50 protein-coding genes (1 of these 50 only partly in view) are annotated in these 57,522 nt (G+C 61.8%); 22 read left to right on the plus strand and 28 right to left on the minus strand.

Annotation, left to right across the window (positions count from 1 at the left end):
- A partial coding sequence (locus ACLEJQ_RS20770; RefSeq protein ID WP_440797957.1) for a hypothetical protein occupies nucleotides 1-190 on the plus strand: 190 nt, incomplete at its 5' end.
- Between the two features lie 9 nt (nucleotides 191-199).
- Here ACLEJQ_RS20770 and nhaA read toward each other — a convergent pair.
- Nucleotides 200-1,387 carry a Na+/H+ antiporter NhaA gene (gene nhaA, locus ACLEJQ_RS20775; protein WP_440797959.1) on the minus strand — a complete coding sequence of 396 codons (1,188 nt, stop codon included), beginning with the start codon at nucleotides 1,385-1,387 and terminating at the stop codon, nucleotides 200-202.
- A 261-nt stretch (nucleotides 1,388-1,648) separates the two neighbouring features.
- On the opposite strand from nhaA, the gene ACLEJQ_RS20780 reads away from it, so the two are divergent.
- Nucleotides 1,649-2,743: a PLP-dependent cysteine synthase family protein gene (locus ACLEJQ_RS20780; RefSeq protein ID WP_440797961.1), complete on the plus strand. Its 1,095-nt coding sequence runs from the start codon at nucleotides 1,649-1,651 to the stop codon at nucleotides 2,741-2,743.
- A gap of 52 nt (nucleotides 2,744-2,795) precedes the next feature.
- On the opposite strand, the gene ACLEJQ_RS20785 is transcribed toward ACLEJQ_RS20780, so the two are convergent.
- From ACLEJQ_RS20785 to ACLEJQ_RS20795, 3 genes are all read right to left on the minus strand, one after another.
- Nucleotides 2,796-4,409, minus strand: a complete 1,614-nt coding sequence (locus ACLEJQ_RS20785; RefSeq protein ID WP_440797963.1) for an NAD(P)/FAD-dependent oxidoreductase — start codon at nucleotides 4,407-4,409, stop codon at nucleotides 2,796-2,798.
- Nucleotides 4,410-4,688: 279 nt separating this feature from the next.
- Nucleotides 4,689-5,363, minus strand: coding sequence for a COG3650 family protein (locus tag ACLEJQ_RS20790; RefSeq protein WP_440797965.1), 675 nt, complete (start codon nucleotides 5,361-5,363; stop codon nucleotides 4,689-4,691).
- A gap of 62 nt (nucleotides 5,364-5,425) precedes the next feature.
- Nucleotides 5,426-6,025, minus strand: coding sequence for a short chain dehydrogenase (locus ACLEJQ_RS20795; RefSeq protein WP_440797967.1), 600 nt, complete (start codon nucleotides 6,023-6,025; stop codon nucleotides 5,426-5,428).
- A gap of 105 nt (nucleotides 6,026-6,130) precedes the next feature.
- Here ACLEJQ_RS20795 and ACLEJQ_RS20800 point away from each other — a divergent pair, with 105 nt between their 5' ends.
- Entirely contained in the window at nucleotides 6,131-7,039 is a 909-nt protein-coding gene (locus ACLEJQ_RS20800) for a LysR family transcriptional regulator (RefSeq protein ID WP_440797969.1), read from the plus strand.
- A 203-nt stretch (nucleotides 7,040-7,242) separates the two neighbouring features.
- Here the strand turns inward: ACLEJQ_RS20800 and ACLEJQ_RS20805 are convergent, their stop codons facing one another.
- The 5 genes from ACLEJQ_RS20805 to ACLEJQ_RS20825 all read right to left on the minus strand — a co-directional run bounded on the left by ACLEJQ_RS20805 (nucleotide 7,243) and on the right by ACLEJQ_RS20825 (nucleotide 12,272).
- The gene (locus ACLEJQ_RS20805; RefSeq protein ID WP_440797971.1) at nucleotides 7,243-7,944 is read right to left on the minus strand and encodes an ABC transporter ATP-binding protein; all 702 of its coding nucleotides are present in this window, start codon (nucleotides 7,942-7,944) and stop codon (nucleotides 7,243-7,245) included.
- On the minus strand, nucleotides 7,945-8,712 hold the full coding sequence (livG, locus tag ACLEJQ_RS20810) for a high-affinity branched-chain amino acid ABC transporter ATP-binding protein LivG (protein ID WP_440797973.1): 768 nt from the start codon (nucleotides 8,710-8,712) through the stop codon (nucleotides 7,945-7,947).
- Entirely contained in the window at nucleotides 8,709-9,962 is a 1,254-nt protein-coding gene (locus tag ACLEJQ_RS20815; RefSeq protein ID WP_440797975.1) for a high-affinity branched-chain amino acid ABC transporter permease LivM, read from the minus strand. Before ACLEJQ_RS20815 ends, livG begins: the two co-directional genes overlap by 4 nt.
- Nucleotides 9,959-10,882: a high-affinity branched-chain amino acid ABC transporter permease LivH gene (gene livH, locus ACLEJQ_RS20820; protein ID WP_440797977.1), complete on the minus strand. Its 924-nt coding sequence runs from the start codon at nucleotides 10,880-10,882 to the stop codon at nucleotides 9,959-9,961. The genes ACLEJQ_RS20815 and livH overlap by 4 nt, the downstream gene beginning before the upstream one ends.
- Before the next feature lie 262 nt (nucleotides 10,883-11,144).
- The gene (locus ACLEJQ_RS20825) at nucleotides 11,145-12,272 is read right to left on the minus strand and encodes a branched-chain amino acid ABC transporter substrate-binding protein (RefSeq protein ID WP_440797979.1); all 1,128 of its coding nucleotides are present in this window, start codon (nucleotides 12,270-12,272) and stop codon (nucleotides 11,145-11,147) included.
- 340 nt (nucleotides 12,273-12,612) lie between these two features.
- On the opposite strand from ACLEJQ_RS20825, the gene ACLEJQ_RS20830 reads away from it, so the two are divergent.
- A complete protein-coding gene (locus ACLEJQ_RS20830; protein ID WP_440797980.1) occupies nucleotides 12,613-12,918 on the plus strand; it encodes a DUF2288 domain-containing protein in 306 nt (101 codons plus the stop codon).
- A 287-nt stretch (nucleotides 12,919-13,205) separates the two neighbouring features.
- On the opposite strand, the gene ACLEJQ_RS20835 is transcribed toward ACLEJQ_RS20830, so the two are convergent.
- Nucleotides 13,206-15,383: a hypothetical protein gene (locus tag ACLEJQ_RS20835; protein WP_440797982.1), complete on the minus strand. Its 2,178-nt coding sequence runs from the start codon at nucleotides 15,381-15,383 to the stop codon at nucleotides 13,206-13,208.
- 358 nt (nucleotides 15,384-15,741) lie between these two features.
- Here ACLEJQ_RS20835 and ACLEJQ_RS20840 point away from each other — a divergent pair, with 358 nt between their 5' ends.
- A complete protein-coding gene (locus ACLEJQ_RS20840) occupies nucleotides 15,742-17,091 on the plus strand; it encodes a spinster family MFS transporter (protein WP_440797984.1) in 1,350 nt (449 codons plus the stop codon).
- A 190-nt stretch (nucleotides 17,092-17,281) separates the two neighbouring features.
- Here the strand turns inward: ACLEJQ_RS20840 and ACLEJQ_RS20845 are convergent, their stop codons facing one another.
- Together ACLEJQ_RS20845 and pobA are read right to left on the minus strand one after the other, a co-directional pair.
- On the minus strand, nucleotides 17,282-18,754 hold the full coding sequence (locus tag ACLEJQ_RS20845) for an MDR family MFS transporter (protein ID WP_440798108.1): 1,473 nt from the start codon (nucleotides 18,752-18,754) through the stop codon (nucleotides 17,282-17,284).
- A gap of 132 nt (nucleotides 18,755-18,886) precedes the next feature.
- Nucleotides 18,887-20,077, minus strand: coding sequence for a 4-hydroxybenzoate 3-monooxygenase (pobA, locus tag ACLEJQ_RS20850; RefSeq protein ID WP_440797986.1), 1,191 nt, complete (start codon nucleotides 20,075-20,077; stop codon nucleotides 18,887-18,889).
- A gap of 176 nt (nucleotides 20,078-20,253) precedes the next feature.
- Here pobA and ACLEJQ_RS20855 point away from each other — a divergent pair, with 176 nt between their 5' ends.
- Complete coding sequence (locus ACLEJQ_RS20855) at nucleotides 20,254-21,147, plus strand: helix-turn-helix domain-containing protein (protein WP_440797988.1); 894 nt, start codon at nucleotides 20,254-20,256, stop codon at nucleotides 21,145-21,147.
- 37 nt (nucleotides 21,148-21,184) lie between these two features.
- Here ACLEJQ_RS20855 and ACLEJQ_RS20860 read toward each other — a convergent pair whose 3' ends face one another.
- From ACLEJQ_RS20860 to gap, 13 genes are all read right to left on the minus strand, one after another.
- Complete coding sequence (locus tag ACLEJQ_RS20860; protein ID WP_440797990.1) at nucleotides 21,185-21,361, minus strand: hypothetical protein; 177 nt, start codon at nucleotides 21,359-21,361, stop codon at nucleotides 21,185-21,187.
- Nucleotides 21,362-21,598: 237 nt separating this feature from the next.
- Nucleotides 21,599-21,958: a DUF5064 family protein gene (locus ACLEJQ_RS20865; protein ID WP_440797992.1), complete on the minus strand. Its 360-nt coding sequence runs from the start codon at nucleotides 21,956-21,958 to the stop codon at nucleotides 21,599-21,601.
- 64 nt (nucleotides 21,959-22,022) lie between these two features.
- The gene (gene arcC, locus ACLEJQ_RS20870) at nucleotides 22,023-22,952 is read right to left on the minus strand and encodes a carbamate kinase (protein WP_440797994.1); all 930 of its coding nucleotides are present in this window, start codon (nucleotides 22,950-22,952) and stop codon (nucleotides 22,023-22,025) included.
- Nucleotides 22,953-23,013: 61 nt separating this feature from the next.
- Nucleotides 23,014-24,024, minus strand: coding sequence for an ornithine carbamoyltransferase (locus ACLEJQ_RS20875; protein WP_440797996.1), 1,011 nt, complete (start codon nucleotides 24,022-24,024; stop codon nucleotides 23,014-23,016).
- Nucleotides 24,025-24,092: 68 nt separating this feature from the next.
- Complete coding sequence (gene arcA, locus ACLEJQ_RS20880) at nucleotides 24,093-25,349, minus strand: arginine deiminase (RefSeq protein WP_440797998.1); 1,257 nt, start codon at nucleotides 25,347-25,349, stop codon at nucleotides 24,093-24,095.
- A 30-nt stretch (nucleotides 25,350-25,379) separates the two neighbouring features.
- Nucleotides 25,380-26,807: an arginine-ornithine antiporter gene (gene arcD / locus ACLEJQ_RS20885; protein WP_440797999.1), complete on the minus strand. Its 1,428-nt coding sequence runs from the start codon at nucleotides 26,805-26,807 to the stop codon at nucleotides 25,380-25,382.
- A gap of 87 nt (nucleotides 26,808-26,894) precedes the next feature.
- On the minus strand, nucleotides 26,895-28,241 hold the full coding sequence (locus ACLEJQ_RS20890) for a CoA transferase (protein ID WP_440798001.1): 1,347 nt from the start codon (nucleotides 28,239-28,241) through the stop codon (nucleotides 26,895-26,897).
- A gap of 35 nt (nucleotides 28,242-28,276) precedes the next feature.
- Entirely contained in the window at nucleotides 28,277-28,705 is a 429-nt protein-coding gene (locus ACLEJQ_RS20895; protein WP_440798003.1) for a YbaN family protein, read from the minus strand.
- 136 nt (nucleotides 28,706-28,841) lie between these two features.
- Nucleotides 28,842-29,432 (minus strand): biliverdin-producing heme oxygenase, encoded by a 591-nt coding sequence (locus ACLEJQ_RS20900; RefSeq protein ID WP_440798005.1) that lies wholly within the window; start codon nucleotides 29,430-29,432, stop codon nucleotides 28,842-28,844.
- Nucleotides 29,433-29,561: 129 nt separating this feature from the next.
- A complete protein-coding gene (locus ACLEJQ_RS20905; RefSeq protein WP_440798007.1) occupies nucleotides 29,562-32,156 on the minus strand; it encodes a TonB-dependent receptor in 2,595 nt (864 codons plus the stop codon).
- A 119-nt stretch (nucleotides 32,157-32,275) separates the two neighbouring features.
- Nucleotides 32,276-33,232 (minus strand): FecR family protein, encoded by a 957-nt coding sequence (locus tag ACLEJQ_RS20910; RefSeq protein WP_440798009.1) that lies wholly within the window; start codon nucleotides 33,230-33,232, stop codon nucleotides 32,276-32,278.
- A 108-nt stretch (nucleotides 33,233-33,340) separates the two neighbouring features.
- Nucleotides 33,341-33,859, minus strand: a complete 519-nt coding sequence (locus ACLEJQ_RS20915) for an RNA polymerase sigma factor (RefSeq protein ID WP_440798010.1) — start codon at nucleotides 33,857-33,859, stop codon at nucleotides 33,341-33,343.
- Nucleotides 33,860-34,062: 203 nt separating this feature from the next.
- Entirely contained in the window at nucleotides 34,063-35,064 is a 1,002-nt protein-coding gene (gap, locus tag ACLEJQ_RS20920; protein WP_440798012.1) for a type I glyceraldehyde-3-phosphate dehydrogenase, read from the minus strand.
- Nucleotides 35,065-35,282: 218 nt separating this feature from the next.
- Between gap and edd the strand changes: the two genes are divergently transcribed.
- From edd to ACLEJQ_RS20975, 11 genes are all read left to right on the plus strand, one after another.
- Complete coding sequence (gene edd / locus ACLEJQ_RS20925) at nucleotides 35,283-37,109, plus strand: phosphogluconate dehydratase (protein ID WP_440798014.1); 1,827 nt, start codon at nucleotides 35,283-35,285, stop codon at nucleotides 37,107-37,109.
- Complete coding sequence (locus ACLEJQ_RS20930) at nucleotides 37,106-38,065, plus strand: glucokinase (protein ID WP_440798016.1); 960 nt, start codon at nucleotides 37,106-37,108, stop codon at nucleotides 38,063-38,065. Before edd ends, ACLEJQ_RS20930 begins: the two co-directional genes overlap by 4 nt.
- Nucleotides 38,066-38,241: 176 nt before the next feature.
- Complete coding sequence (locus ACLEJQ_RS20935; protein ID WP_245138291.1) at nucleotides 38,242-38,973, plus strand: response regulator; 732 nt, start codon at nucleotides 38,242-38,244, stop codon at nucleotides 38,971-38,973.
- Nucleotides 38,963-40,432 carry an ATP-binding protein gene (locus ACLEJQ_RS20940; protein ID WP_440798019.1) on the plus strand — a complete coding sequence of 490 codons (1,470 nt, stop codon included), beginning with the start codon at nucleotides 38,963-38,965 and terminating at the stop codon, nucleotides 40,430-40,432. Before ACLEJQ_RS20935 ends, ACLEJQ_RS20940 begins: the two co-directional genes overlap by 11 nt.
- 245 nt (nucleotides 40,433-40,677) lie before the next feature.
- A complete protein-coding gene (locus ACLEJQ_RS20945) occupies nucleotides 40,678-41,937 on the plus strand; it encodes a D-mannose isomerase (RefSeq protein WP_440798021.1) in 1,260 nt (419 codons plus the stop codon).
- Nucleotides 41,938-42,053: 116 nt separating this feature from the next.
- Nucleotides 42,054-43,355, plus strand: a complete 1,302-nt coding sequence (locus tag ACLEJQ_RS20950; RefSeq protein WP_440798023.1) for an ABC transporter substrate-binding protein — start codon at nucleotides 42,054-42,056, stop codon at nucleotides 43,353-43,355.
- Between the two features lie 107 nt (nucleotides 43,356-43,462).
- On the plus strand, nucleotides 43,463-44,371 hold the full coding sequence (locus ACLEJQ_RS20955; RefSeq protein ID WP_440798025.1) for a carbohydrate ABC transporter permease: 909 nt from the start codon (nucleotides 43,463-43,465) through the stop codon (nucleotides 44,369-44,371).
- Nucleotides 44,364-45,209, plus strand: coding sequence for a carbohydrate ABC transporter permease (locus ACLEJQ_RS20960; protein WP_003198539.1), 846 nt, complete (start codon nucleotides 44,364-44,366; stop codon nucleotides 45,207-45,209). Before ACLEJQ_RS20955 ends, ACLEJQ_RS20960 begins: the two co-directional genes overlap by 8 nt.
- A gap of 2 nt (nucleotides 45,210-45,211) precedes the next feature.
- Nucleotides 45,212-46,372, plus strand: a complete 1,161-nt coding sequence (locus ACLEJQ_RS20965; RefSeq protein WP_440798027.1) for an ABC transporter ATP-binding protein — start codon at nucleotides 45,212-45,214, stop codon at nucleotides 46,370-46,372.
- 199 nt (nucleotides 46,373-46,571) lie between these two features.
- A complete protein-coding gene (locus ACLEJQ_RS20970) occupies nucleotides 46,572-47,918 on the plus strand; it encodes a carbohydrate porin (protein WP_440798028.1) in 1,347 nt (448 codons plus the stop codon).
- Between the two features lie 291 nt (nucleotides 47,919-48,209).
- Entirely contained in the window at nucleotides 48,210-49,064 is an 855-nt protein-coding gene (locus tag ACLEJQ_RS20975) for a D-hexose-6-phosphate mutarotase (RefSeq protein WP_440798030.1), read from the plus strand.
- A 139-nt stretch (nucleotides 49,065-49,203) separates the two neighbouring features.
- Here the strand turns inward: ACLEJQ_RS20975 and ACLEJQ_RS20980 are convergent, their stop codons facing one another.
- Nucleotides 49,204-50,064, minus strand: a complete 861-nt coding sequence (locus tag ACLEJQ_RS20980; RefSeq protein WP_172679636.1) for a MurR/RpiR family transcriptional regulator — start codon at nucleotides 50,062-50,064, stop codon at nucleotides 49,204-49,206.
- Nucleotides 50,065-50,260: 196 nt separating this feature from the next.
- Between ACLEJQ_RS20980 and zwf the strand changes: the two genes are divergently transcribed.
- From zwf to ACLEJQ_RS20995, 3 genes are read left to right on the plus strand one after another with little or no spacing between them, the layout of a single operon-like run.
- Nucleotides 50,261-51,730: a glucose-6-phosphate dehydrogenase gene (gene zwf, locus ACLEJQ_RS20985; protein WP_440798032.1), complete on the plus strand. Its 1,470-nt coding sequence runs from the start codon at nucleotides 50,261-50,263 to the stop codon at nucleotides 51,728-51,730.
- Nucleotides 51,717-52,430, plus strand: coding sequence for a 6-phosphogluconolactonase (gene pgl, locus ACLEJQ_RS20990; RefSeq protein WP_440798034.1), 714 nt, complete (start codon nucleotides 51,717-51,719; stop codon nucleotides 52,428-52,430). Before zwf ends, pgl begins: the two co-directional genes overlap by 14 nt.
- Before the next feature lie 17 nt (nucleotides 52,431-52,447).
- Entirely contained in the window at nucleotides 52,448-53,113 is a 666-nt protein-coding gene (locus ACLEJQ_RS20995; RefSeq protein ID WP_440798036.1) for a bifunctional 4-hydroxy-2-oxoglutarate aldolase/2-dehydro-3-deoxy-phosphogluconate aldolase, read from the plus strand.
- A 243-nt stretch (nucleotides 53,114-53,356) separates the two neighbouring features.
- On the opposite strand, the gene ACLEJQ_RS21000 is transcribed toward ACLEJQ_RS20995, so the two are convergent.
- Nucleotides 53,357-54,544 (minus strand): aminotransferase class V-fold PLP-dependent enzyme, encoded by a 1,188-nt coding sequence (locus ACLEJQ_RS21000; protein WP_440798038.1) that lies wholly within the window; start codon nucleotides 54,542-54,544, stop codon nucleotides 53,357-53,359.
- 12 nt (nucleotides 54,545-54,556) lie between these two features.
- The gene (locus tag ACLEJQ_RS21005; RefSeq protein ID WP_245140906.1) at nucleotides 54,557-54,793 is read right to left on the minus strand and encodes a DUF3820 family protein; all 237 of its coding nucleotides are present in this window, start codon (nucleotides 54,791-54,793) and stop codon (nucleotides 54,557-54,559) included.
- Between the two features lie 204 nt (nucleotides 54,794-54,997).
- Between ACLEJQ_RS21005 and ACLEJQ_RS21010 the strand changes: the two genes are divergently transcribed.
- Nucleotides 54,998-55,465, plus strand: coding sequence for a ferritin-like domain-containing protein (locus ACLEJQ_RS21010; protein ID WP_440798040.1), 468 nt, complete (start codon nucleotides 54,998-55,000; stop codon nucleotides 55,463-55,465).
- Between the two features lie 323 nt (nucleotides 55,466-55,788).
- A protein-coding gene (locus tag ACLEJQ_RS21015; RefSeq protein WP_440798041.1) for an FUSC family protein crosses the window boundary here: on the plus strand, nucleotides 55,789-57,522 show its 5' portion. 267 nt of this gene lie beyond the right edge of the window; the window shows 1,734 of its 2,001 coding nt (coding positions 1-1,734); its start codon is at nucleotides 55,789-55,791; its stop codon lies off the right edge, out of view.

Genomic DNA, 57,522 nt, shown 5'->3' on the forward strand with positions numbered 1-57,522 from the left:
GTCAGATCAAAAGCCAAAGCCAAAGCCAAAGCAAAGCAAAGGCGAGGCGGCTGAAGGCTGTCTTGTTCTTGCGGGTGTACCCGATCCCATTGTGGGAGCGAGCCTGCTCGCGATGATTTGCTCCCGCAATGGGGCTGCTGCGCAGCCCAGCGGGAGCAAGCTCCCTCGCCACGATGATTTTACTGAGTGAAGGCAACTATCAGGAGCGCAATACCGCGCTCTTGCGGCTGGCTGCGGCTGTCACTGCGTAGCCCAGCAGCGCCGCCAGGATTGACCCCGTGAGGATGCCCATCCGGTCCATGCCGGCATAGTCGCTGGAACCTGGTTCGAACGCGAGGGAGCCGACGAACAGGCTCATGGTGAAACCGATGCCGCACAGGATTGCCACCCCCAGGACCTGGCCCCAGTTGGCGCCAGCTGGAAGGCTGGCGATGCCGATTTTCACTGCCAGCCAGGTCAGGCCGAAGACCCCAACGGTCTTGCCCAGCAACAGGCCGATGGCGATGCCCATTGGCACGTGATCGGTAAAGCTTTCGACCGTGACGCCGCTCAGGGACAGGCCCGCGTTGGCGAAGGCGAACAGGGGCAGGATGCCGAAGGCTACCCACGGGTGCAGGGCGTGTTCCAGGGTCAGCAGCGGTGAGCTCTCGGCGTTTTTCGTGCGCAATGGGATGCAGAACGCCAGGGTCACTCCCGCCAGGGTCGCATGCACACCGCTCTTGAGGACGCAGACCCAGAGAATCAGGCCCACGACCATGTAGGGTCCGAGCTTGACCACGCCCATCCGGTTCATTGCCACCAGCAGCGCTATGCAACCGGCTGCCAGCATCAGCGACAGGCTGGACAGGGCGCCGGAGTAGAAGATAGCGATGATGATAATGGCGCCCAGGTCGTCGATGATCGCCAGGGTCATCAGGAACAGTTTGAGCGACACCGGCACGCGCTTGCCCAGCAAGGCAAGCACACCAAGGGCGAACGCGATGTCGGTGGCGGTCGGAATTGCCCAGCCCGCGAGGGCAGCCGGATTATCCCGGTTGAGGAACCAGTAGATCAGCGCCGGCACCACCATGCCGCCAATCGCTGCTGCGCCCGGCAGGACGATCTGCGAAGGCTTCGACAACTGTCCATCGAGCACCTCGCGTTTGACTTCAAGCCCGATGAGCAGGAAGAACAGCGCCATCAAGCCATCGTTGATCCACAGCAGCAAAGGCTTGGCAATCTTCAACGCCCCGACCTGGGCCACCACCGGGATGTCCAGCAGGCCGCCGTACAACCAGGACAGCGGTGAGTTATTGATGACCAGCGCCAGCACCGCAGCGGCTATCAACAGCAGGCCACTGGCGGCTTCCAGCTGGAAGAAACGTGTCAGAGAATTACGTAGAGGCAAGGCTGCTCTCCATTCGTCGATCAAAAGTGGGCACACCCTAACCCGTAGCGATGGAAGGTAAAACAAAAGTTATATTCTTTTTTGTTATATGACGTTACAACGCCTCTGCCAGATGGTCGGCAGTTACGGTGCATATTGGACCTTAGCTGTACCTGTGCGTTATGTCGGTTTTTTCCTAAGCTTGTGCCTGGTTTTTCCGATATCTGCCGTGCTGCATGACCGCGAGCAACCTCGCGTCGAACCGATCCAGCGAGAGAACACATGACCGATCACCGCCAATGGGCGCGAGAAGCGATCCGCATTATCGAGGCTGATTTCCAGCGCAGCGCCGACACTCACCTGATTCCATTGCCGTTGCCGGGTCTGCCGGGCATAGAGTTGTACTTCAAGGATGAGTCCAGCCACCCCACCGGCAGTCTCAAGCACCGACTGGCCCGTTCGCTTTTTCTCTACGCGTTATGTAATGGCTGGCTCAAGCCCGGCGCACCGGTCATCGAAGCATCCAGCGGCTCGACGGCGATTTCCGAAGCATATTTCGCACGATTGCTGGGCCTGCCGTTCATCGCGGTGATGCCGGCGACCACGTCCCGGGAAAAAATCGCACAGATCGCCTTCTACGGTGGGCAGAGCCATCTCGTGGACGACCCCACGCAGATCTACGCCGAATCCGAACGCCTGGCCCGTGAGCATGACGGGCATTTCATCGATCAATTCACCTACGCCGAGCGCGCCACGGACTGGCGGGCCAATAACAATATCGCCGAATCGATCTTCCAGCAGATGCGCTTCGAGCGGCACCCGGAGCCCAGTTGGCTGATTTCCAGCCCCGGCACTGGCGGCACCACCGCCACTTTGGGGCGCTACGTGCGTTATCGTCAGCACTGCACCCAAGTGCTGTGTGCCGATGCCGAACGTTCGGTGTTCTTCGACTATTACCGCAGCGGCGATGCCAGCCTGCGCCTGGATTGCGGCTCGCGTATCGAAGGCATTGGCCGGCCACGGGTCGAAGCGTCGTTCCTGCCGAAAGTCATCGATGCGATGGTCAAGGTCCCCGACGCGTTGTCATTGGCGGCCATGCACTACCTGGCCCAGCGCCTTGGCCGGCGGGTCGGTGGCTCCAGTGGCACCAATCTGATCGGTGCATTGATCGCTGCGCAGCGGATGGTGGACGCCGGCGAGTCGGGGTCGATCGTGGCGATTCTGTGCGATGGGGGCGAACGTTATGCCACGACGTACTACGACCCGGCCTGGCTCAACGCCCAGGGCTACGAGTTGAATGGGTTGATGGAAAAGGTCGCGGCGTGTGTGGAGCGCGGAGAGGCGCTGCCGGAGAGTGTGTTGCGGGCCAATATCTGACACTGTTGCCCTTTGTGGGAGCGAGCAGGCTCGCTCCCACAAAGGGCCGAGTTTAGGCTTGCAGCCCTAGGATATCCCGCGCCACGGCCTCGGCAATCCGAATCCCGTCCACGCCTGCCGACAGGATCCCGCCCGCATAGCCGGCGCCTTCGCCCGCCGGGAACAGGCCCTTCACGTTCAGGCTCTGCAACGATTCGTTGCGGGTGATGCGCAGCGGCGAGGAGGTGCGGGTTTCGATCCCGGTCAGTACCGCGTCATGCAGCGAGTAGCCGCGAATCTGTTTTTCGAAGGCCGGCAGGGCTTCGCGGATGGCTTCGATGGCGAAGTCCGGCAGCGCCAGGGCCAGGTCACCCAGCGCGACCCCGGGTTTGTAGGAGGGTTCGACGCTGCCTAGGGCCGTGGACGGCTTGCCAGCGATAAAATCGCCCACCAGTTGCGCCGGCGCTTCGTAGTTGCTGCCGCCGAGCACGAACGCGTGGGATTCCAGGCGCTCCTGCAACTCGATCCCCGCCAGCGGGCCGCCCGGATAATCCACTTGCGGGGTAATGCCGACGACGATGCCGGAGTTGGCGTTGCGCTCGTTACGCGAGTATTGGCTCATGCCGTTGGTCACGACACGGTTCGGCTCGGACGTCGCGGCCACCACGGTGCCGCCCGGGCACATGCAGAAACTGTAGACCGAGCGACCATTGCTGGCGTGGTGCACCAGCTTGTAGTCAGCGGCACCGAGTTTCGGGTGGCCGGCGTATTTGCCCAGGCGAGCGCTGTCGATCAGCGATTGCGGGTGTTCGATGCGGAAACCCACCGAAAACGGCTTGGCTTCCATGTATACCCCACGGCTATGAAGCATGCGGAAGGTGTCCCGGGCGCTGTGGCCCAGGGCGAGGATCACGTGCCGGGAATGGATGCGCTCGCCGCCGGCCAGTTCCACACCGACCAGTTGGCCGTCTTCGATCAGCACATCAGTGACCCGCTGCTGGAAGCGCACTTCACCGCCCAGGGCGCGAATCTGCTCGCGCATGTTTTCCACCACGCCGGTCAGGCGGAAGGTGCCGATGTGTGGTTTGCTGACGTAGAGGATTTCTTCCGGTGCCCCGGCCTTGACGAATTCGTGCAGAACCTTGCGCCCGAGAAACTTCGGGTCCTTGATCTGGCTGTAGAGCTTGCCGTCGGAAAATGTTCCTGCGCCGCCTTCGCCGAACTGCACGTTGGATTCAGGGTTGAGCACGCTCTTGCGCCACAGGCCCCAGGTGTCCTTGGTGCGCTGGCGGACTTCCGGGCCACGCTCGAGGATGATTGGCTTGAAGCCCATTTGCGCCAGCAGCAGAGCGGCGAAGATCCCGCACGGGCCGAAGCCGACCACGATCGGTCGCTCGCCCACGTCGGCCGTGGCTTGGCCGACCATTTTGTAACTGACATCCGGCGCCTCGTTGACGTTACGATCATCGGCGAACTTGCGCAGCAGGCTGGCTTCATCGCGCACCGTCAGGTCGATGGTGTAGATGAAGCACAGCTCGGAGGATTTCTTGCGTGCGTCGTAGCTGCGCTTGAACAGGGTGAAGTCGAGCAGGTCATCGCTGGCGATGCCCAGGCGTTGCACGATGGCGGCGCGCAGATCTTCTTCGGGGTGATCGATCGGCAGCTTGAGTTCGGTGATTCGTAACATGAGGGGATCCGGTTCGCGGGGCGCACAACTGCGCCAGGGCGTGCTTCAAACCGGCGATTATAAGCTGCAATGGATGGTTTGTGGCGCGGGCCTGGTCGAAAGGGACAGACGTGATTCTGCTGGCGCACCGAGTCCTCGGTTTCAGGGCCGCTTCGCGCCCAGCGGGAGCAAGCTCCCTCGCCACGGGATCGGGTTGCTCACAATATTCGGTTGAGCTCGGTCCATGTGGCGAGGGAGCTTGCTCCCGCTTGAGTGCGAAGCACTCACAGGGTGATCGGATCAGTCGTTGCGCGCACCGCCGAAGTAGGCGCAGCCGCGCTGGATCTGGCCGTTGACGCGGATTTCGGCACTCATGTGCTGGACGCTGCCGGTGACGCTGTCGACGCAGCGCTGCGGCGCGACCCAGAGTTCGACTTTCTGGCCGTTGGCTTCGGTGCTGAGGTTGAAGCGCCCGTCACCCAGTTGTTCCTCCAGGTAGGGCACCGCCAGGGTCGGCTGGCCCTCGCGTTCGAGCACCATGCCTTTACCGCTGGCGTTGAGGCTCCATTGCGGGCCATGACCGCTGGCACGCAGGACCAGGGGTTTGAAATTGACGTCGTCGCAGGCGCTGCCCGAGCGCTCCAGGCGGTACAACTGCTCCAGATCCAACTGACTGTCGGTACCGGCCGCCGCACTGGAGACGATATGGCCTCGCACATCTGCGAACAGTTTTCCCTGGTCATCGGCCAGGCTGGCCGCTTGTTGCAGCACGCTGGTGCCGCCACTGTCGTTGACGATGTAGCGACGCTGTTCCTGGCACGGCTGGAACATCAGTTTGCCGTCGGCGGCCGTCAGCTCGCCCTGCATGCGCGTCTGGCCGGCATGGGAAGCGCTCTGGCGTGGCGCGTCGAGCAATTGGCAGCCGGCGAACAGCGGCAGGAGGGCGATAAACAGCAGGGAGCGGGCGGCACGCATCGTTGGGTCTCCAGACAGGTGCCGCCACGTTACGCAGACTGATCCTGCATCACAAGAGGGTATTAGCCTACGTGGAATACCTGACCGGTCTGTAGGCCTTCGACACTCTTGGCGTAGGCCAAAGCGACATCCGCGGCCGGGACCGGTTTGAAACCGCGGAAGTACGGTGCGTACTTGCCCATGGCTTCCAGCAACACGTTCGGGCTCACCGAGTTGACCCGCAGGCCCCGTGGCAATTCGATTGCCGCCGCCCGCACGAAACTGTCCAGGGCGCCATTGACCAGGGCCGCCGACGCACCGCTCTTGATCGGATCGTGGCTGAGCACGCCGGTGGTGAAGGTGAAGGACGCACCATCATTGGCGTATTCGCGACCGATCAGCAGCAGGTTGACCTGGCCCATCAGCTTGTCTTTCAAGCCCAGGGCGAAACTTTCTTCAGTCATGTCGCCCAACGGCGCGAACGTGACATTGCCGGCTGCGCAGACCAGCGCATCGAAGCGACCGGTCTTTTCAAACAGGGCGCGGATCGAGGCGCTGTCGCTGATGTCCACTTGCAACTCGCCGCTGTTGCGCCCGATGCGGACGATTTCGTGGCGTGGCGAGAGTTCTTTATCGATGGCCGAACCGATGGTGCCGTTGGCGCCGATCAACAGGATTTTCATGGGTGGTTCCTCATTTGGGTTGAACGAGGTTGCAGTCTAGGGTGGTTTTTCCTTTCGATAAGCGCGCTAATAGGCAACCTTTGGTTTTCATTTGGAAACAATCCAGTGAGCGAGATCGATGACCTGGCGGCATTTGCCGTGTTGATGGAGGTCGGCAGCTTCACCCTGGCGGCGCAGCAATTGGGTTGCAGCAAGGGCCAGTTGTCCAAGCGGATCAGCGCCTTGGAAAGCCGGTTTTCCGTGCGGTTGCTGCAACGCACCACGCGCCGCCTGAGCCTCACGGCGGCCGGGGCGGCGTTGTTGCCCCAGGCTCAGGCGTTGCTCGTGCAGGTAGAAAGGGCGCGTCAGGCATTGGCGCGGTTGAAGGACGAAATTTCCGGTCCGGTGCGTATGACGGTTCCGGTTTCGCTGGGTGAAACCTTCTTTGATGGATTGCTGACGGAGTTCGCCCGCGCGTATCCCAACGTGCAGATCGAACTGGAGCTCAACAACGGTTATCGCGATCTGACTCGTGACGGTTTCGACCTGGCGATCCGCTCGGACGCCGCCATTGATGAGTGTCTGGTGGCCCGACCGTTGTTGGCCTGGCACGAAGTGACCTGTGCCAGCCCGACCTATCTCGATCAGCATGGCGAGCCGCTGACGCCTCAGGCGCTGGCCGAACACCGATGCCTGCTCAACAGTCACTACAATGGCCGGGAGGAATGGCTTTACCACCAGCAACATGAGCTGTTGCGAGTCAGGGTGTCGGGACCGTTCGCCAGCAACCACTACAGCCTGCTGAAAAAAGCCGCCCTGTCGGGCGCCGGCATCGCCCGGCTGCCATCCTATCTGCTCCATGAGGAATTGGCTGACGGACGCTTGCGCTGGGTTCTGCGCGACTACCAGACCCGACGCATGCCGATGTACCTGGTGCATCCGTATCAGGGCGGCTTGCCCAAGCGGACCCAGGTGCTGGCGGATTATCTGTTGGATTGGTTCAAGCGCAGTGGGGAGGCGTTGGATCGACTCTGACCTGGACCGATCCCGTGGCGAGGGAGCTTGCTCCCGCTCGGTTGCGCAGCAACCGCAAAAATCTTGGGGCCGCTTCGCCCGAGGCGTCGGACCCTCCCAGCGGGAGCAAGCTCCCTCGGCACAGGGGCGCTCGGCAGAGGATCGGTTGAAACGCGCCCGAAAAAAAAACGGCCCGAAAGCCGTTTTTTCATCTCGCAACGGACTCAACCGCCCAAATACGCCTCGCGCACTTTCGGGTCGGTCAGCAGCGCTTCACCGGTGCCTTGCATGACCACGCGGCCGTTCTCCAGCACATACGCCCGGTCGGCGATTTTCAGCGCCTGGTTGGCGTTCTGCTCCACCAGGAACACCGTCACGCCATCCTTGCGCAGCTGTTCGATGATGTCGAAGATCTGCTGGATGATGATCGGCGCCAGGCCCAGGGAAGGCTCATCGAGCAACAGCAGCTTGGGCTTGCTCATCAGCGCACGGCCGATGGCGAGCATCTGCTGTTCGCCGCCGGACATGGTGCCGCCGCGCTGGGTAAAGCGTTCTTTCAGGCGTGGGAACAGGTGCAGCACCTTGTCCATCTGTTCCTGGAAGTCGCCTTTGTCGGTGAAGAATCCGCCCATGGCGAGGTTTTCTTCAACGGTCAGCCGCGCGAAGACCCGACGACCTTCCGGCACCACCGCGATGCTCTTGCGCATGATCTGCGACGAGCCCTGGCCGACCAGTTCCTCGCCCATGTAGCGGATGCTGCCACTGTGGGCCTGGGGTGAGCCGCAGAGCGTCATCAGCAATGTGGACTTGCCGGCGCCGTTGGCACCGATCAGCGTCACGATCTCGCCCTGGCGGACTTCCACGTTGACGCTGTGCAGGGCCTGGATCTTGCCGTAGAAAGTGGAAACGTTTTCGAACTGCAGCATTTACGCTTCCCCCAGGTAGGCTTTGATCACGTCGGGATTGTCGCGGATCTGTTCCGGCGAGCCGTCGGCCAGGGGCGTGCCCTGGTTGATCACGACGATGTGGTCGGAAATGCTCATGACCAGTTTCATATCGTGCTCGATCAGCAGCACGGTGACGTTGTGCTCCTCACGCAGCACGCCGATCAGCGCCTTCAGGTCTTCGGTTTCCCTGGGGTTCAGGCCGGCGGCGGGTTCGTCGAGCATGAGGATTCGCGGGCGAGTCATCATGCAGCGGGCGATTTCCAGGCGGCGTTGCTGACCATAGGCCAGGGTCCCGGCGGTACGGTTGGCGAATTCCTTCAGGTTGACCTTGTCCAGCCAGTACTCGGCGTACTCCATGGCCTCACGTTCGCTCTTGCGGAACGACGGAGTCTTGAACAGGCCGGCAAAGAAGTTGGTGTTCAGGTGGCGATGCTGGGCGATCAACAGGTTCTCGACCGCCGTCATGTCCTTGAACAACCGTACGTTCTGGAAAGTACGCACCACACCCTTGCGAGCGATGTGATGGCCGGCCAGGCCCTGGATCGGCTCGCCGTCCAGCAGGATGGTGCCACCGGTGGGCTGGTAGAAGCCGGTCAGGCAGTTGAATACGGTGGTCTTGCCTGCGCCGTTCGGCCCGATCAAGGCCACCACCTGTTTCTCTTTCACGGTCAGGGCCACGCCATTGACCGCCAGCAGGCCGCCGAAGCGCATGCTTAAGTTTTCAACCTTGAGGATCTCGCGGCTCATTTGCGCAGCTCCATGTGTGGGCGTTGCATAGGCAGCAAACCTTGAGGACGCCAGATCATCATCAGCACCATCAAGGCGCCGAACATCAACATGCGGTATTCGCTGAATTCACGCATCATTTCGGGCAGCAGGATCATCACGATGGCGGCCAGGATCACACCCAGCTGCGAGCCCATCCCGCCCAGCACCACGATGGCGAGGATGATCGCCGACTCGATGAAGGTGAACGATTCCGGTGTCACCAGGCCTTGGCGGGCGGCGAAGAAACTGCCGGCGAAACCGGCGAACGCAGCACCGAGGGTGAAGGCTGACAGCTTGATTACCGTAGGATTGAGACCCAGGGCGCGACAGGCGATTTCATCTTCGCGCAACGCTTCCCAGGCCCGGCCGATCGGCATGCGCAGCAGGCGGTTGATGACGAACAGCGCGGCCAGTGCCAGCAACAGCGCAACCAGGTAGAGGAACACCACTTTGTTCACCGGGTTGTAGGTCAGCCCGAAGAATTCGTGGAAGGTCTGCATGCCCTCGGCCGCCGAGCGGTCGAAGCTCAGGCCGAAGAAGGTTGGCTTGGGGATGTTGCTGATGCCGTTGGGACCGCCGGTGAGGTCGGTGAGGTTGCGCAGGAACAAGCGGATGATCTCACCGAAACCCAGGGTCACGATGGCCAGGTAGTCGCCGCGCAGTCGCAGCACCGGGAAACCCAGCAGGAAGCCGAACGTGGCAGCCATCATCCCGGCGATCGGCAGGCAGATCCAGAAGCTCAGGCCCAGATAATGGGACAGCAGCGCGTAGCTGTAGGCACCCACTGCGTAGAACCCCACGTAACCGAGGTCAAGCAGGCCCGCCAGACCGACCACGATGTTCAGGCCCAGGCCCAGCAACACGTAGATCAGGATCAGCGTGGCGATATCCACCGCGCCTCGGGAGCCGAAGAACGGCCAGATCAGCGCGACCACGATCAGGCCGATGATGATCCGGCGCTGGGTGCGTGGCAGGGTCAGGAACTGACTGACCTTGGGCGATACCAGTGGGCCACGGTTGGAGCGCAGCGCGGCGCCAACCTGTTGGCTGAACAGCACCCGCAGGAACATCAGCACCGAGCACAACGCAATCACGCTCAGGGTCAGTGGGCCGGTGCCGTGCACTTCGAGGCTGACGCCGACGATACTCAGCTTGAGGCCGAGCACCGGGAAGGCGACGGCCCAGACCAGCAGGGCGCTGAACAGCGCCTGTTTAAGATATTTGCTCATACTTTCTCAACCTCCGGACGGCCCAGGATGCCGGTCGGCCGGAACAACAGAACCAGGACCAGGAGACCGAAGGCCACCACGTCCTTGTACTGGTCTCCGAAGATATCGGCGCCGAATGCTTCGGCCACCCCCAGCACCAGCCCACCGAGCATCGCGCCCGGAATACTGCCGATGCCACCCAGGACCGCCGCGGTAAAGGCCTTCAGGCCGACCAGGAAACCGGCGTTCGGGTTGATCACACCGTACTGCATGCTCAAGAGCACGGCAGCGACGGCCGCCAGGGCGGCACCGATGACGAAGGTCAGGGCGATGATGTTGTTGGTGTTGATGCCCAGCAGGTTGGCCATCTTGATGTCTTCGGCACAGGCGCGGCAGGCACGGCCCAGGCGGGAACGGGAGATGAACAGGGTCAGGCCGAGCATGGCGATCAGGGTCACGACGAAGACCAGGATCTGCATGTACGAAATCAGGACTTCCTCGGCACCACCCGGGCCGAAGGAGAAACTCCCCGGGATCAGGTTGGGAATGGATTTGTCCTTGGAGTCCTGGGACAGCAAGACGGTGTTCTGCAGGAAAATCGACATGCCGATGGCGGAAATCAGCGGGATCAGACGGTTGCTGTTGCGCAAGGGGCGGTAGGCAACGCGTTCGATGCTGTAGCCATAGGCACTGGTGACAACGATGGACGCCAGGAACGCGGCGGTCATCAACAGCGGCAGTGAGTGGATACCCAGCATGGCCAGCCCGGCAAGGGCAATGAAGGCCACGTAGGAACCAATCATGTACACCTCGCCATGGGCGAAGTTAATCATTCCAATGATGCCGTAAACCATTGTGTAGCCAATGGCTATCAAGGCATAGGTGCTGCCAATGGTCAGGCCATTAACCAGCTGTTGGAAGAAGTGATAGATCTCAGGCATTACAGCGCTCCTAAAAACCCGATACGCATTTCACTGGTGGAGTCATGTTCCGGCCTTGTGCTGTGTTCTGTGATCACATTTGCCCAAAGCGTTTGCCAGCGAACCGCTGGTGACGGTTTTAAGATTTTCAGGTGAACCAGCGCCCGGATCGCGGGTGCCTGGCCCATAAACCTCGTAAAACAAAGCCCACTGCTTGCACAGTGGGCTCGTTGACCGTGAGTCCTGTAACGTCAAATTTGCGTAACAGGACTCCAGGCCGTGCTTACTGAGGAGAAACTTCAGTTTTCGGTTTGCCGAAGTGCCACTGGTAGACCACGAATTTGAAGTCCTTCAGGTCGCCCTTGTTATCGAACGACAGCTCGCCGGTCGGGGTCTTGAAGGTGCCTTTGTGGAGGGCTTCAGCGACCTTGGCCGGATCATCGCTCTTGGCTGCCTTGATACCTTCGGCGATCAGCTCGACGGCGGAGTAGGCCGGGAATACGAACGGACCGCTCGGATCCTTGCCGTCAGCCTTGATGGCTTCAACGATTGCCTTGTTCGCAGGATCGGCGTCGAAGGACTTCGGCAGGGTCACCAGCAGGCCTTCGGAAGCGTCCTGGGCAATTTGCGAGATGGAGTCGTTGCCGACGCCTTCCGGCCCCATGAACTTGGCGTTCAGGCCTTTTTCCTTGGCTTGACGCAGGATCAGGCCCAGCTCAGGGTGATAGCCGCCGTAGTAGACGAAGTCGACGTTGTTCTGCTTGAGCTTCTGGATGATCGAAGAGAAGTCCTTGTCCCCGGCGTTCAGGCCTTCGAACACGGCCACTTTCACGCCTTTGCCCTCGAGGGTCTGCTTGACGGCGCTGGCGATGCCTTCGCCGTATTGTTGTTTGTCGTGCAGGACCGCAACGACTTTCGGCTTGACGTGATCGGCGATGTAGTTGCCGGCGGCCGGGCCTTGGGCGCTGTCCAGGCCGATGGTACGGAAGACCAGCTTGTAGCCACGAGCGGTGATGTCCGGGCTGGTGGCCGCTGGGGTGATCATGATCACTCCTTCGTCTTCGTAAATGTCCGAAGCCGGTTGGGTGGAGCTGGAGCAGAGGTGGCCGACGACGTACTTGACGCCATCGTTGACCACTTTGTTCGCCACGTTTACGGCCTGTTTCGGGTCGCAGGCATCATCGTATTCCTTGGCTTCGAGCATTTTGCCGTCGACGCCGCCCTTGGCATTGATGTCCTTGATGGCCTGTTTGGCGCCAACGAATTGCATGTCGCCGTATTGGGTCACCGGACCGGTCTTGGGGCCGGCGATGCCGATCTTGATGGTGTCGGCGGCGAACGAATGGCTGGCAACCCCGGCCAGAACCATAGCGGCAAACAGTTTGGAAATCTGCTTAGTAGCCTTAGTCATAGTGCTCCACTCATGCTGTTGTAATTTTTATAGTCCTGGCGCCGTAGCAGCAGAACCGGGTCAGATATCTTGGATATCCCCGCGGAAAATGCCCCCGGCAACTGTACCGGTACAGTGTAGAGCGCCGGTTGTTGGCAAGGGAAGCTGGCGCTTGGGGGCAAAACCTGCGGGTGTCGCTTTATTGAAAGAAAAAGACAGAATTGCGGCGAGGGTTGTCCGCAGGAAATCGGCAATCCTTGGCTTTGCTGCACTTTTCAATCGGTACTCCAATTGCTACCGGGTTTTTCTGTCAGACCACCGACGTTATGATTCGCGCCGATTTCTTTTCCGGACAGCTCCCATGAATGAAGAACCTAGCACCCTCTATGCCAAGCTGCTTGGTGAAACCGCATCCATCACCTGGAAAGAGCTGGAGCCGTTCTTTGCCAAGGGTGCCCTATTGTGGGTCGACCCGGCACTGGATTTGATCGCCGCCGCCGAGGCCGTCGCCCAGGACGAAGGGACCAAAGTCGCCGCCTGGCTGGCCGCCGGGCAACTCGCCAAGCTGTCTGAAACGCGGGCGCTGGATTTCCTGGAGCGCGATCCGCAGCTTTGGGCAGTGGTGGTTTCGCCGTGGATAATGATCCAGGAAAGGGCGTCGAATTGATCGATGCACCAGGATGGGTCGCTGTCCCGATCCTTGGAAAGTGTGTAGGTGAGTAGCGTGATGGCATGCTGCCGTGGCGAAACGCCACAGGGCAGGGTGACGTATACGTAACGGGAACAGTTTATCGGGCAGCCGTTGGGCTGCTTAATTGTTTCTGGATGTTGTTCGGGCGCAGGGTTCAGGACCGCTATCGCGAGCAAGCTCGCTCCCACAGTGGGTCTGTGTACACAAAACCCTGTGGGAGCGAGCTTGCTCGCGATTGGAGGCAACACGGTGCTGCGCCGGCCTCAGTAAGTCCTGCCAGTATGGTTATTGAGCGAAATAACCTTGGTCTTGCCAATGCGATGACGGTAGATCTCGCGCAGGTACTTGATGGCCTTTTTCACGCAATCGCGGGACAGACGGATGTCGTTGATCGAGACGAACTTCTCTTTGTCGCTGATCAGCTCGCGGTACTTCTTTTCGTACATCGGCTTGATGGCGTACCAGTTGGTGTCGAGGATTTTCGCCGGGTTCTCGAACTCGTTGAGCAAGTCGTCGATCCGCTCCTCATCGAAGTCATCGCTGATGATGAAGTCCAGGATCGAGTTGTCCAGGGTGTCGTCGAAGCGGTACGGGGTGCGGGCGAAGCAGCGCTTGATGAACGCCACGATCAGCGTCAGGAAGTCGTCCGACAGGCACGGGCTCTTGGCAATCAGGGTGGTCAGCGACAGGTTGGCCGAGGCGCCGATCACCAGCGCGTAACGCTTGAGCGTGGTATTGGGGAACAGGCTGTTGAGGTGGGTCTTGAGCCGGTTCAGGTCCATGTAGGACAGCTTGTAGTCCTTGGGCAAGGAAACGATCGACACCACCGACGAGCAATTCTTGAAAAAGTGCAGGTCATGCAAGGCCGCGGCGTCGTAGCCCGAGTTCTTGTACTGCTCCAGCGATGCCCGGTAGCGCTTGGATTCGATCGGCAGCAGGCTGATGCCTTCGATGGCCTGGGTGACCTTGTTGAAGTGCGGCAGGTCGATGGAGCGGAAGAACAGGTCATCGATGTTCAGGCGTGGCGGCTCTTTCTCGAACACCTTGAATTTGTCGCCGCTCGGCGCCGGGGTTTCCGGGACGACGGACTCGGCGTAGGCAATCGCCACCGGACCGGCCAGGCTCATGAACAGGTCGTTGGCGTCCAGGCGGATGGTTTCGCCGATGTCGATGCCGGCCCGCCGGAAATAGTTCTGGTCGTAGTCAGTGGTGACGGCCTGGGCGGTCAGGATGTTGAAGATCTGCTGGGAGATGTACTGGTTGGCGTGCTTCTCCATGGCGTTGACGTCGATGTTCTGGATGTTGCCGTCGTCGCTTTCCTCGGCGTAGCGCATGATGTCGTTGGAGATCAACATCATTGCGTTCCACGGGCGGATACGCCCCATGACGCTGGCTTCGCTGCTGTCTTCGTTGGCGAAGTTGTATGAGAAATCCCATTCTTCCGACAGGTATTTGCACAACAGGCGTCCGGCGTTGATGTGCAGCGCCTCGGACATTTCGCTGCGGTGGTCGGAAATATTCGGCAGCACACAGATGCCGCTGGTGAAGATCGGCTCGAAGACGAAGGAATGACCGCTCTTGCTGTCGTGTTCGTCCATCGGCTTGGTGTCGAACGTCTTGTTCATGTACGAATACTGCTGGGCCAGGCCGAACTCCGAGGCCATGCCCGAACCGGTACCGCCGCCGGCACTGAAGATCGAGAAGTACAGGCGCGACTGGTTGGCCTTGATGCCGCAGCTGTCGATCAGGTACGAGTGGATCATTTTCCAGTCGGGGCTGGAGAAGCGCTGGGTGTCCTTGTTCAGGATGATCTTGGCCAGGTACTGGCCGAGGATCGGCGCGTTACCGGCGCCACCGGCATGGACTTCCGACAGGTCCATGATTTTCATCTTGCTGTAGTCGCGCAAAAAGCCGCTTTTCTCGCCTTTGCGGGAAAAACGGATGCGTCCGGCGATGTCCTTGTCCAGGTCGCCGAGCATGACCAAAGGCTCGACCAGGAACACCGGTTTGCTGGCCTTGCTGTTACCCAGGCGCAGGTTGTGGCGGATCCATTGCGCAGGGCTGTAGCCCTTGTCGCTGTAGTTTTTGTCTTCGGCGTTGAATTCGTTGAGGTAGAACTTGCGGGCGTTATACACCAGCTCGGCCACGTCCAGGGCAATGTTGGAGCCGCAACGGCCCAGCCCGATCAGGCACACCGACGGGAATTCCTGCTGGCCACGTTCGCTTTCTTCGTCCACCAGGTGGGGCGGGCGCGGGAACACGCTGTCGCGCAGGCCATCGAGGTTATCGAGGATGCGGTCGGTATTGGTTTCGGTGAAGTACAGGTACTGCTGGGTCGACAAGGGGCGCGAGGTGCTCGACGTCGACGACGTTTCGAGGCCGTTGGCGGCCGGGCCCAGGGTCAGATCGGATACCGCAGTGGCTGATTTTTTGGAAGTCATTGTGCGCCGTTGCCTGAACTGGTTGGTTCGATGATCGGGGTCATCGAATCATCGAGAATGGGAGCTCGCGTCCGTGTTGGCGCGAAGTCGGCCCTAGCGGTCAAGGCACACGCCTGAACAGCGCTCGGGAGAATCTATTCACGTTGGATCGGCCACCGGAACGTGATCTTTAGGCGGGATCGGGCAAAATGATGGCAATTGTTACTGGAACTTGACCGGCATCAAGAAGCACACCGTCCGCCATGGTCAGGTATCAGCCGTGCGAATAATCGCAGACAGTCCGGCCGCTGCTGTCTAGATTGCAGATTCCGGGCTCGGAAGCCTCGCCGCTGCCCCATGACAATAAAGAGACGGACCCATGCAGAACTCGACCCAAGCGGCGAATGCCTGGCGCATTCTGTTCCTGCTGTTCCTCGCCAACCTGTTCAACTTCTTCGACCGCACCATCCCGGCGATCATCATCGAGCCGATCCGTATGGAGTGGAGTCTCAGCGACTTCCAGATCGGCATCATCGGCACCGCCTTCACCATCGTTTATGCCATCGCCGGTTTGCCTCTGGGGCGCATGGCTGACACCGGTTCGCGCAGTAAATTGATGGGCTGGGGCCTGGCGACCTGGAGCGCGTTGACGGCGGTCAACGGCCTGGTGGGTAGTTTCTGGACCTTTCTGCTGGTGCGCATGGGCGTGGGCATCGGCGAGGCCAGTTACGCGCCGGCCGCCAACTCACTGATCGGCGATCTGTTCCCGGCTCATCGGCGGGCGCGGGCCATGGGCATTTTCATGCTGGGCCTGCCGATCGGTCTGCTGCTGGCTTTCTTCACGATTGGTGCGATGGTCAAGGCCTTCGACAGTTGGCGCGCGCCGTTCTTTATCGCGGCGGTGCCGGGGTTGGTGCTGGCGTTGTTCATGTTCTTCATCAAGGAGCCCAAGCGCGGCGCGGCGGAGACCGTGCAGGTGTCCCAGGAGAAAATCGACCGGCCGATTCGCCGGGTGCTGGCGATCCCGACGTTCCTGTGGCTGGTGCTGGCCGGGCTGTGCTTCAACTTTGCCACTTATGCCTGTAACTCCTTCCTGGTGCCGATGCTGCAGCGTTACTTCCTGATGCCGTTGCACGAGGCGGCGGTGGCCACCGGGATCATGGTCGGCGTGACCGGGTTGTTCGGGCTGACCCTCGGCGGCTGGGTCGCCGACAAGATCCATCAGCGAGTGCCCAATGGGCGCCTGTTGTTCGCCGCGTTCAGCCTGGTCATCTCCACCGTGACCACCGCGTGGGCGTTGCACGCCGGACGAATCGAAATCGGGGTGTTCGTTGCGGTGTTCAGTGTCGGCTGGCTGTTTGCCTATAACTTCTACACCTGCGTGTACACGGCGATCCAGGACGTGGTCGAGCCACGCCTGCGGGCCACCGCGATGGCCTTGTTCTTCGCCGGGCTGTACCTGCTCGGTGGCGGCCTGGGGCCGGTGGTGGTGGGCGGTTTGTCCGATTACTTCGCCCGCATGGCCATGGCCGCGGCCGGGGTCGACCAGATGAGCGAAGCGTTCAAGGCCATCGGCCTGCACGATGCGATGTACCTGATCCCAGTGGCGTTGTTTCTGACCATGGTGTTCCTGTTCCTGGCGTCACGCTGTTTCGTGCGTGATGCCCGGCGGATGAAGGAGGGGATGAGCAGTGGGGTGGAGTCGGTGGGGGCAGCGGCGACGGCATAAGGCCCACAAGAAGCAGCCGTGCACCATTTTCCCGTGGCGAGGGAGCTTGCTCCCGCTGGGCTGCGCAGCAGATTCGGAATTTGTCAGCCGATGCAGCAGGGGGGCCGCTTCGCGCCCCAGCGGGAGCAAGCTCCCTCGCCACGGGGGGCTGCACTAGCCACCGGGGCTGCACTCATTACAGGGTTTTGCGCTAACCAGAGGTTGGCGCGCTACCGGGCTTCTCATCCCGCCCACGCAACAACCGGTTCGGCATCGCTACCGCTGCCGCCAGCCCCAACAGTGATATCGCCGCGCTGATCAGCAGCAAATGCCGGAAGGTGCTTTGCAACTCCTGACGCAAGGCGTTCTGCGCTTCGCCCGGGGCAGCGTTCAGGCCGTCCAGCAGCACATTGCCGGATTGGCCTTCGCCCAGCAGCGAAGAGCCGGCGAGTTGGGCGAAACTGGAATCGTGCAACAGTGCCAGCAGCAACGCCGACATCAGCGCCACACCCACCGCGCCGCCGAGGGAGCGGAACAGGTTGGTGGTGCTGGTGGCGACGCCGATGTCCCGTTGTTGCACCGAGTTCTGCGAGCCCACCAGCGAGGTGGGAAACTGCATGCCGGAGGCGATGCCACTGAGTAGCATGAACAGGCTGCTGAGCCAGAACGCGTCAGGCGGGGTAAAGGCCATGCCGAGGATCGCGAATGGGAAGAGCAGCGCACCGCTGAGGATCATCGGTTTGTAGCGCCCGGTGATCGAGGTCCGGCGACCGGCAAAATACGCGCCCATCGGCAAGCCCATCGCCAGCGGCAGTAAATGCAATGCGGCGCTGTCGGCACCGGCGCCGGTCACGCTCTGAAAGCGCAACGGCACCAGCACGGTCAGGGAGATTGCCTGGAAACTGGTGAAGAACACCGTGCACCAACACAACACCGCACTGCGGTTGACGAACAGATGCATCGGCAGCAGCGGCTCGCGGGCGCGGCGCTCGTGCCAGGCAAATGCCCCCAGCACCCATACCGCGCAACCCAGCAGCCCGAGCACTTCGCGGCTGTGCCAGGCGTGGCCCTGGCCGAACTGGGTGATGCCCAGCAACAGCGCGGTCAGGCCGATGATCAGCAACACGGTGCCCAGGTAATCGATGATTGGCGTGCGCTGCGGCACCGGCAACCCGACCAGCGCCCGGCGCGCCACCAGCCACGCGCCCAGGCCCAGCGGCAGGTTGATCAGGAACACCCAGCGCCAGGACAGGTATTGGGTCATGTAACCGCCCAGCACCGGCCCGGCCACGCTGGCCACCGCATACATGCTGCTGAAATAACCCTGATAGCGCCCACGTTCCCGGGGCGGGATGATGTCGCCAATGATGGCCTGGCTCACCGAAATCATCCCGCCGGCACCGATGCCCTGGAAGATCCGCGCCAGCACCAGCTGTTCCATGTTTTGCGCCAGTCCGCAGAACACTGAGGCCAGCGTGAACAGGCCCATCCCGAACAGCATCAGCCGGCGTCGGCCGTACAGGTCGCCGAGCTTGCCATAAATCGGCACCGCCACGGTCATGGCGACCATGTAGCCGGAAATCACCCAGGCCAACAGGCTGACGTCGGCGAACTGCGCCGAGATGGCCGGCATCGAGACGGCGACGATGGTCTGGTCCAGGGCGCCGAGGAAGATCGCCAGCATCAGCGCCACCAGCACGCGGCGGATGGCTGGTTTCTGGGCTGAAGGAAATTCGGGCTGGGTCACGGCAAAACCTGCGGGCTTCACGCCGGTAAGGCGAATGGTACGGAGCACGCAGTGTAAGTCGATAGTCGGCTATTCGATAGCCTCGTAAGGAAGTCCCACGTAATTTTCCGCGATGGTCTTGCGCCCGGCCTCGGAGTCGACGAAATACGCAAGCTCCGCTTCGCTGATGCGCTGGTTGAAGGCGTCATCATCGAAGCGATGCAGCATCGAGGTCATCCACCAGGAGAACCGCTCGGCCTTCCAGACGCGCCGCAGGCAGATGGCCGAATACCGTTGCAGCAGGTCGACGCGGCCGTCGCGATAGACTTTGAGCAGGATGTCGAACAGCGTGCTGACATCACTGGCCGCCAGGTTCAGGCCCTTGGCCCCGGTGGGTGGGACGATGTGGGCCGCGTCGCCCACCAGGAACATCCGCCCATGCTGCATCGGCTCGACCACGAAGCTGCGCAGCGGCGCGATGCTTTTCTCGATCGACGGGCCGGTCACCAGGGTTTCGGCCAGGTCGGCGGGCAGGCGGGCTTTCAGTTCGGCCCAGAAGCGTTCGTCCGGCCAGTCGGCCAGTTGTTCATCGGCGGGTACTTGCAGGTAGTACCGGGTGCGGGTCCTGGAGCGCATGCTGCACAGGGCAAAACCGCGTTCATGGCGGGCGTAGACCAGTTCCTCGTTAACCGGCGGGGTGTCGGCCAAGATGCCGAGCCAGCCGAACGGATAGACCCGTTCAAAGACTTTGAGTCGGTCCGCCGGGATCGACTGCCGCGCCACGCCGTGGAAACCGTCGCAACCGGCGATGTAATCGCAGTCCAGCCGCCAGGATTGGCCCAGGTGTTCGAAGGTCACGAAGGGCTGCTCGGTCAGCATGTCGTGGGGCTGGGCCTGGTCGACCTGATACAGGGTGCGGCCACCGGTCTGTTCACGGGCGGCCATCAGGTCGCGGGTCACTTCGGTCTGGCCGTAGACCATCACGTTTTTGCCACCGGTCAGCCCCCTGAGATCGATGTGCACCCGACGCCCGTTGAGCACCAGTTCGAAGCCGTCGTGTTCCAGGCCCTCGGCGTCCATACGCTGGCCGACGCCAGCCTGGCGCAGCAGTTCGGTCATGCCCTGTTCCAGCACGCCGGCGCGGATGCGGCTCAGCACGTACTCCGGCGTCTGGCGTTCGAGGATGACAGTGTCGATCCCGGCGTTGTGCAGCAACTGGCCGAGCAGCAGCCCAGAGGGGCCGGCGCCGATGATGGCGACTTGGGTCTTGAGGGTTTTCATTCTTGTTATGGCTCGCACTGGGCACGCAACCGAAGTCGGTGTTGATTGTTATGGACCGAGTGCCTGCATTTTTCGCTTGCGGACCTGTCAGTTGAAGGGGAAAACTGCGTCGATACCTGTTCGTTTTGCCAATTGGTGCGATTATCGCCCGCAACCCCAGGCCCGGATTCCTCGTTATGAAAAAACCAGACCTGCCGACGATCCCGGTGTTCAAGCTCTACGGCGAGGGCCAGGACTGGCCGACGCCGGACCTTTTGCACTGCGAGACCATCTCCAAGCGCAGCCGCGAACATCAATGGGAAATCAAACCCCACCGGCACGCCGACCTGTGCCAATTGTTATTCGTGTTCAAGGGCCGGGCGGAACTGGAGATCGAAGGCCAGCGCACGCAACTCGACGAGCCGGCGGTGCAGATCCTGCCGCCGCTGTCGGTGCATGGCTTCCGGTTCTCCGAAGACGTGGAAGGCTACGTGGTGACCCTGGCGGCGCCGCTGGTAGCGCATCTGCAGGGGCAATTGGGGCATTCGGTGAACGTGCTGGCCCAGGCCGAAAGCTACCCGGCCGGTGAAAACGCCGAGTATCTCAATAGCCTGTTCAGCGCGTTGCAGGCCGAATACATGGGCCATCAACCGGCCCGGGAAATGCTGATGCACGCGCTGGTCAACGTGATCATGGTCTGGGTCAGTCGCCAGGTGATGCAGCGCCGCACCAAGGCCCAACGTCCGCAACGGGCCCGGGAATACCTCAACGGGTTCATTCAGTTGGTGGAAGAGACCTATCGCCAGCACGTCAAGGTCGAAGACCTGGCCCATCGCCTGGGCATTTCGGTGTCGCACCTCAACGGCACCTGCCGGGAACTGGCGGGGCAGCCGGCGTTGCAGATCATGCACGAGCGCCAGTTGCTGGAGGCCAAGCGGATGCTGACGTACACCGGCCTGACCATCTACGAGATATCGGAGATGCTCGGGTTCTCCGACCCGACCAACTTCACCCGACTGTTCCGCCGGCGTGTCGGTATCTCGCCCAAAGCATTCCGCGACCGGCTCAAGAGCGATCAGCTGGACGACTGAATCAGGCTGTTTCGTACACAGCCTGGTTCGTAAGAGCCTAGCGCAGCGCGTTAAGGGTCGCGTTGTGGGGGATGCAGCGTTCCACGTTGCAACTGGCGTATTCGCGGGGTTGTTGTCTGGCCTGCTCGACCCGGTAGGCCGCTGTGCCGTACAGCGCAAGCGTAGCGGCGCAGGTTATGAAAACGGCGAAACGCCTTTTTGTTTTGATGTTCATGGCGATGACCTCTGAACGAATACCCGGGGGTACTGTGTTAAGCATAGGTCAGCGCGGGTGGGTTGCCAGTGGAACAGAGATTGGATGTAGCTCGGTATTCAGGACACTGATAACCATCCTTGTGGGAGCGAGCCTGCTCGCGATGACGGCGGCACGTCCGGCATCGATGCCAAACGACACTGCGCTATCGCGAGCAGGCTCGCTCCCACAGGGTGACGGGGTGTCTGGTAGAGCCGATTACGCCAAGTGCTCAGGCTTCATCGGATCCCCCGGCTTGACGCCCAGTTGCTGACGCACGTCCTCGAACATCTCGTCGTAATACTCGTGCATCGAGCCGATGCTGGCGTTCTTGGGCAACCCGTATTTCTGGGCGATGCGCGTGGCGGGGCGGGCAAAGTCGAAGGCCTGGTCCTTGGCCAGGAAAAAGCGCTCGTCCACGGGCTTGTCCTCGACCGTGCCGTGCAGCCGAAACGACATGCCCTGGCCTTCCTTGGGATCCTGGGCGAGCTCGTAGTCGATGCACAGGTTGTAGCTGTAATCGTCCTTGTTCAGCGCGTGGCGCTCCATGTGCAGGTGACCGGGTCGGAACAGGGCCATGAGCGACTCTCCATGAAAGGCGTAGAAGTAGGGCAGACCGCGAATCTGCCCCGCAAGTTTCCCGTTATCGATAAGTGATGCCAGCGGTGGCCGTGCTGATGCGGGTACCGGCGGTGCCTTGGACGATAGCATCGATGTCTGAAAGCGCCCCGATCACCGCGACCTTGCCGGTGTTGCGCGCGAACTCGCACGCCGCCTGCACTTTGGGGCCCATGGAACCGGCGGCGAAGCCGAGTTTGTCCATTTCGTCGGGATGGGCCTGGGCGATGGCTTTCTGGGACGGTTTACCAAAGTCGATGAAGGCGGCGTTGACGTCGGTGGCGATCACCAGCAGGTCGCTCTCCAGTTGCTCGGCCAGCAGCGCCGAGCACAGGTCTTTGTCGATCACCGCCTCGACGCCTTGCAGCTTGCCGTCGGCGTCATACATCGTCGGGATGCCACCGCCGCCAGCGCAGATCACGATGCTGCCTTTTTCCAGCAGCCACTTGATCGGGCGGATCTCAAAGATCCGCTTGGGCCTGGGGCTGGCGACCACGCGGCGGAATCTGTCGCCGTCCGGGGCAATGGCCCAGCCGTTTTCGGCCGCCAGTTTCTGCGCTTGCTGTTGGCTGTAGACCGGGCCGATGGGTTTGCTGGGGCTCTGGAAGGCCGGGTCGTTGGCGTCCACTTCGACTTGGGTCAGCAGCGTCGCGAAGGGCACTTCGAAGTCCAGCAGATTGCCCAGTTCCTGTTCAATGATGTAGCCGATCATTCCTTCGGTTTCGGCGCCCAATACGTCCAGCGGATACGCCGAAACCGAGGTGTAGGCCGCCGCCTGCAATGACAGCAGGCCGACCTGCGGACCGTTGCCGTGGGCGATGACCAACTGGTTGCCGGGATGGATCTTCGCGATCTGTTCGGTCGCGGTGCGGATGTTGCTGCGTTGATTGTCGGCGGTCATGGGTTCACCCCGACGCAGGAGGGCATTACCGCCCAGGGCAACGACGATGCGCATGGTGTTGTCCTTTTACAAAGAGATCAGAAACGACTCGCTCCCACAATGGTCGGTGGTGGGGTTAGAGATCCGCCAACGTTGACACCAGGATCGCCTTGATGGTGTGCATGCGGTTTTCCGCTTGCTCGAAGGCGATACAGGCCGGTGATTCGAACACGTCGTCGGTGACTTCGATGCCGTTGGCCAGGTGTGGATATTGCTCGGCGATCCGTTTGCCGACCTGGGTGTCGCTGTTATGGAACGCCGGCAGGCAATGCATGAACTTGGTGCGTGGGTTGCCGGTGGCTTTCATCAGCTGGGCGTTGACCTGGTAGGGTAGCAATTGCTCGATCCGCTCGACCCAGGCTTCGACCGGCTCGCCCATGGACACCCAGACGTCGGTATGGATGAAGTCCACGCCCTTGACCGCCGCTTTCGGGTCTTCGGTGAGGGTGATGCGCGCGCCGCTTTCTTCGGCGTACTGATGGCAGCGCTGCACCAGGTCGTCATGGGGCCATAGTGCCTTCGGCGCGCAGATACGCACGTCCATGCCGAGCTTGGCGCCGATCAGCAGCAACGAGTTGCCCATATTGTTGCGAGCATCGCCCAGGTACGCGTAGCTGATCTCATGGATCGGCTTGTCGGCGTGCTCGCGCATGGTCAGCACGTCGGCGATCATTTGCGTGGGGTGATATTCATCGGTCAGACCGTTGAACACCGGGACGCCGGCGAACTTCGCCAGCTCTTCGACGATTTCCTGCTTGAAGCCCCGATACTCGATGGCGTCGTACATGCGCCCGAGCACACGGGCGGTGTCCTTCATGCTTTCCTTGTGGCCGATCTGCGATGAGTTGGGGTCGATGTAGGTGACGTTGGCGCCCTGGTCGTAGGCCGCCACCTCAAACGCGCAACGGGTGCGGGTCGAGGTTTTTTCGAAAATCAGCGCAATGTTGTTGCCTTTGAGGTGCTGCTGTTCGGTGCCGGTGTACTTGGCTCGCTTGAGGTCGCGGGACAGGTCCAGCAAGTAGCGCAGTTCGCGGGGGGTGTGGTGTTCCAGGCTGAGCAGGCTACGGTTGTGGATGTTGAACGCCATGATGGATCTCCTCGGGTTTCGGTTATCCCCTGGGCGGTGTCCGGTCAACACCGACCCAGGCGCAGAAGTCAGTAGTCGATCGGGTCGCGGATGATCGGGCAGGTCATGCAATGGCCGCCGCCGCGACCTCGTCCCAGTTCGCTGGCGCTGATGGTGATGACCTCCACCCCGGCCTTGCGCAGTAAGGTGTTGGTGTAGGTGTTGCGGTCATAGCCAATCACCACCCCCGGCTCCAGAGCCACCACGTTGTTGCCGTCGTCCCATTGCTCGCGTTCGGCGGCGAAGCTGTTGCCGCCGGTTTCCACCACGCGCAGTGCCGGCAGTTGCAAGGCCGCTGCGACCGTGTCGAGAAAGCTGCCTTCTTCACGACGCACGTCGATGCCACCGGGCTTGCTTTCGTCGGGGCGCAGGGAGAACGCGACGATCTGGCTGACCACTTCGGGGAAAATCGTCACCAGGTCGCGGTCGCAGAAGCTGAACACGGTGTCCAGGTGCATGGCGGCGCGAGACTTCGGCAAACCGGCGACGATCACCCGCTCCACGGCCTTATGCTTGAACAGGTTCAGCGCGAGCTGGCCGATGGCCTGGCGGGACGAGCGTTCGCCCATGCCGATCAGTACTACGCCATTGCCGATGGGCATCACGTCGCCGCCTTCGAGGGTGGCGCTGCCGTGGTCCAGATCCGGGTTGCCGTACCAGATCTGGAAGTCGGCGTGGGTGAACTCGGGGTGGAATTTGTAGATGGCGGTGGTCAGCAGGGTTTCCTGGCGGCGGGCCGGCCAGTACATCGGGTTTAGGGTGACGCCGCCGTAGATCCAGCAGGTGGTGTCGCGGGTGAACTGGGTGTTGGGTAGCGGCGCCAGGATGAAGCTGGAGTGCCCGAGAAAATCGCGGAACATCTGAATGGTTTTGCCACCGAAGCTGTCGGGCAGGTCATCGGCGCAAACCCCACCGATCAGGAATTCGGCGATCCGGCGCGGTTCCAGGCTGCGCAACCACGAACCGACTTCATTCACCAGGCCCAGGCCTACCGAGTCGGCGGTGATCTTGCGGTGCAGGATCCAGTCCAGGGCTTCGGGAATGGCGACGATGTCGGTCAGCAGGTTGTGCATTTCCAGTACGTCGATGCCGCGCTCGCGCATCTTGGTGACGAAATCAAAATGGTCGCGCTTGGCCTGGTTGACCCACAGCACGTCATCGAACAGCAGTTCATCGCAGTTGTCCGGGGTCAGTCGCTGATGGGCCAGGCCTGGGGAGCAGACCATGACTTTGCGCAATCTACCGGCTTCGGAATGAACGCCGTACTTCACTTTTTCCGTGGTCATTGGATGTTCTCCGTTGAGATCGTCAGCCTGTTACAAGGTCAGGAAGCCGTCGTAGAGGCCATAGGCAGCCACCAGGGCGCCCACCACCACGGCGGCAAAAATCAGTTTCTCGACTGAGGTGAATACCGGTTTGCCCACCTCGCGCCGGGCCTTGGCAAACAGGATCGCGCCAGGGGCGTAGAGCAGGGCGGAGAGCAGCAGGTATTTGATCCCGCCGGCGTACAGCAGCCACACCGCATAGATCAGGGCGATGGCGCCGATGAACAGGTCCTTGCGGCGTTCGGCCAGGGCGTTTTCATAGGTTTCGCCCCGCACCGCCAACAGCAGCGCGTAAGCCGCCGACCACAGGTACGGCACAAGAATCATCGAGGTGGCGAGGTAGATCAGTGACAGATAGGTGCTGGCCGAAAACAGGGTGACGATCAGGAACAGCTGCACCATTGCGTTGGTCAGCCACAAGGCGTTGGCCGGGACGTGATTGGCATTTTCGCGACGCAGGAACGCCGGCATGGTGTGGTCCCGGGCGGCGGCGAACATGATCTCGGCGCACAGCAGCACCCAGGACAAGAGGGCGCCGAGCAGCGAAATGATCAGGCCGACGCTGATCAGCACCGCGCCCCAATGGCCCACCACATGCTCCAGCACCGCCGCCATGGAAGGGTTTTGCAGTTTCGCCAGTTCCGGCTGGGTCATGATCCCCAGCGACAGCACATTCACCAGGACCAGGAACAGCAGCACGGTAATGAACCCGATCACTGTGGCCTTGCCCACGTCCGAGCGTTTCTCGGCGCGGGCGGAAAAAATGCTCGCGCCCTCGATGCCGATGAAGACCCAGACGGTGACCAGCATCATGTGCCGGACCTGGTTCATCACACTGCCCAGGTCCGGGTTGTTCACGCCCCAGATGTCGGCGGTGAAAACGTCGAGCTTGAACGCGAACACTGCGATCAGCACGAACAACGCCAGCGGCACGACCTTGGCAACCGTGGTCACCAGGTTGATGAACGCGGCTTCCTTGATACCGCGCAGCACCAGCCAATGCACGGCCCACAGCAGGGCCGAGGCGCCGACCACCGCTGCAACCGTGTTGCCTTCACCAAACACCGGGAAGAAAAAGCCCAAGGTGCTGAACAGCAGCACGAAGTAGCCGACGTTGCCCAGCCAGGCGCTGATCCAGTAGCCCCAGGCCGATGAGAAACCCATGTAGTCACCGAACCCGGCCTTGGCGTAGGCGTACACGCCGCCGTCCAGGTCGGGCTTGCGATTGGCCAGGGTCTGGAACACGAACGCCAGGGTCAGCATGCCCACCGCGGTGATCGCCCAGCCAATCAGAATGGCGCCGACATCGGCACTGGCCGCCATGTTCTGCGGCAGGGAAAAGATCCCTCCGCCGATCATCGAACCCACGACCAGCGCGACCAGCGCACCCAAGTGAAGCTTTGCGGGGGTATCAGACATAGCATGACTCCGAGGCAGCAGAGGAGAGTCACAGCCTATGTCGGTTTTGCCTCGGGTTAGCTGACCCAGGTCAGCAGGCGCAGCTGATTACCACTGCGCTCGATGCGCCCCGAGCTCAGTTGCCGCCCGCGTCCACTGCAACGGTGTGCCGCTGATTTTCAGCGGTACCTGCAATCGGTGCGCGGGGCCCCACGGCGTCTGTTCCACCAGTAGGCCCTGATCGTCGTTGTCCTCGGGGCGAAGCGCGGCCTGGGCCCCCGGCCCCTGTTCGATCAACAGTTTTGCCGTGCGCGCCAGTGACAGGCGGGCAGAACCGCCTCGACCGTTCTCCAGACGCCGGGCCAGCAACACGAGGGTGCTGGCCGCCATCAGGTAGCCAGTGCCATGATCCAGCGCTTGCACCGGCAGTGGCGTTGGTTGGCTGGCCTGTTTCCAGGCCATGCCCGCCTCGGCGATGCCGCTGCTCATCTGCACCAGGCTGTCAAAGCCGCGACGGTTGCGCCATGGACCGTTCCAGCCGTAGGCGTTGAGGCTGACGTCGATCAGCCCCGGGTTCATGCCCCGACGCTGCTCGGCGTCAAGGCCCAGGCGCTCCAGAGCGTCTGCCCGATAGCCATGCAGGAGGACGTCGGCGTCCCTGAGCAAGGCTTCGAATACCGCACGATCATCAGGCCGATGCAGATCCAGGCGCGCACAGCGTTTGCCCAGGGTCACTTCCGGCACCACGCCGGGCTCGTTCCAGGTGGGCGGGTCGATACGCAGGACATCGGCGCCGAGCCCGGCCAGCAAGCGACTGGCAATGGGGCCCGCGAGCACCCGGGTCAGGTCCAGCACCTTGAGGCCGGCCAACGGCTGGGCCACGGATCCGAGCCAGGGCTTGTGCGCCGCCGTGTTGCTGGGGGTGAACTGCACCAGCGGCTCGGCGTTCACCGCTTGGCCTTGGGGATGAGCCTGCCATGCCTGCCACGAACGCATCTGGGCAGCGCACCCGCCTGCCTCGACCACGGCCTGTTCCAGTTCCGACTTGGGCCAGCGAGCGACCCGGCTCGCCATTTCGCTGCGATCAGCACACGGGCCGAGGACTTTTTCCGCTGCCAGTCGATGATGCGGTGCATTGGTATGTAGACGAATCCAGCCATCGGCGCAGGCATAGTCGCCGGCCACCGGGTCCCACAGTGGCGGTGGGTTCCAGCCGACCGGTCGTAGCGAGGTGGAGAACCAGAACGAGGCCAGGCGTCGGTCCACTTCGACCGATGGCCGGCGCCCGGTTTGCTGGTGGATGAGTTCGGCAGTCGCCTGGCCGGCAGCGGCGATGCTGGCGCAGGCCAGCTCCGTGACGGCGAACGCCGAGGGCAGGGCGCCTTCATCGGTGAAGGGGATCTGCGTGGTGGGCAGGCCGAGCGCGGCTTGCATGGACGTCAGCAGGTCAGTCATCGAAAGCCCTCCGCAAATGAGAGGGCGAGCATAGATCAAAAATCCGTCGGGGGCTGCTTCGCCGCCAAGCGCGGGCAAGAACCCGGCGCAGGTTCCGGTCGCGACCAGATCCACAGGTTGCCCAGACCCATGCCGGCCAGCGCCAGGTAGACCGGCCAGCCGTGGCCGAGCGCGGCCAGCATCACCCCGGCGCAGAGCAGCATGCTGACCGTGGCGGTAACCTTGGCCCGGCGCGGGATGGCCTTGCCGTTGCGCCAGTTGCGCAGCATCGGCCCGAACAGCCGGTGGTTCTCCAGCCAGGCGTTCAGGCGCGGCGAACTGCGGGTCGCGGCCCAGGCGGCGAGCAGGATGAATTCGGTCGTCGGCAGGCCCGGCACGACCAGGGCGACCAGGCCGATGGCGAGGCTGGTGTAGGCGATCAGGGTGAAGAGCAGGCGGGTGAGTTTTGAGGGGGAGCGGTTCATTTATCGTTGTTCGGGCGGGTTCATTCCCCTGTGGGAGCGAGCTTGCTCGCGATAGCGGTATATCAGGCGATATTACGGCGACTGACTCTCCGTCATCGCGAGCAAGCTCGCTCCCACAGGAGCGGGTGGTGGCCGGTCAGGCGCATTCAGTGGTGTAAGCATGCTCCAGCAACACTGTGAACCGGTTGAATGCATCCAGCGCACCTTTATCCGCCTCGGCTTCCTGCTGTGGGGTAAAGACCAGGCTATCGAGGGTTCGGGTAAAGGTTTTCCAACCTTCGGCGCGTCCGCCCGCCGGTTCGGCCAGGTGCCGGGCGCCGAAGGTTTCGCTCAACCCCAGGCCCACGGCGCGCTTGATCAGAAACGCCGCGCCGAGTTTCGAGCCTTCGGAGACGAACAGCCAGCCCAGGGCTTCGGCCTGGGTTGGGTTCTTCACCGCACCGGCCACGGGCGGCGGGATCTCGGTGTCCAGGTCTGCCAGGTCGGCCCTGGCCGCTTCGGCGCGGCAGCGGGCCGGCAGGTCGGGAATCAGGCTGGACAGCTGCGCGTCGTTGTACAGCGCCATCAGTTCCCACTGGAACAGGTATTGGGCCACCACGAAACGGGCGTAGCCGGCCAGTGTTTCGAAGGGGGCGTGGGCCTTGACCAGGGCATCGAGCCTGCTGTGGGGCTCGTGGGTGATCTGGTTCAGGCGTTGGGAGCGTAACGTTGATTGTGGGGTATTCATGGGAGCTCCTTAAGAGGAAAACAGGTATGTGATGACAAGACGAATCGCAGTCCATCGCACGGTGAGAACAGGATGCTTTTGTGGCGAGGGAGCAAGCTCCCTCGCCACAAAAGTTAACGAGCGCGTCCCTCAGATATCCCAAACCAGATTGACCGCGAAGTTGCGCCCCGGCGCGGTCAGGCGGTCGAGGTTGGCGGGGCTGATCACGGCGGCTTCGCCCACGCTGTCGTAGCCGCGCACGTCATCCCATCGCCAGTACTTCTTGTCGGTGAGGTTGTAGAGGCCGCCGCTGACGGTGATGTCGTCGGTCACTTTGTAGAATCCGGTCAGGTCGAGAATGCCGAAGCCTGGGGTCTTGAACTGGCGGCTGACGCCATCGGGCGAGTTGAAGTTGCTGTCGTCCACACGGTCCTTTTTCTTGACCAGGGTCCAGCTGAGCAGGGTGCCGTAATCGTCCTGGTCGTAGCCCAGGCCGAACACGCCGGTCAGCGGGTTGACGCTGTTGAGTGGTTCGCCGGTGTCGTTGTTGCGCCCGTAGGCGTAGGCCACCGAGCCTTGGGTGTACAGGCCCTGCGGCGCGCCGAACAGGTCCAGGTCGAGACGCCCCCGGACTTCGGCGCCCTTGATGGTGGCGTGCTTGATGTTGTTGCTCTGGAAGGTCAGTTGATCGGCGCCAGGGGTGATCGCGTCTTCGTTGATGAAGTCGCGGTACTGGTTGTAGAAGACCGCCATGTCGAACGAGCCATGATCGAAACGGCCACGCAGGCCGGTCTCGTAGCCTTTGCTTTTTTCCGGTTCCAGATCGGGGTTGGGTTCCACGCTGTAGCCGGTGCCAGGGTTATCGAAACGACCATAGAGCGCCTTGGCGGTCGGCGTACGGAAACCTTCGGCGTACTGGCCGTACCAGGTGTACTCATCGGTCAGGGCGTAGGTCAGGCCGAACTTGGGCGAGACTCGATGCCAGGTCTTGTCCTGGTCGCTGACTTCACCGGCCTGGGTCGGGTCGACGGTGTTGAGGAATGCCTCGGTCAGATGGGGCTTGAGGCGGGTGTAGTCGTAGCGCAGGCCCGGGATGAAGGTCCATTTTTGCCAACTGATCTGGTCCTGGGCGAACAGGCTGTAGGTATTGATGGTCGGGTCCGGGAAGTCGCTGGCTTTGGCCAGCACGTCAGTCGGGCTGATGGCACCGACAGCGCTGCAGCCGCGGCCAACCGCCAGGCACACGCCGTTGCCGCTGCGTGAGCCAGTGACTTTCTGTTGTTTGATCGTGGTGCCGTAGGTCAGCGCGTGATCGGTGCCGGCCATGCTGAAAGCCTTGTCCAGTTGCGCGTCGAAGACCCACTGTTTTTCTTCGTAGAGCGTCTCGCGGGTGCGCAGGACCCGGCGGGTAATCGGGAAGTAGAACTCGGCGGTGCTCTGGTCGGTCTTGGCGACCTGATGATTGAGGCTCCACTTCACGTGATCGGCCAGCAGGCTGTCGAGGGCGAAGCTGTGCTCCAGGCCGAAACGCTCGCGGGTGACGGTGTCGTTGCCGGTGCGCCACTGATACATGCCACCGGGCAGCACCGAGGTGGGGATCGTCGGGCGACCGTTGGCATAGGGACCGCCATAGGCGCTTTTCAGATCGACGTCGCGGTCGTCCTTGTACTTTTCGTAGACCAGGCCCAGGCGCGCGTCATCGCTGTAGTTCCACCCCAGTTTGGCCAGCACGTTGTTGGCGCGCACGTCTTCAGGGTTGGCGGCGGTGCGGTCCAGGCCGATGCCGTTGTGGCTGCCATAGGATTGGGTTTCGTGGCCGTCGCGCTGGCTGTAATGCAACAGGCCGTCCAGCGGCCCGCTGCGGCCGGCGACGGTGGCGGACTTGAGCCAGCTCTCATCGGCTGAGCTGTAGCCGCTCTTCAGGCGGGCGCCGACGTCCTGGCCCGGCTTGATGATGTCGTCCGGATCCAGGGTGAAGTAGCTGACCGCGCCGCCGATGGCGTTGCTGCCATACAGCACCGAGGCCGGGCCGCGCAGGATTTCCACGCGCTTGATGATTTCCGGGTCGACGTAGTTGCGCTGGGTCTTGGCGTAGGGGCCGTTGAAGAATCCACCCGGTACTTCCACGCCATCGATCTGGGTGAGGATCCGGTTACCGTCGATGCCGCGGATGTTATAGCCGCTGATGCCGCCACGCTGGCCGGCGCCCCCCACCGAGACGCCGGGCTCATAGCGCACCAGGTCCTTGAGGGTGTTGACGTTGTTGCGGTCCAGTGCCTGGCGCTCATGGACCGTGACGGTGCTCGGTACTTCGGTGATGTCCTGGGCCTGGCGGGTGGCGCTGATGGTCGTTTGTGGCAGGCTCATCACGCCGGCGGAGCTGCGCTTTTCCAGGACGACGCTATTGTCGCCCAGCTTGCGGTAGCTCAGGTCAGTCCCCACCAACAGGCGTTCCAGGGCTTTCTCAGGTGGCAGCGAGCCATTGACCCCCGGTGATGCGACGCCCTCGGCCAGTTCCGCCGGCAGGCCGACCTGCCAGCCGGTGACGACCGTGAAAGCGTTGAGCGCCGACACCAGGGGTTGCCGGGCGATGGAAAAGTTGTAGTCGCCCATGTTGCGTGCAGCAGGCTGAGCGTTGTCGGCGGCAAGGACATGAGGGGCCGTGCCGGCCAGCAGAATCGCAGCTGTCAGCAGGGACAGCGTGCAGGACGGGGCAAGGAACCGGCAGGTAAGGCGAGAGGACATCGATAGCGCTCCGTGTCGCATCTGTTATAGGTGCAGATTTTCATCAATGGATGAGAATCAATTGCATTGGCTATAACGAGACGAACCAGCGAAGCCTATCGAGTAAAAATAATTCTCATTTAGTTCAAAATCACCAGCGCCGGGAATTCCTGAAGCCGCGCGCGAGTGATGTGGGCCAGGGATCGGACTGCATCCAAGGGTTGGTCGAGGCGATAGTTACCGGTCACCGCGACGCTGGCCAGTTGTGGGTTGTTGTTGATGATCCAGCCGGGGTAATAGCGCCGCAGCTCGGCCAGCACCCGGCCCAGCGGCTGGTTCTCGAATACCAGCCGGCCCTGCACCCAGGCCAGCTCAGTGGCGGCGTCCAGGTGGGTCGGATGATCGAAGCCGTTGGGGCCGATGCGGATGCTTTCGCCGGCGGACAGGCGCACATGGCTGTCGTTGCGGGTGGCGCGCAGGTCCACATCGCCACGCTGGACCTGGACCTGGGTCACGCCGTCGAGGTAACGCATGGCAAACGTGGTATCGCTGACGCTGGCCGTGACCGGGCCGGCGTCGATTTCCAGAGGCAGGCTACGGCTGGCCGGCACTTCGAAAAATGCTTCGCCCCTGTAAAGGCGGGCCACGTGGCGCCGTTCGTTGAAGGTACTGGAGAACGCCGAGTCGGTGTTGAGCAGGACCCTGGAACCGTCTTCCAGTTGCAGGCGCTGGCGTTCACCGACGATGGTCAAGTGGTCGGCCCGCAATTGCAGCGGCAGGTCGCTGAAATTGAACAGGCCCAACAGCAATACCGCTGCCGTTGCCAGAGGTTTCCAGTGGGACCGCAAGCGTGACCACGCGGTGACCTTGGGCCTGGCCTCCAGCTGGCGGGCGCTTTCCAGCACCTGCGGACCGTTCCAGATCGCCTGGGCGCGGGCGAAGGCTTCGCCATGGCGCGGATCGGCCGCCAGCCAGGCTTCAAATTGCCGGGTCTGCTCCTCGCTGGGGCTTTCCAGCAGGATCAGCCAGTCCAGTGCCTGCTCCATGGCGTGGGCGGCGTCCGGCGTCGGCCCAGGGGCGTGGTGGTTGTCCGTCACGGTGGTTCCTCGCTGTGTCTGTGCACGGCTGTTTCGAATCAGGCTCGAGGGCGACCAAGATAAGCAGGGTCACCCGTCAACGCAATTGGCGGGAGCAATCCCGTGGGTTCAGTCACCTTCGAGGCCTTGGGCCGCGCCCACACAGATCGCCATGATCAGCTTCAGTTCCTTTTGCACGGTACTCAACGACACGCCCAGGCGTTCGGCGATGGCCTGGTAACCGTGACCGTGCAAGCGATTGAGGATGAAAATCTGCTGCTGGCGCGCACTCAGCGTTTGCAGGCTGACATTCAGGCGTTCGAGCAATTGCCCGGCATGGACCGCATCCTCGGCGCTGCTCTGGGAGACGGCCACGTTGTGGATCATTTCCTGGGGCACATCCTCCAGCAACGTCCGGGATTGGATACGCCGCGCGCGCAAATGATCGCGCGCCAGATTGCGCGCGGTCTGGAAGACAAATGGTTCGAGATGCTCGACGGGTCTTTCACCCAAAGCGCGGCTTACGCGCAGGTAGGTTTCCTGGAGCAGGTCTTCGGCGGTGCTGCGGTTGTTGACCATCTGCTCAAGGGTCCGCAGCAGGGGCGTGCGCTGGGCGAGGAAGACGTGGTGAAAGCGCGATTGACTCACGGTAGGGCCTGGTCCGGTTCGAGTAGATGATAATGATTGTCATCTGCTGAATGGGTCAAGCCTGGATTTGTAAGCGTTAAAAATCAACCAGTGGGAGCAAGCCTGCTCGCGATTGCAGCGTGGCAGTCAACCTTGGGCTGACTGATCAGGCGTAATCGCGAGCAGGCTCGCTCCCACAATGAGGGCTCAACAAACGTGTCGGGTCACTCGGCGTTACACAACGCCAGGCAGTTATCCAGCATGCGGTTGGAGAAGCCCCACTCGTTGTCATACCAGGCCAGTACCTTGAGCAGCTTGCCGCTGGACTTGGTGTGGTTGGCGTCGAAGATCGACGACAACGGGTTGTGGTTGAAGTCGCTGGAGACCAGCGGCAGCGTGTTGTAGCCGAGGATCTTCGAATGCTGGCTAGCATGGCGCAGCAGTTCGTTGACTTCCTCGGCCGACGCCTCGCGCTTGAGTTGCACGGTAAGGTCGACCAGCGACACGTTGATCACCGGCACGCGTACGGCCATGCCGGTCAGCTTGCCTGCCAGTTCCGGGAGCACCAGGCCCACCGCTTCGGCGGCGCCGGTCTTGCTCGGGATCATGTTCTGCGTCGCCGAGCGGGCGCGGTACGGGTCGCTGTGGTAGACGTCGGTCAGGTTCTGGTCGTTGGTGTAGGCATGGATAGTGGTCATCAGGCCGCTTTCGATGCCCAGCTCGCGGTGCAGCACCTGGGCCACCGGGGCCAGGCAGTTGGTGGTGCACGAGGCGTTGGAAATGATCTGGTGGGACTGGCGCAGGATGTCGTGGTTCACGCCGTACACCACGGTGGCATCGGCGCCCTTGGCCGGGGCCGAGATGATGACTTTGCGCGCGCCGGCACTGATGTGGGCGGCGGCCTTGGCCCGGTCGGTGAACAGACCGGTGCATTCGAACACCACGTCGATTTTTTCCGCAGCCCAGGGCAGCTCGGCCGGATTGCGGATGGCGCTGACTGAAATGCGGTCGCCATTAACCGTCAGGCTTTCGTGATCGTGCTGCACATCTGCATCAAAAGTGCCGTGGACGGTGTCGAACTTGAGCAGGTGAGCGTTGATTGCACTGTCGCCCAGGTCGTTGATGGCGACGATCTGCAAGTCGCGACGATAGCCTTGGGTATACAGTGCGCGGAGGACATTGCGGCCGATGCGGCCAAAACCATTGATTGCGATTCGAAGAGTCATTAACTGCGCCGCCATCGATTTGTTGTTGGAATTACAAGATTATTCGCATAAAAATAGAAAACAAGCCTTTTTGATGGCAATATTTTGTTTTATCTACAACGAGTGACCTGAATCAACTGGTCCGAATAGTCAAAAACCGTCCGTCGCCTGAGGCGCCGGGGGCTTTTGACCAGCATAGACAATCAGGTCGCCACACCCGTTAGCCTGGAGTTCTACACATGCATCCCCGCGTACTTGAGGTCACCGAACGGCTTATCGCCCGCAGCCGCGCCACGCGTCAGGCTTACCTTGCATTGATTCGCGGTGCAGCCAGCGACGGGCCGATGCGCGGCAAATTGCAGTGCGCCAACTTTGCCCATGGCGTGGCCGGTTGCGGCACGGAAGACAAGCATCATCTGCGGATGATGAACGCCGCCAACATCGCCATCGTGTCGTCCTATAACGACATGCTCTCGGCCCACCAGCCCTACGAAACCTTTCCGGAACAGATCAAGAAAGCCCTGCGCGAGATCGGCTCGGTCGGCCAGTTCGCCGGTGGCACGCCGGCCATGTGCGATGGCGTGACCCAGGGCGAGGCGGGGATGGAACTGAGCCTGCCGAGCCGCGAAGTGATCGCGATGTCCACGGCGGTGGCGCTGTCGCACAACATGTTCGATGGCGCGCTGATGCTCGGCATCTGCGACAAGATCGTCCCGGGCCTGATGATGGGCGCGCTGCGCTTCGGTCACTTGCCGACGATCTTCGTGCCCGGCGGGCCGATGGTCTCGGGTATTTCCAACAAGGAAAAAGCCGATGTGCGCCAGCGCTATGCAGAAGGCAAGGCGACCCGCGAGGAGCTGCTGGAATCGGAGATGAAGTCCTACCACAGCCCCGGTACCTGTACCTTCTACGGCACCGCCAACACCAACCAGCTGCTGATGGAAGTGATGGGCCTGCATTTGCCGGGCGCCTCGTTCGTCAATCCGAACACCCCTTTGCGTGATGCGCTGACTCGCGAAGCGGCGTTCCAGGTCACGCGTATGACCAAGCAGAGCGGCAACTTCATGCCCATCGGCGAAATCGTCGACGAGCGTGCGCTGGTCAATTCCATCGTCGCGCTGCACGCCACCGGCGGCTCCACCAACCACACCTTGCACATGCCGGCCATCGCCATGGCGGCCGGTATCCAACTGACCTGGCAGGACATGGCCGACCTCTCCGAGGTGGTGCCGACCCTGAGCCACGTCTACCCGAACGGCAAGGCCGACATCAACCACTTCCAGGCGGCGGGCGGCATGTCGTTCCTGATCCGAGAACTGCTGGAAGCCGGCCTGCTCCACGAGAACGTCAACACCGTGCTCGGTCACGGCCTGAGCCGCTACACCCAGGAGCCGTTCCTGGAAGATGGCAAGCTGGTGTGGCGCGACGGCCCGATCGAAAGCCTCGACGAGAACATCCTGCGTCCGGTGGCCCGGGCGTTTTCGCCGGAAGGCGGGCTGCGGGTGATGGAAGGCAACCTGGGGCGCGGCGTGATGAAAGTCTCCGCGGTCGCTCTGGAAAACCAGATCGTCGAAGCGCCGGCCATGGTGTTCCAGGACCAACAGGACCTGGCCGATGCGTTCAAGGCTGGCCTGTTGGAGAAGGATTTCGTTGCGGTGATGCGCTTCCAGGGGCCGCGCTCCAACGGTATGCCGGAGCTGCACAAGATGACGCCGTTCCTCGGCTCGTTGCAGGATCGCGGCTTCAAAGTGGCGCTGGTGACCGACGGGCGCATGTCCGGCGCGTCGGGGAAAATCCCGGCGGCGATCCACGTCAGCCCCGAAGCTTATGTCGGTGGCGCGTTGGCCCGGGTGCAGGAGGGCGATATCATCCGCGTCGACGGCGTCAAAGGCACCCTGGAACTGAAGGTGGACGCCGAGGAATTCGCCGCGCGCGAGCCGGCCAGGGGCCTGTTGGGTAACAACATCGGCACCGGTCGCGAGCTGTTCGGTTTCATGCGCATGGCTTTCAGCTCGGCGGAGCAGGGCGCCAGCGCCTTCACTTCTGCCCTGGAGACGCTTAATTGAAACTGGCTTTGGTCGGTGACATCGGTGGGACCAACGCACGCTTCGCGCTGTGGAAGAATCACAACCTGGAAAACATCCAGGTGCTGGCGACGGCGGATTACGCCTGTCCTGAAGACGCCATCAAGGTGTACTTGAGCGGCATGGGCATGGGGCCGGGCGCGATCGGTTCGGTGTGCCTGTCGGTGGCCGGTCCGGTGGGTGGCGATGTGTTTCGCTTCACCAACAATCACTGGCGCCTGAGCAACCTGGCGTTCTGCGAGACCTTGCAGGTGGAGAAGCTGTTGCTGGTCAACGACTTCTCGGCGATGGCCCTGGGCATGACCCGTTTGCGTCCCGATGAATACCGGGTCGTATGCGAGGGCACCCCGGAGCCGATGCGCCCGGCGGTGGTGATCGGTCCGGGCACCGGGCTCGGCGTCGGTACACTGCTGGATCTGGGCGAGGGCCGGTTCGCCGCGCTGCCGGGGGAGGGCGGCCACGTCGACCTGCCGATGAGCAGCCCGCGTGAAACCCAGCTCTGGCAACACATCTACAACGAGATCGGCCATGTCAGCGCCGAGACCGCCTTGAGCGGCAGCGGTTTGCCACGAGTGTACCGGGCGATTTGCGCGGTGGACGGCCATGAACCCGTGCTCGACACGCCGGAATCGATCACCGCTGCGGGCCTCGCCGGCGACCCGATCGCCCTGGAAGTGCTCGAACAGTTCTGCCGCTGGCTGGGCCGCGTGGCCGGCAATAACGTGCTGACGGTGGGCGGGCGCGGCGGTGTCTACATCGTCGGTGGGGTGATCCCGCGTTTCGCTGATTTTTTCCTCGAGAGCGGTTTTGCCCGGTGCTTCTCCGACAAGGGGTGCATGAGCGATTACTTCAAGGGCATTCCGGTCTGGCTGGTCACCGCCCCGTACTCCGGCTTGATGGGCGCGGGCGTGGCGTTGGAGCAGTCGGTACAAGTTTAAAATTTGTGAGGCCCTGTGGGAGCGGGCTTGCTCGCGAAAGCAGTGTGTCAGTCGACGAAAATGTTGAATGAAACCCTGCATTCGCGAGCAAGCCCGCTCCCACAAGGGGTAGTGGTGTTTATAGATCCGGCTCATCAGGCATAATCCGCCAATCCCACCAGCAAGGACGAGGCCCCGTGAGTTCAGTGAACAAATCGATTTTGTTGGTCGACGACGATCAGGAGATTCGCGAGCTGCTGGACACCTACCTCAGTCGCGCGGGTTTCCAAGTGCGCACTACGCCGGATGGCGCCGGGTTTCGCCAGGCGCTGAACGATGCGCCGAGCGACCTGGTGATTCTCGATGTGATGCTGCCGGACGAGGATGGCTTCAGCCTGTGTCGCTGGGTTCGCCAGCACCCGCGCCAGGCCCATGTGCCGATCATCATGCTCACCGCCAGTTCCGACGAAGCCGACCGAGTGATCGGCCTGGAGCTGGGGGCCGATGATTACCTGGGCAAGCCTTTCAGCCCGCGTGAACTGCAAGCGCGGATCAAGGCCTTGCTGCGTCGGGCGCAATTCGGCCAGGAACGCTCCGGCGGTGAAGTCCTGGCCTTTGACGAATGGCGCCTGGACATGGTCAGTCATCGACTGTTTCACGCCGACGGTGAGGAGGTGATTCTCTCCGGCGCAGACTTTGCCTTGCTCAAGCTGTTCCTCGATCATCCCCAGGAAATCCTTGACCGCGACACCATCGGCAACGCCACCCGCGGTCGTGAACTGATGCCCCTGGACCGGATCGTCGACATGGCGGTGAGTCGCCTGCGCCAGCGTCTGCGAGACACTGAGAAGCCACCGCGGCTGATTCGCACTGTGCGCGGCAGCGGTTATCAACTGGCGGCCACCGTGGTTGCCAGCAATGGGCACTGACTGGATCAGGAAAATAGCACGGCGGGTCCCGGTGCCGCGCTCGCTGCTCGGACGGATGCTGTTGCTGACCTTGCTGGTGGTGCTGTTCGCCCAGACCCTGTCCAGCGTGATCTGGGTCTCGCAACTGCGCGCCACCCAGCTCGAAGGCCTGGTTACCGCCGCCCGTAGCCTGGCCCATTCGATGACGGCCAGCGTCAGTTACCTGCGTTCGTTGCCGGTGGCGTATCGGCCGCTGGTGCTGGATCAATTGCGCAGCATGGGCGGCACGCGATTTGTCGTCACCCTCAACGACAAACCCCTGGGCATGGACGTGTTGCCGGTGACGCCGCGCAAGCTGGCCGTGCTCCAGGCGGTGGATGAGGTGTTGCGCCGCTCCCTGGGCAACAACGCCGACATCTCGGTGAAGTTCGTCAGTCCCGAGGACCTGCGGATCTTCAACGGCGGGCTGAAGCTCGACGAACTGCCGCGTTCCTGGGCGCACTACGCCTTGACGCTGGAACCGGTGAACCCACCGGTGCTGGTCACACAGATCCAGATGGCGCCCGGCGAATGGCTGTACATCGCCTCGTTGCTGCCCGAGCCCTACACCAGTCTTGAAGAACAGGACCTGCCCAAGCAGCAGGTCGGCTTCATCGTACTCACCAGTAGCCTGCTGTTGCTGTTCATCGGTTTGCTGGTGCATTGGCAGAGCCGGCCTCTCAAACGTCTGGCCCGCGTGGCGCGGGATATGTCCCTGGGCGCCGAAGTCGAACCGGTGGCCGAGGGCGGCGGCAGTGAAGTAGTGGAAGTGGGGCGAGCGTTCAATGCCATGCGCGAACGCATCAGCCGCTACCTGACTGAACGCAGCCAGTTGTTCAGTGCGATTTCCCATGATTTGCGCACGCCGATCACGCGGCTGCGGTTGCGCGTCGAGCTGTTGGAGGATGAGAACCTGCAGGCCAAGTTCGGCCGCGACCTGGACGAGCTGGAACTGTTGGTCAAGGGCGCGCTGCAATGCGTCAAGGACACCGACATCCATGAAAACATCGAGCCGGTAGACCTCAACCATGTACTCGAATGCCTGATCGAACCGTACCTGGCGCCCAACGGCAACGGCCGGGTGACGCTGGATGGCAGGGCGCTGGCGCCGTATCCCGGCAAGCCGCTGGCCCTCAAGCGCTGCATCGGCAACCTGATCGACAACGCCTTGAAGTACGGGCAGAACGCTCACCTGCACATCGATGACGATGAGACTGCATTCGTCCTGCACGTCGACGACGAAGGCCCGGGCGTACCGGAACAGCGTCTGGAGCAAGTCTTCGAACCGCACTTTCGCCTGGCCGGGCAACAGCAGGGGTATGGCCTGGGACTGGGCATCGCCCGCAACATCGCCCACAGCCATGGCGGCGAAGTGACCCTGCAAAACCTGCGTGAGGGTGGGTTGCGAGTGACGTTGCAGTTGCCTCGCAGTGCTGATTAGTCAGGCCGCGTTATCGTTAATCGCGAGCAGGCTCGCTCCCACAGTTGATTGAGTTGTTCGCAGATTTTGTGCGTGCCATCGAACCCTGTGGGAGCGAGCCTGCTCGCGATGGCATCAGCAGCTTCACCACCATTCCTAGGCCAAATGTCACAAGCTTGTGACATAACGCGCCCCTTTCGTTACCTGCCACCCGCCCCCCCTTGTTTAGACTCCCTCGCGTCAAAACAACAAAAAGGTCTTCCCCGATGAACACCTTCCAACCGGCGTTCAGCAGCTGGCTGAACGCTCCGGCCCACCAGCAATGGCTCGCTGCCGAAGGTTTGCGATTGCTGTCGTTTGCCAAGGCGTCGAAACTGCCGGACGGCTTTGGCAACCTCGACGACCAGGGTCGCCTGCCGCCCGATGCCCGGGCCGAGACCATGAACACCGCGCGCATGACCCACAGTTTCGCCATGGCGCACATCCAGGGCCTGCCGGGTTTTGCCGCACTGGTGGACCATGGTGTCCAGGCCCTCGGCGGCGCGTTGCGCGACGCCGAGCATGGCGGCTGGTTTGCCACGGCGCGGCCCCACGAGGATGGTGACGGCAAAGCCGCCTACCTGCACGCCTTCGTCGCCCTGGCCGCCAGCTCGGCAGTCATCGCCCGGCGCCCCGGCGCCCAGGCCTTGCTGGATGAAGCGGTGCGGATCATCGACAGGTATTTCTGGAGCGAAGAAGAAGGCGCACTGCGCGAGTCCTTCGCACGCGACTGGAGCGATGAGGAGGCCTATCGCGGCGCCAACAGCAACATGCACGCCACCGAAGCGTTCCTGGCCCTGGCCGACGCCACCGATGACCCGCGCTGGCTGGTTCGCGCCCTGCGCATCGTCGAACGGGTGATTCATGGTCACGCCGCCGCCAACGACTACTTGGTGGTTGAGCATTTCGACCGCCATTGGCAACCATTGCGCGAGTACAACCACGACAACCCGGCCGACGGCTTCCGCCCCTATGGCACCACCCCCGGCCACGGTTTCGAATGGGCGCGGCTGTTGCTGCATCTCGAAGCGGCGCGGGTGCAGGCCGGCATGCTGACGCCGGGCTGGCTGGTCCAGGACGCGCAGAAACTCTTCGAGCAGAACTGCCGCCACGGCTGGGATGTCGATGGTGCGCCCGGCATTGTCTACACCCTGGACTGGGATAATCGCGCCGTGGTCCGCCACCGCCTGCATTGGGTCCACGCCGAAGCCGCAGCGGCCGCCAGTGCCTTGCTCAAGCGCACCGGCGAGGCCAGTTACGAAGCCTGGTACCGGCAATTCTGGGAATTTTGTGAGTCGTATTTCATTGATCGCTGCAACGGCAGTTGGCGACACGAACTCGATCCGCAGAACCGCCCCAGCGCCGATATCTGGCCGGGCAAGCCGGACCTGTATCACGCCTGGCAGGCTGTGCTGATTCCACGCTTGCCCCTGGCACCGAGCATGGCGTCGGCCCTGGCGCAGTTATCCGGCACTTTGGCTGTGTAACCGTGTCGTGACATTTGCACGTCCCTTCGTTACCTGCGAAGGGATTCCCCCTGATTAGAATCCATGCAGCGCAAGCTCCAGGCTTGCATGCATAACAACAAGAAAGGTAATTCCAGATGAATGCGATTTCTCGCCTCGCTACTGTCATTTCTCTTGCTTCCTTGCTTCCCGTCGCAGCATTCCCTGTCAGCACCCTGGCCGCCGAATCCAAAGGTTCCGTGGAAGTCGTCCACTGGTGGACGTCGGGTGGCGAAAAAGCCGCGGTCGATGTGCTCAAGGCCCAGGTAGAAAAAGATGGCTTTACCTGGAAGGACGGTGCTGTCGCAGGGGGTGGCGGTTCCACTGCCATGACCGTGCTCAAGAGCCGTGCCGTAGCCGGCAACCCACCGGGCGTCGCCCAGATCAAAGGCCCGGACATCCAGGAATGGGCGTCCACCGGGCTGCTCGACAGTGACGTCCTCAAAGACGTTGCCAAGGAAGAGAAGTGGGACAGCCTGCTCGACAAGAAAGTCTCCGACACCGTGAAGTACGACGGTGACTACGTGGCCGTGCCGGTGAACATCCACCGCGTCAACTGGCTGTGGATCAACCCGGAAGTCTTCAAGAAAGCCGGCATCACGAAAAACCCGACCACCCTCGAAGAGTTCTATGCCGCTGGCGACAAACTGAAGGCGGCGGGCTTCATTGCGCTCGCCCATGGTGGTCAGCCTTGGCAGGACAGTACCGTGTTCGAAGCGGTGGTGCTTTCGGTGATGGGCGCCGAGGGATACAAGAAAGCCCTGGTTGATTTGGACAACAAGGCCCTGACCGGTCCGGAAATGGTCAAGGCGCTGACCGAGCTGAAGAAAGTCGCGACCTACATGGACGACGACGGCAAGGGCCAGGACTGGAACCTGGAAGCGGCCAAGGTCATCAACGGTAAGGCCGGCATGCAGATCATGGGCGACTGGGCCAAGAGCGAATGGACCGCGGCCAAGAAAGTTGCCGGCAAGGACTACGAGTGCGTCGCCTTCCCGGGCACCGACAAGGCCTTCACCTACAACATCGACTCCCTGGCGGTATTCAAGCAGAAGGACAAGGGCACCTCGGCCGGTCAGCAGGACATTGCCAAGGTTGTGCTGGGTGAGAACTTCCAGAAAGTCTTCAGCATCAACAAAGGCTCGATTCCGGTGCGCAACGACATGCTGGCCGACATGGCCAAGTATGGGTTCGATTCCTGCGCCCAGACCGCGGCCAAGGACTTCCTGGCGGACGCCAAGTCCGGCGGCCTGCAACCGAGCATGGCGCACAACATGGCGACCACGCTGGCGGTGCAGGGTGCGTTCTTTGACGTGGTGACCAACTACATCAACGACCCGAAAGCCGACCCGGCCGATGCCGCCAAGAAACTCGGTGCGGCGGTTCAGTCGGCCAAATAAGAGCAGCTGCAAGCTACAAGCTGCAAGCTGCAAGGTGTGTTTGAGCTTGCAGCTTGCAGCTCGGGGCTTGTAGCTGCCCCTAATCTATCTTTGTACTGGATCTTCCCATGAGTTCTGTTGCTGTGTTCAGCAAGGCCTCGCCGTTCGATGCGCTGCAACGCTGGCTGCCAAAACTGGTGCTGGCGCCGAGCATGTTCATCGTGCTGGTGGGCTTCTATGGCTATATCTTGTGGACGTTCGTGCTGTCGTTCACCACCTCGACCTTCTTGCCGAACTACAAATGGGCTGGCCTGGCGCAATATGCGCGTCTGCTGGACAACGATCGCTGGTGGGTGGCGAGCAAGAACCTCGCCGTGTTCGGCGGCATGTTCATTGGCATCACCCTGGTGATCGGCGTGTTGCTGGCGGTGTTCCTCGACCAGCGCATCCGCCGCGAAGGCTTCATCCGCACCATTTACCTGTACCCGATGGCGCTCTCGATGATCGTCACCGGTACTGCCTGGAAATGGCTGCTCAACCCGGGCATGGGCCTGGACAAATTGCTGCGTGACTGGGGTTGGGAAGGCTTCCGCCTGGACTGGCTGATCGATCCGGACCGCGTGGTGTACTGCCTGGTGATCGCGGCGGTGTGGCAAGCGTCGGGCTTCATCATGGCGATGTTCCTGGCCGGCCTGCGGGGTGTCGATCAATCGATCATCCGTGCCGCACAAATCGACGGCGCGAGCATGCCGCGCATCTACCTCAAGGTGGTGCTGCCCAGCCTGCGTCCGGTGTTCTTCAGCGCCGTGATGATCCTGGCGCACATCGCGATCAAGAGTTTCGACCTGGTGGCGGCAATGACTGCCGGTGGCCCGGGTTATTCCTCCGACCTGCCGGCGATGTTCATGTACTCCTTCACGTTCAGTCGTGGCCAGATGGGCATGGGCTCGGCCAGCGCAATCCTGATGCTCGGTGCGATTCTCGCGATCATCGTGCCTTACCTGTACTCCGAGCTGAGGACCAAGCGTCATGACTAGTCTCGCCGCCAAACCTTCCATCAGCCTGAGTCGCATCGCGATCTACGCGGTGCTGATCCTCGCCGTGTTGCTGTACCTGGTGCCGTTGGTGGTCATGCTGTTGACCAGCTTCAAGACCCCGGAAGACATCAGTACCGGCAACCTGTTGAGCTGGCCGACCGTGGTCAGTGGCATTGGCTGGGTCAAGGCCTGGGCCACGGTGGACGGCTACTTCTGGAACTCGATCAAGATTACCGTCCCGGCGGTGCTGATCTCCACCGCCATCGGTGCGTTGAACGGCTACGTGTTGTCGATGTGGCGCTTCCGCGGTTCGCAGTTGTTCTTCGGGCTGCTGCTGTTCGGCTGCTTCCTGCCGTTCCAGACCGTGCTGCTGCCGGCGTCGTTCACCCTCGGCAAGATGGGCCTGGCCAGTACCACCACCGGCCTGGTGTTCGTGCACGTGGTCTACGGCCTGGCGTTCACCACACTGTTCTTCCGTAACTACTACGTGAGCATTCCCGATGCGCTGGTCAAGGCTGCACGCCTGGACGGTGCGGGGTTCTTCACCATCTTCCGGCGGATCATCCTGCCGATGTCGACACCGATCATCATGGTCTGCCTGATCTGGCAGTTCACCCAGATCTGGAACGACTTCCTGTTCGGCGTGGTGTTCTCCAGCGGCGATTCCCAGCCGATCACGGTGGCGTTGAACAACCTGGTCAACACCAGCACCGGGGCCAAGGAATACAACGTTGATATGGCGGCGGCGATGATCGCCGGGCTGCCGACCCTGCTGGTCTATGTAGTGGCAGGCAAGTATTTCGTGCGCGGCCTGACGGCCGGCGCAGTCAAGGGGTAATCATGGCAACGCTCGAACTTCGCAATGTAAACAAGACTTATGGTGCCGGCCTGCCGGATACCCTGAAGAACATCGAGTTGTCGATCAAGGACGGTGAGTTCCTGATCCTGGTCGGTCCTTCCGGTTGCGGCAAGTCGACACTGATGAACTGCATCGCCGGTCTGGAAACCATCACCGGCGGCGCGATCATGATCGGCGACCAGGACGTCAGCGGCATGAGCCCCAAGGATCGCGACATCGCGATGGTGTTCCAGTCCTACGCGCTGTACCCGACCATGAGCGTGCGCGAGAACATCGAGTTCGGCTTGAAGATCCGCAAGATGAGCCAGTCGGCAATTGACGAAGAAGTCACCCGCGTGGCCAAGCTGTTGCAGATCGAACACCTGCTCAACCGCAAGCCCGGCCAACTGTCCGGCGGTCAGCAACAGCGCGTGGCCATGGGCCGGGCACTGGCGCGGCGGCCGAAGATTTATCTGTTCGACGAACCGCTGTCCAACCTCGACGCCAAGCTGCGGGTCGAGATGCGCACCGAAATGAAATTGATGCACCAGCGTCTGAAAACCACCACGGTCTACGTCACCCACGACCAGATCGAAGCCATGACCCTGGGCGACAAAGTGGCGGTGATGAAGGACGGGATCATCCAGCAGTTCGGTACGCCGAAGGACATCTACAACAACCCGGCCAACCTGTTCGTGGCGAGCTTCATCGGTTCGCCGCCGATGAACTTCATCCCGTTGCGCCTGCAACGCAAGGACGGTCGCCTGCTGGCGCTGCTCGACAGCGGCCAGGCCCGTTGCGAGTTGCCGCTGGGCATGCAGGACGCCGGCCTTGAAGACCGTGAAGTGATTCTCGGCTTGCGTCCGGAACAGATCGTGCTGGCCGGCAGCGAGCCCAACGGCTTGCCGACCATCCGCGCTGAAGTCCAGGTCACCGAGCCGACCGGGCCGGACACCCTGGTATTTGTCAGTCTAAATGACACCAAGGTTTGCTGCCGCCTGGCGCCGGACGTTGCCCCGCAAGCAGGGGAAAATCTGACGCTTCAGTTCGACCCTCAAAAAGTATTACTATTTGATGCGCAAACGGGCGAGCGCCTGGGTGTGGCGGGTCAGACGCAAGCCCAGGAGCGAGCGCCGAACGTGGCGCAGTTCAAAGGCCGGTGAAGAAAAAATGTGGGTGTGGGCCTGCTCGCGATGACGGTATGCCTGCCGTCGTGCGGGTGAATGGCATACCGCTATCGCGAGCAGGCTCGCTCCCACAAAAAGAGGTATGCGGCGGGTGGGGGACCATCCACCGCAATCGTTGTAAACCGCGTTAGAAAAAATAAAAACAGTTCATAACAATAAAGACGAGGATGTAGGGATGAAGAAGAGAAACAACGCCCAGCTCATCTGCCAGTTGTCAGCCGTTGCGGCGATGATGCTGGTGGGTAGCGCACAGGCTGACGACGCGTTCAGTTCCAATTCGAAATGGATGACGGGCGATTGGGGTGGCGAGCGGACCAAGCTGATCGAGCAGGGTATCGACATCAAGGCCGACTACGTCGGGGAAGTGGGCGGCAACCTGCACGGTGGCTACAACAACGACAAGACTGCGCGTTATTCCGACCAGTTCGGTCTGGGTGTAGCGCTGGATCTGCAAAAATTGTGGGGCTGGGATAACACCCAGGCCAAGATCCAACTGACCAATCGTAACGGCCAGAACATCTCCAACGACCGCGTTGGTGATCCACGTGCCGGCACCTTGAGCTCTTCCCAGGAAGTCTACGGCCGTGGTCACATGGTCCGTCTGACCCAGTTGTGGATCAAGCACCAGTTCCTCGACGGCAAGCTGGACGTCAAGGCCGGTTACTTCGGTGAAGGCGAAGACTTCAACACCTTCCCGTGCGAATTCCAGAACCTGGCGTTCTGCGGCTCCCAGGTGGGTAACTGGGCGACCAACATCTGGTACAACTGGCCAGTCAGCCAGGCCGCGATCCGCGTGAAGTACAACCTCACCCCTGAGTTCTATGCGCAGATCGGTGCCTACAACCAGAACCCTTCGCAGCTGGAGCACGGCAACGGCTTCAAGCTCAGCGGCAGCGGTACCAAGGGCACCGTGATCCCGGTCGAGCTGGTCTGGTCGCCGAAGGTCAACAGCCTGCCGGGCGAATACCGCGTCGGTTACTACAAGAGCACGGCCGATGCCAATGACGTGCGCGAAGACGACAACGGCGACGACGCCGCGACCACCGGTAACGCCTACCGCAGCCACAACAGCAAGCACGGCTACTGGTTCGTGGCGCAACAACAACTCACCACCCACAACGGTGATGCGTCCCGCGGTCTGAACATCGCTGCCAACGCGACCTTCCACGACAAGGACACCAACGTCGTCGACAACTACCAGTCGTTGATGTTCGTGTACAAAGGGCCGTTCGACGCGCGTCCAAAAGATGACATCGGCATCGGTTTCGCGCGCATTCATGTCAACGATGACGTGAAGAAAAACGCTGAGCTGACCAACGCCGCCAACGGTGTGGCTGACTATGAGAATCCGCTGTTCTCTCCGTTGCGCGACACCGAGTACAACTACGAGCTCAACTATGGGGTCCACGTGACCGACTGGCTGACCGTACGGCCTAACCTGCAATACATCACTCACCCAGGTGGTGTGGATGAAGTCGACAACGCGCTGGTGGCCGGCCTGAAAATTCAGTCGGTGTTCTAACACTGTTGCGATAAGCTCCTCTCTATGTGCGCATATTTGCGGACAGCCAAGGCTGTCCGCTTTTTTTTGGGGAGCACTCAATAGTTTGGTCGGACACCGAGCGCTGTGGCGAGGGAGCTTGCTCCCGCTGGGTTGCGAAGCGACCCCAAAACCATTCACTGCGGTGCGTCAGCCAGACCGCATTTGCCTCGTTTACGACTGCTTCGCAGTCGAGCGGGAGCAAGCTCCCTCGCCACAAAAGAGCGCGTCGCGAACAGATGAGCAATTCAATGATTTCCAGGACCGTGGCCCATGCATGAGCATCCGCTACAACGCTTTTTCAAATCCCTGCGCGAGCGCCCGGTGTTTGCGTGGGAGCGCTATCGGCAGCGCGATGTGCTGGTGATCGATCATCCGCTGTGCCAGGCGGTGTTCAGTCGCCAGGGCGCGCAGTTGCTGCACTTTCAGCCGCGCGGACAGAAGCCTTGGTTGTGGTGCGCCGCCAAATGGCCGCAGGTCGGCGCGATACGTGGCGGGGTGCCGGTGTGCTGGCCGTGGTATGGGCGTCATCCCAGCGAGAATGCCTGGCCTTCCCATGGCTGGGCGCGCTTGATCGACTGGAAGCTGCTCGACAGTCGCAGCGACGACGACGGCGTGCACCTGCACTGGCAATTGCAGTTGTGCGATTGGCAGGTGGACCTGCATGCGGACCTGGGTGCACGCATGGAACTGCGCCTGAGCACCGAGCATCAGGACAGTCTGCCTTGCCAGTTGAGCCAGGCGTTGCATGCCTATTGGCGTATTGGTGACGTCGGTGAGGTAGCGCTGTCTGGGCTTGAGGGCGCGCAGGGTTATGACCATCTGAACCGTGCGGTTTGCCAGCAGGAAGGTGAGTTGCGGGTCGACGGTGGTTGTCAGCGGGTGTTCCAGCACGAAGGAGAGTTGCAGCTCAAGGACCACGCCTGGCAGCGCCAATTGTGCATCGACACCGGCGACAGCGCCGACACCGTGGTGTGGCATCCCGGCGCCCGACCGTTGCTGGGGGTGAGTTGGGATGAGGTCAATGAGTTCGTGTGTGTCGAGGCGGCCAGTGGCGGCACGGACAGCCTGTGCCTGGCGCCGGGGGAGCGGGCGCACCTGAGTTTGCAGGCGTGGGCGGGGGTTTAGCTCTGGAGGGTGGGTGAGGCTGCCGGCCCCATCGCGAGCAAGCTCGCTCCCACAGGGGGTTGTGAACGCCAAAGACCCAGTGTGGGAGCGAGCTTGCTCGCGATGACGGCTTGTCAGGCCATAAAGCCCTCACGTCGAATCAATTGAACTCATCCCCCACCGGATACCGGCTGGCGTTCAGGCTTTCCTTGATCTTGCGCAGGTGCGGCTGGAAGTCCACGCCCCGGCGCAGGGTCATGCCGGTTGCGAGCACATCCAGCACGGTGAGCTGGATGATCCGCGAGGTCATCGGCATGTAGATGTCGGTGTCCTCGGGCAGCGGAATGTTCAGGCTCAGGGTGCTGGCCTTGGCCAGCGGCGAGTTTTCGGCGGTCAGGCCCAGTACCGAAGCGCCGTTTTCCCGGGCGATGCGCGCCACTTCCACCAGTTCGCGGGTGCGCCCGGTGTAGGAAATGATCACGAATAGCTCACCCGTATGGGCCACCGACGCGATCATCCGTTGCATCAGCACGTCGGCGTGGGCGGTCACCGCCAGGTTGAAGCGGAAAAACTTGTGCTGGGCATCCAGCGCCACCGGAGCCGAGGCGCCGAGGCCGAAGAAGTGGATCTGCCGCGCCTGGATCAGCAGATCGACGGCACGGCTGATCAAATTTGGATCAAGGGCCTGGCAGGCGCTGTCCAACGAAGCAATGGCACTGCCAAAGATTTTCTGGGTGTAGGCCTGCGGGTTGTCGTCGGCTTCTACCGCACGGCTCACATAAGCGGCGCCACTGGCCAGGCTCTGGGCCAGTTGCAACTTCAGTTCCGGGTAACCGCTGACGCCGAACGAGCGGCAGAAACGGTTGACCGTGGGTTCGCTGACCGACGCGGCCTGGGCGAGGGCGGCAATGCTGAAACGGGTGGCCTGCTGTGGGTTGAGCAGGATCACCTCGGCCACCTTGCGTTCGGCCTTGTTCAGGTCTTCAAGGCGACTCTGGATCTGCTCCAGTAAATTTCGCACGCGGTCCATACAAGATTCCTAGAAAGACGGGTCTTTGATACGACCCTTTGCGGTGGCCTATCCTACTGTTGGCTCCGGCGGACCACCACTCGGAATCGGTATTTTCGGAAAATGTTGTGGTTATTACTACATTTTTCCTTGAGTGATACCTTGAAAAAAGGTATTTGTAGCTTAACTTGATAAAAGAACAAACATCATGCATTCGATTACGGTTGAGCCGTGCACCTTTGCCTTGTTCGGCGCCTTGGGCGACCTGGCCTTGCGCAAGCTGTTTCCCGCCCTTTATCAACTTGACGGCGCCGGCCTTCTGCATGAGCAGACGCGGATCATCGCGCTGGCCCGTGAGCCCGGTAGCGAGCAGCAGCACCTGACGTTCATCGCCACTGAATTGCGCCGCTACGTGGGCGACAAGGACCTGGACGAGGCCGTACTCGAACGCTTCCTGGGCCGACTGACCTACCTGCATGTGGACTTCCTCAAGGCCGACGATTACGTCGCCCTGGCCGAGCTGGCCGGCTCGGCCCCGCAAGTCATCGCCTATTTCGCCACCCCGGCGGCGGTCTACGGGGCGATCTGCGAGAACCTGGCGAAGGTTGGCCTGAGCGAAAACACCCGCGTCGTGCTGGAAAAACCCATCGGCTCGGACCTGGAGTCGTCGCGCAAGGTCAACGACGCGGTGGCGCAGTTTTTCCCGGAAAACCGCACCTATCGCATCGACCACTACCTGGGCAAGGAAACCGTTCAGAACCTGATTGCGCTGCGGTTCGCCAACAGCCTGTTCGAAACCCAGTGGAACCAGAACTACATCTCCCACGTGGAAATCACCGTGGCCGAGAAGGTCGGCATCGAAGGCCGCTGGGGTTACTTCGACAAGGCCGGCCAACTGCGGGACATGATCCAGAACCACCTGCTGCAGTTGCTCTGCCTGATTGCCATGGACCCGCCGGCGGACCTTTCTGCCGACAGTATCCGTGACGAGAAGGTCAAGGTGCTCAAGGCCCTGGCGCCCATCAGCCCGGAAGGCCTTACCACCCAGGTGGTGCGCGGCCAATACATCGCCGGCCACAGCGAAGGCAAGGCGGTGCCGGGCTACCTGGAAGAGCCCAATTCCAATACACAGAGCGACACCGAGACTTTCGTTGCCCTGCGCGCCGACATCCGTAACTGGCGCTGGGCCGGGGTGCCGTTCTACCTGCGTACCGGCAAGCGCATGCCGCAGAAGCTGTCGCAGATCGTCATTCACTTCAAGGAACCGTCCCACTACATCTTCGCGCCGGAGCAACGCTTGCAGATCAGCAACAAGCTGATCATCCGCCTGCAACCGGACGAGGGCATTTCCTTGCGCGTGATGACCAAGGAGCAAGGCCTGGACAAGGGCATGCAGTTGCGCAGCGGTCCTTTGCAACTGAACTTTTCCGACACCTGGCGCAGCGCACGGATTCCCGATGCGTATGAGCGGCTGTTGCTGGAAGTCATGAACGGCAATCAGAACCTGTTTGTCCGTAAAGATGAAATCGAAGCCGCGTGGACGTGGTGTGACCAGTTGATCGCCGGTTGGAAGAAATCCGGCGATGCGCCCAAGCCGTACGCGGCCGGGTCCTGGGGGCCGATGAGCTCCATTGCACTGATCACGCGGGATGGGAGGTCGTGGTATGGCGATATCTGAACTGAAACTGCCCCAGGGTGTCAGCGCCCTGGAATTCAAGAGCCCGGTGTTGTTGGCCGAAGGGCTGGCATTGAAAGTGGCCGAACAACTGCGCGAGGCGATTGATGCGCGCGGCACGGCGGTGTTGGTGGTGTCTGGCGGTCGCAGCCCGGTGGCGTTTTTCCAGAGCCTGGCCAAGCAGGCGCTGGACTGGTCGAAAGTCGTGGTGAGTCTCGCCGACGAACGCTGGGTGCCGGTTGAACACGCCGACAGCAATGCCGGCCTGCTCAAGCGTTACCTGCTGCAAGGCCCGGCGGCCAAGGCGCAGTTCCTCAGCCTCTACAGCGCCAGTGCCAACCTGGAGGCTGCTGCCGAGCAGGCGGATCGTCTGCTGGCCGAATTGCCACCGATCGACGTGCTGATCCTGGGCATGGGCGACGACGGACACACCGCCTCGCTGTTCCCTGATAGCCCGAACCTGGCCCAGGCCCTGGACGCCAATGGTGAACGCCGTTGCTGGCCGATGCTGGCGCCGACCGTGCCGCACCAGCGCCTGACCATGAGTCGCGCCTTGCTGGCCTCTGCAAAACACAAAGTGCTGTCGATTTCCGGTCAGTCGAAATTGACCACCCTGAACGCTGCGGTGGCCGGTGACAATGTCGCCGAGATGCCGATCCGCGCGTTTTTGCAACCTACGTTAGAGATTTACTGGTGCCCATGAACCAAGGATCAGCCGCTATGACAAACCCATCCCCGACCGTTTCCATGGCGGACAAAGTTACTCTGATCGACAGCCTCTGCGCCAAGGCGCGGATCCTGCCGGTGATCACCATCGCCCGCGAACAGGACATCCTGCCGCTGGCCGATGCCCTGGCAGCAGGCGGTCTGACGGCGCTGGAAGTGACCTTGCGTTCCCAGTACGGCCTCAAGGCGATCCAGGTGTTGCGCGAGCAGCGTCCGGAGCTGGTAACGGGCGCCGGTACGGTGCTCGACCGCCACATGCTGGCGGCCGCCGAAGCTGCGGGTTCGCAGTTCATCGTCACCCCAGGCATCACCCGCGACCTGCTCGAAGCCAGCGTCTACAGCTCAATCCCGCTGCTGCCAGGTATCAGCAACGCCTCGGGCATCATGGAAGGCTACGGCCTGGGCTATCGCCGCTTCAAGCTGTTCCCGGCGGAAGTCAGTGGCGGCGTCGCGGCTATCAAGGCCCTGGGCGGTCCGTTTGGCGAAGTGAAATTCTGCCCGACCGGCGGCGTCGGCCCGGCCAATATCAAGAGCTACATGGCGTTGAAAAATGTGATGTGCGTGGGCGGTAGCTGGATGCTTGATCCGGAGTGGATCAAGAACGGCGACTGGGCCCGCATTCAGGAATGCACCGCCGAGGCTCTGGCGCTGCTGGACTGATTGACCGAATCTCGTTGGGTGTTCTACGGCTTTACGGTGCGCTTGGTCGGCGCACCGTTTTTTTTTGCCTGGAATAAATACCTATAGGATCACCCCTCCTCATCGTGGCGAGGGAGCTTGCTCCCGCTGGGCTGCGCAGCAGCCCCTTGGTAAGTTGACTCAGACAGGTCTGAAACACTGCGGTGTTTGGGTTTGGGGTTGCTTCGCAACCCAGCGGGAGCAAGCTCCCTCGCCACAGGGGGCTTATGTTCGGCTCAGTTCGATCAGCGCCTGGGTCAACCGCTTGATATCGCTTGCCAACGTAATCAACCCCGGCGTAATCCGAATGCACGGCCCGACGCTGGTCTGGCGCACTACTGTGAAAATCCCGTATTCGTTGAGCAACCGGTCGGCCATTGCCTGTTGGTCCGCGTGGTCAGTGAAGCGCATGGCAGTGATGCCGCAGTAGAGGCGCGGATCGTCCGGCGTCATGACTTCGATACCCGGTACATCGCGCACCGCACTGACCCACATGTCCCGCAGATAATTGAGCCGTGGCCCCTTGGCCAATGCACCGCCCAGGGCGCGGTGTTCTTCGAACACCAGCGGCAGGGTCAGCAGGGCAGGAATGTTGGGGGTGCTGTGGGGCGTGCGCGAACGAACGTCGGTGGCCGGGTAATGCCCTTCGTCCATGTCCGGGTCGATGTCGGCCAGCCGATGTGGGGCGATGTACATGAAGCCCAGGGCCAGAGGGCCGCCGATCCACTTCTGCAGGTTGAACCCGGCGAACTCGATGCCGAGTTTCTTCAGGTCAAAGTGAATCTGCCCCAGGGCATGGGCGCCGTCGAGAATGATATCGACGTCAAACGCCCGTGCGGTCTCTGCAATGGCCCGTACCGGCATCACCAACCCAGTGAGGTGGTTGACGTAGGTCAGCGCCATCAGCTTGAGGCGTGGGTAACGAATGAATGCTTCGCGGTAGGTGCTGACCAGACTGTCGTAGCTGGCGGGATGCTGGTGGATCAGTTCGATCACCTCCGCGCCCCGCTGGCGTGCCAGCCAGCGCATCGCGCTCTTGACCGACTCGTACTCCAGGTCGCAGATCAGCACCTGATCGCCTGGCTTGAGGCCGTTGTAATTACGGATCAGCGCCTGCAAGGCGTCTACCGCGCTGTTCGCCATCGCCACGCTGTCGGGTGAGGCGTGGATCAGCTGTGCCACCTGCCGGCGAATCGCTTCGCCATGTTCGCGGTCGAACTGCTGGCGCACGTACACCGAGTTACCACGATTGATGAACTCGATATTGCGCTGGTATTCCTCCACCACGGTGCGCGACATGCGACCGAAATAGCCATTCTCCAGATTCAGCGGTCCGTTGGGATCGACATCGTAGCGACCGACGAAGGTTTGCCAGAAGGCTTCATCGTGGGCGCGTAGGGTGTTTTCAGGCATGGGAAGACTCGGTCAGTGACGTGGTTTGGGCTTGCCGTGCTTGGCGCGCAATGGATCGAGCAGGTCTGACAGCCCGTTGTGGTCAATTTCCTGCATCAGCGCCAGCAAACCGCCCAGTTCTCCGTGGGGAAAACCTTCACGAGCGAACCAGTTCAGGTATGGACCAGGCAGGTCGGCGAGGATTCGCCCCTTGTATTTACCGAAGGGCATCTGGCGCGTGACCAGCAGTTCGAGCTTTTCCGGATTCATGGTGGACGTCTTGATTCAACCAGGTTTGAAAATACAGGCATTCTGCATGCAGGCCAATTGACAGATCATGCAAATAACGCGGATACAGATTTCTACTGATCGGCTATTTTGTTGATTTATAAGGATTTTTATTTTGATTCGGGGCTGGCATGGCCGATGCAATATTCCTTGCAGGTTTTTATTCACCAGCAAAGGAACTGAAAAATGACCGACATCACTAAAGAATCCATCTCCGTCTTGAACGACCTGATCGAGACCAGCAAGGATGGCCAGGAAGGGTTCAAGACCTGCGCTGAAGACATCAAGCATCCGGAACTCAAGGCGCTGTTCGTGAAACGTGCCACCGACTGCGCCACCGCTGCCGCCGAACTGCAAGCGGCCGTGCGTTCCCTGGGTGGCGACCCGGAGACCTCCACCAGTGTCGCCGGGGACCTGCACCGCCGCTGGGTGGACGTGAAGTCGATGTTCACCGGTAAGGACGAAGAAGCGGTGCTCAACGAAGCCGAGCGCGGTGAAGACCACGCCCTCAAGGCTTATCGCGAGGCGATCGATAAAATCAACAAGCACAACCTGGTAGGCATTCGTGATCTGGTTGAGCGTCAGTACCATGGCGTGCAGCGCAACCACGACCAGGTCAAGGCCCTGCGTAACCAGGCGCGCGCCAACTCTTAACCGCGCGTCGGTACAAAAAAACGCCAGCTCGCCTGGCGTTTTTTGTGGGTGCCTTAAACTGGATGGACAGAGTTGTGGCGGGGGAGCTTGCTCCCGCTGGGCTGCGCAGCAGCCCCAGAAAATCGAGGGTCGCTAAGCCGAGGCGTCGAACCGACCCAGCGGGAGCAAGCGCCCTCGCCACGTCAGAGCCATTCAGTAAAAGTGTGTTGTCAAATCCATCGTTAATCACCTCTGGACTGTAATAGTTAGCCAGCTAATAATTGCACCTGTCGACCGCCTCTATATCCAACTATTGTTAGCGCAACCCCATACGAGTCATACGCGTGTCCATTACCCTGCAGGCCTTGTTTGCCCCCGACCGCCTCGCTTTGCAGTTCGCCATCAAGACCGTGCTCGGCGGTGGACTGGCGTTGTGGCTGGCCTTGCGCTGGGGGCTGGAACAGCCATCGTGGGCGTTGATGACGGCGTTCATCGTGGCGCAACCGCTGTCCGGGATGGTGGTGCAGAAAGGGCTGGCGCGATTGCTCGGCACCCTGGTGGGCACGATCATGTCCGTGGTGTTCATGGCCCTATTCGCTCAGGCCCCGTGGTTGTTCCTGTTCGCGCTGGCGCTATGGCTGGGTCTTTGCACGGCCTGTTCGACGCTGTTGCGCAGCGCCTGGTCCTACTCGTTCGTGCTTGCCGGGTACACAGTGGCAATCATCGCCTTGCCGGCCATTTCCCATCCGCTGGGGGTGTTCGACCAGGCGGTCGCACGCTGCACCGAGATCAGCCTGGGGATCGTCTGCGCGACGGCGACCAGTGCCTTGCTCTGGCCGCTACGGGTCGAGCGGCAATTGGCTGGCCAGGCCCGTGCGGCCTGGGACAGTGGCATGCAGGCGGCGCGCGCCACGTTGGCCGGCGATGCGCAGGCGCGCAAGGGTCTGCTGGAAATCCTCGGCAAGATTGTCGCGGTAGATGCCCAGCGTGAGCACGCCTGGTTCGAAGGACGCCTGGGCCGTCAGCGTGCCCGAGCCATCAGCGGCTTGAGTCAGAAACTGTTGATGCTGCTGCGTATCTCCCGCTCGGTCCGTCGGCAATGGAAACAACTCCAGCCCGAAGAGGCCCAGGCCTTGCAACCGTGGATGAGCGAAGTGCAGCAGGCCCTCGACGCCGACGGCGCGACCCTGCAAGCCCTGCGGCCACGGGTGCTGGACGCTTCCCACGACCCCAATATCAGCCCGGCGCAAAGTTATTGCCTGGCACGGTTTGCCTTGCTGCTCGACACCGCCCTGGCTGCCTGCGCTGCACTGGCGGCGGTGCAGGAGGGCAGGGAAGCGGCGGACCCACCCCGGACGCTGACGCCCCACCGCGACCTGTCGCTGGCCATGGTCTTCGGCGCCCGCAGCGCCCTGGCATTCCTGGCGGTATCGTGCTTCTGGCTGGCCACCGCCTGGCCTGCTGCATCAGGCGCGCTGGTGCTCACCTGCGTGGTGTGCAGCCTGTTCGCCAGCCGCGAGAACGGCGCGCAGATTGGCATGAGTTTCATGCGCGGCATCCTATTGGCCGTGCCGACCGCATTTGTGATCGGCGAGATCGTGCTGCCACAGTGGAGCAGTTTCGCAATGCTTTGCCTGGCGATGGGCGTGCCGTTGTTCTTGGGTGCATTGGGAATGGCCAAACCGCCGATTTTCGCCACGGCCACTTCGTTCTGCCTGCATTTCATTGTCCTGGTGTCGCCGCTGAACCTTATGAAGTACGACGTCGCCGCGTTTTTCAACAATGCCCAGGCGATGGTGATCGGTGTCGGCGCGGCGGTGCTGGCGTTCAACCTGCTGATTCTGCGTAACCCGGCCTGGCACAGTCGTCGGCTGCTGGCGGCGACCCTCGACGATCTGGTGCGCCTGACCCATCGTAACCTGCGGGGCGCCGAAAGCTGGTTTGGCGGGCGCATGGCCGATCGCTTGCTGCAATTGGCGCGGCATTACCCAGAGTTGCCGGTGCAGGCACGCAGTCGTTGGGACGATGGCTTGCTCGGCCTGGACATCGGCGATGAGCTGCTGCACCTGCGCTTGAGC

This window comes from Pseudomonas sp. SMV71 (assembly GCF_052042015.1).
Classification (GTDB): Bacteria; Pseudomonadota; Gammaproteobacteria; order Pseudomonadales; family Pseudomonadaceae; genus Aquipseudomonas.

Coding starts and splice junctions, on each gene's coding strand:
- ACLEJQ_RS20780 (WP_440797961.1), top strand. CDS start 1,649: ATGACCGATCACCGCCAATGGGCGCGAGAAGCGATCCGCATTATCGAG.
- ACLEJQ_RS20785 (WP_440797963.1), bottom strand. CDS start 4,409: ATGTTACGAATCACCGAACTCAAGCTGCCGATCGATCACCCCGAAGAA.
- ACLEJQ_RS20790 (WP_440797965.1), bottom strand. CDS start 5,363: ATGCGTGCCGCCCGCTCCCTGCTGTTTATCGCCCTCCTGCCGCTGTTC.
- ACLEJQ_RS20795 (WP_440797967.1), bottom strand. CDS start 6,025: ATGAAAATCCTGTTGATCGGCGCCAACGGCACCATCGGTTCGGCCATC.
- ACLEJQ_RS20805 (WP_440797971.1), bottom strand. CDS start 7,944: ATGCTGCAGTTCGAAAACGTTTCCACTTTCTACGGCAAGATCCAGGCC.
- livG (WP_440797973.1), bottom strand. CDS start 8,712: ATGAGCCGCGAGATCCTCAAGGTTGAAAACTTAAGCATGCGCTTCGGC.
- ACLEJQ_RS20815 (WP_440797975.1), bottom strand. CDS start 9,962: ATGAGCAAATATCTTAAACAGGCGCTGTTCAGCGCCCTGCTGGTCTGG.
- livH (WP_440797977.1), bottom strand. CDS start 10,882: ATGCCTGAGATCTATCACTTCTTCCAACAGCTGGTTAATGGCCTGACC.
- ACLEJQ_RS20825 (WP_440797979.1), bottom strand. CDS start 12,272: ATGACTAAGGCTACTAAGCAGATTTCCAAACTGTTTGCCGCTATGGTT.
- ACLEJQ_RS20830 (WP_440797980.1), top strand. CDS start 12,613: ATGAATGAAGAACCTAGCACCCTCTATGCCAAGCTGCTTGGTGAAACC.
- ACLEJQ_RS20835 (WP_440797982.1), bottom strand. CDS start 15,383: ATGACTTCCAAAAAATCAGCCACTGCGGTATCCGATCTGACCCTGGGC.
- ACLEJQ_RS20840 (WP_440797984.1), top strand. CDS start 15,742: ATGCAGAACTCGACCCAAGCGGCGAATGCCTGGCGCATTCTGTTCCTG.
- ACLEJQ_RS20845 (WP_440798108.1), bottom strand. CDS start 18,754: ATGCTGGCGATCTTCCTCGGCGCCCTGGACCAGACCATCGTCGCCGTC.
- pobA (WP_440797986.1), bottom strand. CDS start 20,077: ATGAAAACCCTCAAGACCCAAGTCGCCATCATCGGCGCCGGCCCCTCT.
- ACLEJQ_RS20855 (WP_440797988.1), top strand. CDS start 20,254: ATGAAAAAACCAGACCTGCCGACGATCCCGGTGTTCAAGCTCTACGGC.
- ACLEJQ_RS20860 (WP_440797990.1), bottom strand. CDS start 21,361: ATGAACATCAAAACAAAAAGGCGTTTCGCCGTTTTCATAACCTGCGCC.
- ACLEJQ_RS20865 (WP_440797992.1), bottom strand. CDS start 21,958: ATGGCCCTGTTCCGACCCGGTCACCTGCACATGGAGCGCCACGCGCTG.
- arcC (WP_440797994.1), bottom strand. CDS start 22,952: ATGCGCATCGTCGTTGCCCTGGGCGGTAATGCCCTCCTGCGTCGGGGT.
- ACLEJQ_RS20875 (WP_440797996.1), bottom strand. CDS start 24,024: ATGGCGTTCAACATCCACAACCGTAGCCTGCTCAGCCTGGAACACCAC.
- arcA (WP_440797998.1), bottom strand. CDS start 25,349: ATGACCACGGAAAAAGTGAAGTACGGCGTTCATTCCGAAGCCGGTAGA.
- arcD (WP_440797999.1), bottom strand. CDS start 26,807: ATGTCTGATACCCCCGCAAAGCTTCACTTGGGTGCGCTGGTCGCGCTG.
- ACLEJQ_RS20890 (WP_440798001.1), bottom strand. CDS start 28,241: ATGACTGACCTGCTGACGTCCATGCAAGCCGCGCTCGGCCTGCCCACC.
- ACLEJQ_RS20895 (WP_440798003.1), bottom strand. CDS start 28,705: ATGAACCGCTCCCCCTCAAAACTCACCCGCCTGCTCTTCACCCTGATC.
- ACLEJQ_RS20900 (WP_440798005.1), bottom strand. CDS start 29,432: ATGAATACCCCACAATCAACGTTACGCTCCCAACGCCTGAACCAGATC.
- ACLEJQ_RS20905 (WP_440798007.1), bottom strand. CDS start 32,156: ATGTCCTCTCGCCTTACCTGCCGGTTCCTTGCCCCGTCCTGCACGCTG.
- gap (WP_440798012.1), bottom strand. CDS start 35,064: ATGACTCTTCGAATCGCAATCAATGGTTTTGGCCGCATCGGCCGCAAT.
- edd (WP_440798014.1), top strand. CDS start 35,283: ATGCATCCCCGCGTACTTGAGGTCACCGAACGGCTTATCGCCCGCAGC.
- ACLEJQ_RS20940 (WP_440798019.1), top strand. CDS start 38,963: ATGGGCACTGACTGGATCAGGAAAATAGCACGGCGGGTCCCGGTGCCG.
- ACLEJQ_RS20945 (WP_440798021.1), top strand. CDS start 40,678: ATGAACACCTTCCAACCGGCGTTCAGCAGCTGGCTGAACGCTCCGGCC.
- ACLEJQ_RS20950 (WP_440798023.1), top strand. CDS start 42,054: ATGAATGCGATTTCTCGCCTCGCTACTGTCATTTCTCTTGCTTCCTTG.
- ACLEJQ_RS20955 (WP_440798025.1), top strand. CDS start 43,463: ATGAGTTCTGTTGCTGTGTTCAGCAAGGCCTCGCCGTTCGATGCGCTG.
- ACLEJQ_RS20960 (WP_003198539.1), top strand. CDS start 44,364: ATGACTAGTCTCGCCGCCAAACCTTCCATCAGCCTGAGTCGCATCGCG.
- ACLEJQ_RS20965 (WP_440798027.1), top strand. CDS start 45,212: ATGGCAACGCTCGAACTTCGCAATGTAAACAAGACTTATGGTGCCGGC.
- ACLEJQ_RS20970 (WP_440798028.1), top strand. CDS start 46,572: ATGAAGAAGAGAAACAACGCCCAGCTCATCTGCCAGTTGTCAGCCGTT.
- ACLEJQ_RS20975 (WP_440798030.1), top strand. CDS start 48,210: ATGCATGAGCATCCGCTACAACGCTTTTTCAAATCCCTGCGCGAGCGC.
- zwf (WP_440798032.1), top strand. CDS start 50,261: ATGCATTCGATTACGGTTGAGCCGTGCACCTTTGCCTTGTTCGGCGCC.
- pgl (WP_440798034.1), top strand. CDS start 51,717: ATGGCGATATCTGAACTGAAACTGCCCCAGGGTGTCAGCGCCCTGGAA.
- ACLEJQ_RS20995 (WP_440798036.1), top strand. CDS start 52,448: ATGACAAACCCATCCCCGACCGTTTCCATGGCGGACAAAGTTACTCTG.
- ACLEJQ_RS21000 (WP_440798038.1), bottom strand. CDS start 54,544: ATGCCTGAAAACACCCTACGCGCCCACGATGAAGCCTTCTGGCAAACC.
- ACLEJQ_RS21005 (WP_245140906.1), bottom strand. CDS start 54,793: ATGAATCCGGAAAAGCTCGAACTGCTGGTCACGCGCCAGATGCCCTTC.
- ACLEJQ_RS21010 (WP_440798040.1), top strand. CDS start 54,998: ATGACCGACATCACTAAAGAATCCATCTCCGTCTTGAACGACCTGATC.